This is a genomic window from Nocardioides sp. GXQ0305, assembly GCF_050880345.1.
Lineage (GTDB): Bacteria > Actinomycetota > Actinomycetes > Propionibacteriales > Nocardioidaceae > Nocardioides.
This window is the reverse complement of sequence record NZ_JBNYXG010000005.1, coordinates 1-55,876: the sequence shown is the minus strand read 5'-3', so window position 1 is coordinate 55,876 and position 55,876 is coordinate 1. Positions and strand designations below refer to the sequence as shown.

Sequence of the window (55,876 nt, the reverse complement as noted above, 5' to 3'; positions counted from 1 at the left end):
CGTGGTCGAGCTGGGCGGCCCACTGGAACGGCGTGTGCGGCTTGGGCACGAACCCGCCGATGGAGACTGTGCACCGGATGTCGTTGCGGCCCGAGACCTCACGGCCCTTGGCGACGACCTTCTTGGCCAGCTCGGCGATCTCGAGCACGTCGTCGTCGGTCTCGGTCGGGAGCCCGCACATGAAGTACAGCTTCACCTGTCGCCAGCCGTGGGAGTACGCCGTCGCGACCGTGCGGATCAGGTCCTCCTCGGTGACCGCCTTGTTGATCACCTTGCGCATCCGCTCCGAACCGCCCTCGGGGGCGAAGGTCAGGCCCGAGCGCCGGCCGTTGCGGGAGAACTCGTTGGCGAGGGTGATGTTGAAGGCGTCGACCCGGGTCGAGGGCAGCGACAGCGAGACGTTCGACCCCTCGTAGCGGTCGGCCAGGCCGGTCGCGACGTCGCCGATCTCGGTGTGGTCGGCGCTCGAGAGGGACAGCAGCCCGACCTCCTCGAAGCCGGACTTCCGGATGCCGTTCTCGACCATGTCGCCGATGGTGTTGATCGAGCGCTCGCGGACGGGCCGGGTGATCATCCCGGCCTGGCAGAACCGGCAGCCCCTGGTGCAGCCCCGGAAGATCTCCACGCTGTAGCGCTCGTGGACCGTCTCGGCCAGGGGCACCAGCGGCTTCGCCGGGTAGGGCCACGCGTCGAGGTCCATCAGCGTGTGCTTGCGGACGCGGTAGGGGATGCCCGGACGGTTGGGCACGACGGCGGCGATGCCGCCGTCGGCGTCGTACGAGACGTCGTAGAAGCCCGGCACGTAGACCGAGCCGCTGACGGCGAGCCGGCGCAGCAGCTCGGCGCGACTGCCGGGGCGGCCCTCCTCCTTCCACTCGCGGACCACGTCGGAGATCGCGAGCACGACCTCCTCGCCGTCACCGAGGACGGCGGCGTCGAGGAAGTCGGCGACCGGCTCGGGGTTGAACGCCGCGTGCCCGCCCGCGACGACCAGCGGGTCGTCGTCGCCGCGGTCGGCGGCGTGGATCGGGATGCCGGCCAGGTCGAGCGCTGTGAGGAGGTTGGTGTACCCCAGCTCGGTCGCGAACGAGACCCCGAGCAGGTCGAAGGAACGCACCGGTCGGTGCGAGTCGACGGTGAACTGCGGGATCGGCCCGTCGGCGTCGCCCTCGCGCATCACCTGCTCCATGTCGGGCCACACCGAGTAGGTGCGCTCGGCGAGGATCCAGTCGCGCTCGTTGAGGACCTCGTAGAGGATCTGCACACCCTGGTTGGGGAGCCCGACCTCGTAGGCGTCGGGGTACATCAGCGCCCAGCGCACGGCGACGGAGTCCCAGTCCTTGACCGTCGAGTTCAGCTCGCCCCCGACGTACTGGATGGGCTTCTGCACCGACGGCAGCCTCGGCTCGAGCCGGGGGAAGACCGATGCGACGGACACGCGGGACTCCTCGACAGACGCTGTTGGGGAAGGCCTCATCGTACGTCGCGGAGGGGTCTGGACCGATTCCGCACAACGGCCACGGGTGTCCCCGCGAGCCCCTACCCTTGACCGGGCAAGGGGGAGATTCCGTGGGCACCTCTCAGACTGCGACGCCCCGGCGGGGACGCGAGACCCGGTTGCGCGAGCGCCGGGTGTCCGTGGTCGCCCTCGTGACGGTGGTCGGCACGATCCTCGCGCTGTTCGAGATCCCGCCCGCCGACACCCCGACCGAGCTGTGGCCGAGCCTGGCGGCGTCGTTCGTCTGGACCACGCTGGTCTGGGACGGCCGTGCCACCCCGGGCCGCGAGCTGGTGCTCCACCTGCTCGCCCAGGTGGTGCTGTTCGTCGGGATCGCCGCGGGCTTCGGCTGGGACCCGGCCGACGCGACCTGGATGGCGCTGACCAACGTGGGCGGCGGCGTCCTGATGGCGGTCGTCTACACCCGGTTCCGGCCGGAGGCCGACTGGGCGCCGGCCACCGCGGTGGCCCACGTGGGCCTGCTGGCCTCCGCCGTCCTCGCGGGCGCCGTCGTCGCGCTGCTCGGAGGCTTCCCCCACCTCGAGATCGGCACCGTCGAGCGGCTGCAGCTGTGGTGGGTCATCCGCAACACGGTCTTCGCGTACGTCGGCGGGGTGACCTTCCTCGTCCTGTTCTTCGCACCCCGACGACCCGTCGAGCAGCGGGCCCCGCGCTGGGCGGTGGTGCTGCTCGTCCCCCTCGGGGCCGCCTGCCTGTGGGTGACCTACCTCGACCCCGGGCTCCCGCTGACCTGGTTCCTGCTGCTGCCCGCGATCGTCGCCGGCAGCATGCTCACCCCGCGCGGCGCCGCCGCCTACGCCCTGGGCCTGGCCGCCGGGGCCGCGCTGGCGACCCTCAACCCGATCAACCAGTTCGACTACGAGGGGTTCCTGCCGGGCTCGCTGATCATCGACCTGCTGCTCACGGCCTCGACGTTCATCACCCTTCAGCTGGCGATCCTGCGTGACCAGCGCGCGGTCGCGACCCTCGAGCTCGACCGGCAGACCCGCAACGCCCGGGAGCAGGCGGCCCTGCTCGCGACCGTCTTCGACACGATGTCCGACGGCCTGGTGGTGCTCGACCCGCAGCGGCGGGTGGTCATGCACAACTCCGCAGCGCGGCAGCTGCTCGGTCACCGGATCCCCCTCGGCCAGGAGCTCCGGCTGGCGCCCCACGTCGACCTGCACGGGCTCGACGAGGCCGACGAGGGCCACACCCAGCAGGTCGTCGTCCCGCTCGACGACGGGGAGCGGGTGCTCGATGTCGGTGCCTGGCCCTTGCCGGGGCCCGACCGACGCACCGTGGTCCTGTTCTCCGACGTCACCGCCCAGCGCGAGCGGCTGGGCGAGCTCGCCAGCTTCGCCGGTGTCGTCGCCCACGACCTGCGCAGCCCGCTGTCCAGCCTGTCCGGCTGGCTGGAAATGGCGGACGACGCGCTCGACGAGGCCGACCCGGCCGCCGCGTCCTCGTTCGTACGGCGGGCGCGGACCAGCGGCGACCGGATGCACCAGGTGATCGACGACTGGCTCAGCTACACCGTGCAGCGCGACGGCCTGCTGGCCCCCGCCGAGGTCGCGCTCAAGCCACTCGTGGCGGCGGTCGTCGCGCCGTTCGCGTCCGCGGGCGACGACCTGGCCCCCGTGTTCGACATCGACGTCGACGACAGCGTGCAGGCCGACCCGGCGCTGACCCGGCAGCTGTTCGCCAACCTGGTCAGCAACGCGGTCAAGTACACCCCGCTCGGTGATCGGCCGCAGGTCACCATCCGCTCCGTGCCCGACGACGAGCCGGGCTTCGTGCGGGTCACCGTCGCCGACCGTGGCATCGGGCTCCCCGAGGGCGAGGAGGAGCGGGTCTTCCAGGAGTTCCACCGCGCGCCGGAGCACGCCGCCGACTACACCGGCACCGGGCTCGGCCTGTCCCTCTGCCGGAAGATCGTGGTCCGGCACGGAGGGACCATCCGGGCCTACAACGACCCCGATTCCGGCACCGTCTTCGACTTCACGCTGCCGGCTGCGTGACCCGACCGTCGTTGGCGGGGACCCCTAGGGTTCCCACATGAGCGGCGAGGTGGTGCGCGGGCGGTTCGGCTGGACCGTCGCCGTCCCGGCGGTCGCGATGCTCGCACTGCTGGCGACGTGGGGCCGCAAGCCCGGCGACGTGGTACTGGTGGTGGTGGCGGTGCTGCTGATGGGGGCGGTCCTCGCCGCCGTCCACCACGCCGAGGTGGTCGCCCACCGGGTGGGCGAGCCGTTCGGGTCGCTGGTGCTGGCCGTCGCCGTCACCGTGATCGAGGTCGGCCTGATCCTGACGCTGATGGTCAGCGGCGGTGACGACACCGCGGGCCTGGCCCGTGACACCGTCTTCGCTGCGGTGATGATCACCGTCAACGGCATCGTCGGCCTCTCCCTGGTCGTGGGTGCGTTGCGCCACCACCTGGCGGTGTTCAACCCCGAAGGGACCGGCTCGGCCCTGGCCACGGTGATCACGCTGGCGACCCTCACCCTGGTGCTGCCGCGGTTCACCACCTCGGAGTCGGGCCCGGAGTTCACCCCCGGCCAGCTGGCCTTCGCCGCGGTCGCGTCGCTGGCGCTGTACGCCATGTTCGTGTTCACCCAGACCGTCCGGCACCGCGACTTCTTCCTCCCGGTCGAGGACGGCGGACCGGCTCCCGACGCCGACCAGGACGGTCACGCCGACCCCCCGACCGGTCGCGAAGCGCTCGCCAGCCTGTGCGTGCTGCTGGTGGCGCTGGTGGCGGTCGTCGGGCTGGCCAAGGTCGAGTCACCCGCGATCGAGTCGGCGGTCGCCGCGCTCGGGTTCCCCCACGCGGTGGTCGGCATCGTGATCGCGCTGCTGGTGCTGCTGCCGGAGTCGATCGCCGCGGTCAGGGCGTCGCTGCGGCGGCGCACCCAGATCGCGCTCAACCTGGCCTACGGCTCGGCCATGGCCTCGATCGGACTGACCATCCCGACCCTGGCCGTCGCGTCGATCTGGCTCGACGGACCGCTGGAGCTGGGCCTCGGTACGACCGAGATCGTGCTGCTCGTGCTGTCGTCGGTGGTGGGGGTGCTGACCGTCGTCCCCGGCCGCGCCAAGCCGCTCGCGGGCGGCCTGCACCTGGCGATCCTGGCGGCGTTCGTGTTCCTGACCATCGCGCCCTGACCCGTCACTCATGCAGGCTCGGAACCGGGCGACCCGTCACTCGTGCAGGTTCGGAACCGGCCGACCCGTCACTCGTGCACAGGTGACGCGGTCGGGGCAGCGCTGGCGGCTCCGGACGGGGACACCGCACACTGAGCCATGCACGCGATCCGGGCCACGAGCGCCTTCGACGGACGCCGCTTCCTCGACGGCGGCGTGACCGTCCTGGTCGACGGCAGCCGCATCGCGGGGGTCGAGGGCCCTCATCACGAGCCGCCGGAGGGCTGCGAGGTGACGGCGTACGACGGCACGCTGCTGCCCGGGCTGGTCGACACCCACGTCCACCTGGTGGCCGACGGCACGCTCGGCGGCCTGGAGCGGACGCCGACCCTGGCCGACGACGAGCTCGACGCCGTGATGTCGGCGAGCCTGGCCCGGCAGGCGGCGGCCGGCGTGACCACGGTCCGCGACCTCGGGGACCGGGCCTACCGGACCCTGGCCGTGCGGGACCGCTCCGCGCCCGGTGTCCCGCGCGTGGTGTGCGCCGGGCCGCCGCTGACCGTGCCCGCGGGGCACTGCCACTTCCTCGGCGGCTCCGCCGAGGGTGAGGCCGGTGTCACCGCCGCCGTGCAGGAGCGGGTCGAGCGCGGTGTCGACGTCGTCAAGGTGATGGCCAGCGGCGGCATGGTCACCCCGAACACCGACATCATGGGGACGCAGTTCTCCGCCGACGAGCTCGCGCTCGCCGTACGCCTGGCGCACGCCGCCGGTCTCCCCGTGGTCGCCCACGCGCACTCGCAGGCCGCGGCCCGGCACGCCTTCGACGCGGGGGTCGACGGCATCGAGCACTTCACGTGCCTCACCCCCGACGGCATCCGGACCCCCGAGGACCTGCTGCCGCAGCTCGCCGCACGACGCGTGGTCGTGAGTCCCACGCTCGGGGCCGACCTCGACCAGCTCCCGCCCCCGGAGCTGGTGCCGCCGCAGATCCGTGACCTGATGACGCGGTACGGCCTGGAGCCGGACGAGTTCTTCCGGACCCGGGGCCTCCAGATGGCGCTGCTCCGCTCCCACGGGGTGGTGGTCATCACCGGCACCGACGGCGGGGTGGGGCCGATGAAGGACCACGGCATCCAGTGGCGCGCCGTCCTGCAGCTGACCGACGGCGGCTACGACGTCGCCGAGGCACTGGCGACCGCGACGTCGGGGGCTGCCGCAGCCTGCGGGGTGGAGGACGAGACCGGCCGGCTCGCCGCCGGGCTGGCCGCCGACCTGCTGGTGGTCGACGGCGACCTGCGCACCGACGCCGAGGCGCTCGGCCGACCCGCCGCCGTGTGGGTGCGCGGCCAGCAGGTGGTCTGAACACGCCGCCGTGTGCGCATATGTGACGGCTCAGCCAGTTCTGGACCTGCACAACTGACGGGTCGGCACCTTCTGAGCCTGCACAACTGACGGGTCGGCGGTGTTGACGGGTGCACAAGTGACGGGTCGCGCTCAGCGGCGGACGAGCACCCGGTCGGGCACCAGGAACCGCGCCGGCGACGCCGAGGCGCGCAGGTGGATGTTCTGCAGCAGCCCCACCGCCAGCAGGACCGCGAACATCGAGCTGCCGCCGTAGGACACGAAGGGCAGGGGTACGCCGGTGACCGGCATGATGCCGAGGCACATGCCGACGTTCTGGAAGGCCTGGAAGCCGAGCCAGCAGGCGATCCCGGCGGCGGCGATCCGGCCGAACACGTCGTCGGTGCGCGAGGCGATCACCAGGGCCCGCCACACGACCACCCCGAGCAGTCCGATCAGCACCCCGGCGCCCACCAGTCCGAGCTCCTCCCCGGCGACGGTGAAGATGAAGTCGGTGTGCTGCTCGGGCACGAAGCCCGAGCGGGTCTGGGAGCCGTTGAACAGCCCCTCACCGAACAGGCCGCCGTTGCCGACCGCGATCCGGGCCTGCTCGGTGTTGTAGCCGGCGCCGCGCGGGTCGAGGTCGGGGTTGGTGAAGGCCAGGAAGCGGTCGACCTGGTAGTCGGCGAGCAACCCCGCCCAGACGGCGGCCGACGCGGTCACCAGGCCGGCGCCCGCGAGCAGCGCCAGCCAGCGGCGCGGGGCGCCCGACGCCGCCAGCACCCCGAAGACGGTGGCGGCGAGCACCAGCATGGTGCCGAGATCGGGCTGGAGCAGGATCAGCGAGGCCGGGATCGCGGCGATGAGCAGCATCAGCGTCACGTCGACCCAGTCGACGGTACGGCGGCGCCGCCCCTCGGCGCGTTCGGCCACGACCAGCGCCATGCCGATGACGACGGCGAGCTTGGCGAGCTCCGACGGCTGGATCGACATGCCACCCAGCTGGATCCACGACCGGGACCCGTTGATCGTGGCTCCGTTGGTCAGGACCAGCACCAGGCCCACGATCGAGGCGAGGTAGGCGACCGGCGCCACGATCCGCACCCACCGGTGGTCGGTCGCCGTCACCAGCACCATCAGCACCAGGCCGATGGCGACGTTGACCAGCTGCTTGCGCAGGTAGGCCGCGGAGTCGCCGGTCGTGAGCCCCTCGCGGGCGGAGGTGGCCGACCACACCAGCAACGTGCCGATGACCAGGAGTGCGGCGACGGCGGCCAGCAGCATCCAGTCGAGGCCGGGCACCCGCCGGGTCGTCGAGGACCGGCTGCCGGTCCACAGCGTGCGGCCGCTCACCGCGCACCTTGCGGCTTCGGCGGCAGGATCGACCCGTCGCGCTTGAACGCCGGCAGCTCGTCGGGGGCGACCACGCCCGGGACGGCCGCACGCTCGCGGTCGACGTCCATGCCCTTGATGCCGTAGAGCGCCTCGTAGATCTTGCGGATCGCCGGGCCGGAGGTGCCCGAGCCGGTGCCGCCCTGGCTCACCATCATCACCACCGCGTAGTCGTCGGTGTAGGAGGCGACCCAGGAGGTCGACTGCTTGCCGTAGACCTCCGCCGAGCCGGTCTTGGCCCTGATCTGGACCTGGTCGAGCGGGAACTCCAGCAGCCGCCAGCTCATGGTGCCGCGGAGGGCGACCCCCTTCAGCGCGGCGTCGATGTAGCCGAGGACGCTGTCGGGGAGGCGGACGTCGCCGGACTTCTCGGGCCTGATCCGCTTCAGCACGGTGCCGTCGGGGCTCACGATCGCCTTGGCGACGCGCGGCTTCCAGAGGGTCCCGCCGTTGGCGATGGCGGCGTACGCACGGGTGAGCTGCAGCGGCGTCACGATGGTGTCCCCCTGGCCGATTGCGAAGTTGACCGCGTCACCGGCCCGGTAGGCGAACCCCTCGACGCAGAACTCGCCGGCGAAGCGGTAGACGAAGTCGCTGGTCTCGCCGTCCTGCGGCTTGGCGGCGATGTCGCAGTAGTAGTCCTTCATCTGCTGCCAGTAGGCGCGCTTCCACTTCCTGTCCGCGATCCGGCCGGAGGCCTCCCCCGGGATGTCGATGCCGGTCTCGTCGCCGAAGCCGAAGGTCTTCGCCTCCTGCACGAGCGGGTCGGGGGCGTCGACGTCGTCGACGTCGGAGCCGAGCCGCTGCCAGAAGTCGTAGCCGACCCGGTAGAAGAAGGTGTTGCAGGAGACCTCGAGCGCCTTCGCGAAGGTGATGTAGCCGTAGGCCCCGGACTCGTAGTTCTTGAAGACCCGGTTGCCGACCGGGAACCCGGAGGAGCAGTTGAGCTGGGTGTCCGTGGTGTAGCCGTGGGTGAGCGCGCCGGCGGTCATGAACGGCTTCCACGTCGAGCCCGGCGCGAACTGCCCCTGGGTGGCGCGCCCGAGCAGCGGGGTGCCGGCCTTCTCGGAGTACAGCCTCGCCAGCTGGGACTTGCTGATGCCGCCGACCCACACCTCCGGGTCGTACGTCGGCTGGCTGGCCATGGCGACGATCCGGCCGGTGTCGACCTCCATGACCACGGCGGCGCCGGCGTCGGCGACGTAGTTGCGGCCGGTCACCTCGTCGAAGGTCCCGCGCGCGGTGCGGATCGTCTGGGCGAGCTGCTGCTCGACGACGCCCTGCACCTTCGCGTCGATCGAGGTGACCAGGGTGTCGCCCGGCTGGCCGGGGATCTCGCTCTCCTCGCCCAGCACCCGGCCCATCGAGTCGACCGCGACCCGGCGATAGCCCGGCATCCCGCGCAGCCACGCGTCGTACTGCCTCTCGACGCCGGCGCGGCCCACCGACGAGGCGCCGTTGACCGACCGGTCGCCGCTCTCGCGGGCGCGGTCGTACTCACCCTCGGTGATCGGGCTGAGGTAGCCGAGGAGGTGGGCGGCGTTGATGCCGAGCGGGTGGGGGTAGGCCCGCACGGTCTGCTGCTCGGCCACCACGGCCGGGTGGTCCTCCGGCTGCTCGAGCACCCGCAGCGCCACCGGCTCGCGCACGTCGCGCGCGATCGGCACCGGCTGGTAGGGCGAGCCGTTCCAGCAGACGCCCGGGACGCTGCCGGCGTCGCCGCAGGTGACCAGCTGCTGGCGGATCTTGTGGGGCGCGAGGTGGACCTCGTCGCCGATCCGCTCCAGCAGCGCGTCCTGGCGACGCTCGGGCATCTTGCCGAGCAGGGTCCGGTCGATCGAGATCACCCACGACATCCGGTTGGCCACCAGCGGCCGGCCCTGGGCGTCGACGATCAGCCCGCGCTGCGGCTGCACCACGACCTCGCGCACCGACTGGGAGGCGGCCTGGGTGCGGTAGTCGGCGCCGGTGATCACCTGGAGGTAGTAGAGCCGGGCGAACAGGGTGGCGAACAGCGAGAACACCAGCGCCTGGATGACCAGCAGGCGCAGCCGGCTGCGCGTGTCGGAAGCGGTGGCCATTACGCCGGGACCCGCTCGCGCTCGGGCTCCAGACGGCGGAACATCCCCATCAGCAGCGGGAGCACGAACGGCGTCAGCAGGACGTCCCAGAGCACCGACAGCGCGATCACGCCGAGCAGCGAGGAGACGTCCATGCTGATCTCGCCGAGCACGATGCCGAGCAGGGCGAACACGCTGGTCCCGACGAAGGACGACGCGGCGACCGTGGCGACCACCGCGGTGGCGGCCGGCCGGACCTCCTGCTGCTGCATGCGCCCCGCGACGTACCCGACCAGCACCAGGGCCAGCGCCCACTGCCCGGCCACGTGGTCGGCGGGCGGAGCCAGGTCGAGCAGCACCCCGGCCACGAAGCCGAGCACCGCCGCGAACTGGGCGCCGCGCGTCAGCGCGGCCGCCACCACGACGAGCAGCACCAGGTTGGGGACCACGCCGTACCAGGCGGGCTGCGGGAAGACCGTCACCTGCAGCACCAGCGCGACCAGCACCGCCGCGAGGGCGACCAGGGCCCGGACCACGTTCATCGCAGGCTCCCGTCCGCCTCGATGACCGCGCGGTCGCTGGCGGTGCCGGACGGCACCACCACCCCGACCAGGTCGAGGGCACCGAAGTCGACGAACGGCTCGATCTCGGCCCGCTGCGCGGTCTCGCGGAGGCTGGAGTAGACCGCGGTCACCCGACCGACCGGGACGCCCGAGACGTACGGCGCACCGCCGTCGCTGCCCCAGGTCACCACGACGTCGTGCCTGGCCGGGACCTCGGCCTGGTCGACGAGCTCGAGGTCGAGCAGTCCGCTGTCGCCCACCGCGCCCCGGCCCTCGAGGAAGCCCATCTCCATCGAGGAGCCCACCCGGCCGCCGACGACCGACCCGGAGTCGATGACCAGCAGCACGGTGGCGGTGTCGCGGGTCACCCGCAGCACCCGGCCGACCAGCCCGTCGTCGTTGACGACCGTGAGGTCGGCGTAGAGCCCGGCGTCGGAGCCGGCGTCGATGGTGACGGTCCGGGAGAACGACTGGGAGGGCCCGACCGCGATCACCCGGGCGGGGACCAGGGCGTAGCCGAGGTTCTCGGCGGCGGTGGTGAGGCCGTCGTACTCCTCGAGGCGGTTGCGGTCGAAGTCGGAGGTCGCGACCTTCGAGCGGAGCTGGGCGTTCTCGGCCTCCAGCGCGGTGAGCTCGGCCCGCAGGTCGTCGCGCGAGCGGAACCAGCCGGGCACGGCACCGACTGGCCGGGCGACCGCCGAGACGCCCGCCTCCAGCGGCCCGAACAGCTCGCCGGCGGCCTCCCGGGCGACCCCGAGCGGCGAGTCGTCGCCGCCCTGGTGGTCGAGGGTCATCAGCGAGGCACAGGCGAGCAGCAGCGCCACCAGCAGGGCGCGCGACGGTCGACGGCGGTCACCGTCGAGGTCGCCCAGGCTGCGCCACCGGCGCTCCCGGTTGCGGAAGTCCCCCATCAGTACCGCCGGGGCTCGGAGACCAGCACCTGCTGCAGGGCCTCGAACTCCTCCACGCACTTGCCGGCGCCGAGGGCGACACTCACCAGCGGTTCGTCGGCGACGTGGACCGGCATGCCGGTCTCGTGGCGGAGCCGCTCGTCGAGACCACGCAGCAGGGCGCCACCGCCGGTGAGCACGATGCCGCGGTCCATGATGTCGCCGGCGAGCTCGGGCGGGGTCTGGTCGAGGGTGGCGCGCACCGCGTCGACGATCGCGTGCAGCGGCTCCTCGAGGGCCTGGCGGATCTCCGCGCTCGAGACGACGACGGTGCGGGGCAGTCCGGAGACCATGTCGCGGCCGCGGATCTCGGCCTCCGGCTCGTCGGGCAGCGGGAACGCCGACCCGAGGGTCATCTTGACCTCCTCGGCGGTGCGGTCGCCGAGCATGAGGGAGTACTCCTTCTTCATCCACGCGACGATCGCCTGGTCGAGGTCGTCGCCCGCGGTGCGGATGGAGAGGCTGGTCACGATGCCACCGAGGCTGATCACGGCGACCTCGGTGGTGCCGCCACCCACGTCGACGACCATGTTGCCGGTGGCCTGGTGGACGGGCAGCCCGGCGCCGATCGCGGCGGCCATCGGCTCCTCGACGATGTAGACCCGACGCGCGCCGGCCTGGTAGCCGGCCTCCTTCACCGCCCGCTGCTCGACGGCGGTGATGCCGCTCGGGACGCAGACCACCATCCGCGGCTTGGCGAAGTAGCGGCGCCGGTGGACCTGCTGGATGAAGTAGCGCAGCATCTGCTCGGTCGCCTCGAAGTCGGCGATCACGCCGTCCTTGAGCGGGCGGATGGCGGTGATGTTGTCGGGCGTGCGCCCGATCATCCGCTTCGCCTCGTGGCCCACCGCGAGGATCTCGCCGTTGGCGTCGTTGAGCGCGACGACGCTGGGCTCGTCGAGGAGGACCCCCTTGCCGCGCACGTAGACCAGCGTGTTGGCCGTGCCGAGGTCGACCGCCATGTCGCGGCCGATGAAGCTGTTCGCCATCGCTCGAATGCCTCGCGCTCGCTCGTCGTACGTGGGGAAGAAGGGACGCATGGGACGACGCGTCCTGCACCGAGGGTAGGTTCGCGCGCGCACGGAGCCCGGCAGGACACGCCAGACGGCGAGGCGGGGCGTGCGCCGGGCTCGACGCGCGGCGAGGCCCATCTCGACCCGCAGGGAGGCCCATCTCGACCCGCAGGGAGGCCCAGCTCAACCCCGAGGGAGGCCCAGCTCAACCGGGGGGTGGGCGGCGGCCGAGCTCGGGGTCCAGGGGTGGTGCCCACCACGGGTCGTGCAGCGGCGGGGCGGTCGTCACCCGGTCGTGCTGGCTGGCGACGACGCGGGCGAGGTTGCCGAGCCCCTCCCCGCCGGGCACGAAGTACGACGCGTGGGCTCCGACGGGCCACCCCGGCCCGGGGCCGGGGTGGCCCGTCTCGGCACGCAACCTGGTCGCGCCCCACGTGTCGAGGGCGGGGTCCTCGCCCAGGCCGACCGGGCCGCCCGATCCGAGCGCCGCGACCGGGTCGAGGCTGTAGCGCAGCACCCAGACGTGGCCGGGCCGGACTCCGAGGTCGGCCGCGGACCCTGCGTCGCCGGCCCCCGGGCTGCCGGCGAGCACGACGTCGTCGGCGTCGAGCCCGCCGGGACCGGTCGCGGCCAGCGACACGGTCGTGGCGCCGTAGCTGTGGCCGACCACGGTCAGGTGGGCCGGGTCGCCGTGGCGACCGGCCCGCAGGTCGTCGACGGCGTCGCCGAGCAGCCCGCCGCCCTCCTCGGCCATCTGCTCCGAGAGCACCCCGATCCCGTCGGGTGCGTCGTACCCGATCCACGCGACGGTGGCGTTGCCGTCGGCGGGGTCGGCCTGCCGCGCGGCCAGGTGGAGGTCGAGCGCGCGGCGCGCGTGGGTCGGGGCGTCGGTGGCGTCGGCGCCGAGGCCGGGGACCAGCACCGCGACGTCGCCGGCGGAGGCCGGGTCGCCCGCCGCGACGACCACCCGCCCGTCGCCCCCGAACGCGCGCGGGTCGTAGGCGAGCAGGTGGGCCTCGACCGGCCGGCCCGTGACCGGGTCGGTCGCCGCTGCGATCCGGTCGAGGGCCTGCCGGGTGGCGCGCGCGGCCGCCGCGTCGGCCGAGCCGGGTGTCGCCAGGTCCTGCTCCACCTCGAGCCGCAGCCGGGCGTCGACGAGGTCCTGGGCGAGCTCCGGACCGGGGCCGGGCGCCAGCGCCGCGTGCAGCTCGAGCCGCCCGGCCAGGTCGTCGAGGACGTCGGCCACGGCACCGGCTCGCCTGCGGAGGCGGGTCGACGCGGCGCCGTACGCGTCGGCGGCGGCGCCGCTCCAGGCCGGGACCGCCCCGGGGCCGGCCGCGATCCGCTCGAGGACGTCGGCCACTCCCCTCAGCCGCGCCGCGAGGTCGCCCGGAGCGGGTGCGGAGGTCACGGCGGCCCGTCCCGCCGGGCGAGACCGGAGACGACGGCGTCCTCGGCGGCGGCGACGGCCCTCACGGTCACGAGCAGCCCCTCGACCAACGTGTCGAGGTCTGCCTCGATGCCGGACGCCGTCCGCTCCAGCACCTCCCGCAGCTGCGCCACCTCACCCGCGACGTCGCCCGGGCCACCGACCGGGCCCCCGCGCACGGACGCGACCGCGTCGGCCAGGTCGACGGCCAGCGCGTCCCAGCGGCGCGCAGCGGCGGACAGCTCGTCGGGCGACAGCTCCACGGGGCCTCCTCTCCCGAGGAGGATGTCGTGGATCAGGCGAGCGTGGGGGCGGGGAAGAATTCATCCACAAGCCGACTCCCCGGACTTCGCGCCACGCTGACCGCCTGCGGCGGGTCAGCTGCGCTCGGGGAACCAGATGCCGATCTCGCGGGCGGCCGACTCGGTGCTGTCGGAGCCGTGGACCAGGTTCTGCTGCACCTTCAGGTCCCAGTCGCGGCCGAGGTCGCCGCGGATGGTCCCCGGCAGCGCCACCGTCGGGTCGGTGGCGCCGGCCAGCGCCCGGAAGCCCTCGATGCACCGCTGGCCCTCGACCACCGCGGCCACCACCGGGCCGGACAGCATGAACTCCACCAGCGGGTCGTAGAACGGCTTGCCCTCGTGCTCGGCGTAGTGCTCGGCGAGCAGCTCGGGGGTCGCCGAACGCAGCTCGAGGCGGACCAGGGTGTAGCCCTTCGCCTCGATCCTCCGGACCACCTCGCCGGTCAGGCCACGGCGTACGCCGTCGGGCTTGACGAGGACGAGGGTGCGCTCGACTGCGGGGTCTGCCATGGCGCGGAGCCTAGCCACGACGCGTGGGCCAGCCACATCCGGGTTTCCACAGAACTTGTGCAAAGAAGTTGTGCAGAAGTATTGTGCACGCATGACCGAGATGCTCCGGCTCGACGCGACCGCCCTGCGGGTCCTCGCCCACCCCCTGCGCTCCCGGCTGCTCTCCCAGCTACGCCTGCACGGCCCGGCGACGGCCACCGACCTCGCCGAGGTCCTCGAGACCAACACCGGGGCCACCAGCTACCACCTGCGCAAGCTGGAGTCGGTCGGCCTGGTCACCGACACCGGCACCGGCGAGGGCAAGCGCCGGGTGTGGGAGGCCTCCACCCGTGGCCACCAGTACACGCCGAGCGACTTCATCGGCGACGTGGAGGCCGAGGCGTCGCTCTCGTGGCTGACCCGGCACTACCAGGACACGCTCGCCGAGCGGGTCGAGCGGTGGGCGGAGGTGAGCCCGCAGTGGCCCGCCGCCTGGCGCGACACCCTCGGCTCGGGTGACGACGGGGTCCGGGTGACATCCGACCAGGCCCGGGCCATGTGGGACGAGATCCAGGAGGTCACCCGGCGCTACCGCGAGGCCGGGGCCGACGACCCCGACGCCATCCGGGTCCTGGTCTGGACCCACCTGCTCCCCGTCGACGACACCCCGCCGACGGGCGCCGGCCGATGACCGGCGCCCTCTCCCCCGTCCACGCCCGGCGGGTCTTCCTGCTGCTGACCTTCACCCGCTGGTTCCCCGTCGGGCTGGTGGGCGGCCTGATCACCCTGATCCTGCTGGAGCGCGGCTTCTCCGTGGCCCAGGCGCTGCTGGCGTTTTCCTTCCAGGGTCTGGTCGTCTTCCTGCTCGAGCTGCCCTCCGGCAGCTTCGCCGACGCGCTCGGGCGCCGTCCCGTGCTGATCGCGGCCGCTGTCGTCAACGTCGTCTCCTCCGTGGTCATCGTCGTGGCCGACTCGCTGTGGGTGTTCGCCCTCGGCGCGGCCCTGATGGGGGTCTTCCGCGCGCTCGACTCGGGTCCGCTCGAGGCGTGGTTCGTCGACACCGTCCACGCCACCGAGCCGGGGGCCGACGTCGACGGCCAGCTGGCGGCCCAGGCCACCGTGCTGGGGGTCGGGATCGCGGTCGGGTCCGCGATCTCCGGCGCCCTGGTGGCCTGGGACCCGCTCCCCGCGGGTTCGGCGTTGCTGCTCCCCTTCGTGGCGTGGGCCGTCCTCAACGTCGTGCACCTGGTCTGCGTGGTGGTCCTGATGAAGGAGCCGGTCACCCACGTCGACACCCGCGGCGTACGACGGGCCCTGGCCTCCGCGCGGCGGACGCCCGCCGTCGTCCGCGACGGCTTCCGGGTGCTCGGCAGCAACCGGGTGCTCCGGTGCCTGGTGCTGGTCGAGGTGTTCTGGTCGACCGGCATGGTGGTCTTCGAGATCTTCCAGCCGATCCGCCTCGCCGAGCTCGTGGGCGGGGAGGAGCGGGCCGGCGCGCTGATGGGGCCGGTCGCCGCGGTCGGGTGGGGGGTCTTCGCGCTGGGCTCCGCGCTGGCGGGGCTGACCAGCCGCCGGATCGGGGTGGCGAGGACGGCCATCCTCGCGCGGGTCCTCAACGGGCTCGGCGCCGTCGTCATGGGCCTGGTCGCCGGGCCGGTCGCGCTGATCGCGGCGTACCTGTTCACCTACGGTCTCCACGGCACCGCGGGCCCGGTGCACGACGCGCTGCTGCACCGCGAGGCGACCCGCGACAACCGCGCCACCGTGCTCTCGATGAACTCGATGGTCGGGATGGGCATCTTCGCCGTGGTGGGGCCCGCGCTGGGCCTGCTCGCCGACGGAACCACCGTCCAGGTCGCCATGGTGAGCGCGGGGGCGTTCAGCGTGCTCGGGGCCTTGCTGTACCTCCCGGCCCTGCACGCCGAGCGGCTCAGCACCGCGACTGCTGTGGAAACGGGCGGGAAAGCACTACGGTGACCTCCGGCGCCGGGTACGGTCGGCGCTCTCGGGGGTCCGAGCCAGCGGATCACCTGTTGCCGACTGGGCGGGTGCCGTCCGCGTGGAGGGGTCCGTGACCGACGTGCTCTCGCCCGCCGCGGCACGTCGCGCCTTCCTGCTGCTCACCGTCGCCCGGTGGTTCCCGGTCGGACTGGTGGTCGGGATCTTCACGCTCTGGTTCCTCGAGCGCGGCCTGACGGTCTCCGAGGCCCTGGTCATGTTCGCCGTCACCGGGGTGGTCGTGTTCGCCCTCGAGCTGCCGACCGGCGGACTGGCCGACGCGATGGGGCGACGCCCCGTCCTGCTGGCCGCGGCCGCGGTCAACATCGTCGCGGGCACCGTGCTGATCCTGGGCACCTCGTTCTGGGTCTTCGCGCTCGGCGCGGCGCTGCAGGGGGTCTTCCGGGCGCTCGACTCAGGACCGCTGGAGGCCTGGTACGTCGACACCGTCCACACCACCGAGCCGGACGCCGACGTCGACCAGACGCTCGCGACGGAGGGCAGCGTGATGGGTGCGTCGATGGCGATCGGCGCCGTGGTCTCGGGCGGCCTGATCGTCTGGGACCCGCTCCCCGCCAGCACGGCGCTGCTGCTGCCGATGGCCTGCTGGGTCGCGCTCAACGTCCTCTACCTGGCCGGCCTGCTGGTGCTGATGAAGGAGCCCCGCACCCACGTCGACGCGACCGGCCTGCGACGCGCCGCCCTCTCGGCGCGGGAGGCGCCGGGCGTGGTCCGCGACGGCCTCGGGCTGCTCCGCCACAACGGGGTGCTGCTGTCCCTGGTGCTGGTCGAGGTGTTCTGGATCGGCGCGCTGGTGGTGTTCGAGACCTTCCAGCCCGTGCGGCTCGCCGAGCTCGTCGGCGGCGAGGAGCAGGCCGGCGCCCTGATGGGGCCCATCGCGGCCGCCGGGTGGGGTGTCTTCGCCCTCGGGTCGGCGCTGGCCGGTCGGTCCAGCCGCCGGATCGGCGTCGCGCGCACCGCCATCCTCGCGCGGGTCCTCAACGGGCTCGGTGCGGTCGTGATGGGCCTGGTCACCGGGCCGGCCGGGCTGATCGCCGCCTACCTGTTCACCTACGGGCTGCACGGCTCGGGCAGCCCGATGCACTCCGCGCTGCTCCACCGCGAGGCCCAGGCCCGCAACCGGGCGACCGTCCTCTCGATGAACTCGATGGTCTTCTTCGTCGCCTTCTCGATCGTGGCGCCACCGGTCGGCCTGCTCGCCGAGGCGACCACCACCCAGGTCGCCATGGTCGCGGCCGGGTCGTTCAGCATCCTGGGCGCGCTGCTCTACCTGCCCGCCCTCCGCGCCGAGCGACGGCGGCCGCAGCCGGCGTCGGTCTGATCACTCCTCGGCGTCGCGGGCCTCGTGGGCGGCGTAGGCGGCCGCCCGCTCCTGCTCGATCCTGCGCCCCAGGAAGTACGCCGTGCCCCACAGCAGGGCGAACACCGTGCCGAGGAAGAACATGGTGGGGACCAGCACCCCGAGTGCGATCGCGGCGGCCTGCACGACCCAGCCGCCGACGTACGCCGCCTCGGAGCGGAGCATCCCGGCGAGCAGCAGGCAGGCGACGGCCACGCCGAGTCCCACCGCCAGCGCGGTGCCCATCGGGACGTCGGACACGACGATCATGACCGGCGTCGACAGCGCGACCACGATGCCCTCGAGCGCGAGGACTGCCGCGCACATGCCGCGGCGAGGGGAGCGGGCGGCGCCCGGTGCGGTGGCGCTCATGAGGTACGCCGGAGCATCGTGCGGGCCTCGCCGACCGTGACCACCGAGCCGGTGACGAGCACCGCGCCCGACGACAACGAGCTGCCGGTGTCGGCCGCCTCGGCGAGCCCGGTGGCCACGTCGATCGCGTCCGCCAGTCTCGGCACGACACTCACCCGGTCGTCACCGTAGATCTCGCGGGCCACGGCGCCCAGCTGCTCAGCGGGCAGCGCGCGGTGGGTGGAGTTCTGGGTGCAGACGACGTGGGAGAGGTGGGGCTCGAACGCCGCGAGCAGCCCCTCGTGGTCCTTGTCGGCCATCACACCGAGCACGCCGACCAGCGGGTCGAACGCGAAGGAGTCCTCGAGCGCCGCCGCGGTCGCGGCAGCGCCGTGGGGGTTGTGGGCCGCGTCGAGCACGATGGTGGGGCTCCGGCGCACCACCTCGAGCCGCCCCGGCGAGGTGACCTGGGCGAACGCGCCCGCCACCAGCTCGTCGTCCAGCGGCCGGTCTCCGGCGAAGGCCTCGACGGCGGCCAGCGCCACCACGGCGTTCTGCGCCTGGTGGGCGCCGTGGAGGGGCAGGAAGAGGTCGTCGTACGTGCCCCGCAGCGAGCGCAGCGACACCACCTGGCCGCCGACGGCCGGGGTCCGCGACGACACCTCGAAGTCCACGCCCTCGCGCACCACCGACGCGCCCACCTCCGCGGCCCGGGCGAGCAGGAGCTCCTCGACGTCGGGCTGCTGCCGGGCGATCACCGCGGTCGCGCCGGGCTTGATGATCCCGGCCTTCTCGACGGCGATCTGGATCGGACGGTCCCCCAGGTAGGCGGCGTGGTCCACCGCCACCGGCAGCACCACGGCCACCGCCGCGTCGGCGACGTTGGTCGCGTCCCAGGACCCACCCATCCCGACCTCGACGACCGCGACGTCGACCGGAGCGTCCGCGAACGCGGCGTACGCCATGCCGACGATGGTCTCGAAGAACGACAGCGGGTGCGCCTCGGACTCGTCGACGAGGTGGGTGTACGGCGCCACGTCGTTGAACGCGCGCACCAGCTCCTCGTCGGTGAGCGGCTGCCCGTCGATGCAGATCCGCTCCCCCATCCGCTCCACGTGGGGGCTGGTGAACCGGCCCGTCCGCAGCTCGGCCGCCCGCAGCAGGGTGTCGATCATCCGGGAGGTCGACGTCTTCCCGTTGGTGCCGGTCAGGTGGATGACCGGATAGCTGCGCTGCGGGTCGCCGAGCAGCTCGGTGAAGGCGCGGATCCGGTCGAGGGACGGCTCGAGCCGGGTCTCCGGCCAGCGGGACAGCAGCGCGTCCTCGACCTCCTCGACGGTCTCGGCCGGGCGCGCGACGGGGCTCTCACTCATCGGCGTCGAGTGTAGAGAGCCGGTCAGGCGACCACGAGGTCGACCATGTCGACGACGGGCCGGTAGCCGAGCGCGGTGTAGAGCCGGTTGGACGTGGGATTGGCCTGGTCGGTGTAGAGGCAGGCCACCGCCCCCGCGTCCAGGATCCGCTGGGAGAGGGCAGCGACCGTGTTGCCGGCGTACCCCCGGCCGCGGTGCCCGGGCGGGGTGTAGACGGGCGCGATCCTCGCGGCACCGAACGACGGCGGGTGCATCGCGCTGAGGTGCACCGGGACGCCGTCCTCGTCGACCCAGAGCCACACCTGCTCCTGGGCCACCCGCCGCGCCAGGTCCTCCGGGCTCGAGGTGCCCCGGTGCAGCGACCCGGGGGGCCGACCGGCCTGCTCGTCGGCGGCGGCCGCGAAGGCGTTGAACCACGCGACGACCAGGTCGACCTCACCGGCGGCGGCCGGGCGCAGCGACCCGCGGGCGGGACCCGGGGGGACCACCCGGTCGAGCCGGTGCAGCCGGGTGTGGAGCCCCTCGCGCACGACTCCGTCGGTGAGCGCGGCCAGCTCGGCCGCGCACGCGTCGGCCGCGGGCCGGGCCCCGTTGACCCCGCGGACGGGCTCGCCGCGGGCGTGCAGCGCACGGGCCAGCGCCCGGGCGCCGTCCTCGGGCATCGGGAGCAGGAAGAGCGGGAAGGGCTCGAAGGGTGCGGTCCGCATGGCGGCCCCGACCACCGCGTCGCCGTCCCGCACCACGACCCACCATCGGTACGGCGTCGCCGGGTCGGCCGGCACGCCGGCCGCGTCGTCAGAGGCCGCCCGCTCGGCGATCGTGGCCAGCACCGTGTTGACCACCGGGTCGACCGCGAGGTGCGCGCCCGCCTCGCGCAGGAACGCGGCCGGGTCGTCGTGGAAGGTCAGGGTCGGCGCCGGCACGGCACCACGGTAGGAGGCGCCGGGCGTCCACCGACACCGAGTTTCCGGGGCACCGACCCGTCCAGACCGGTTGGCAAAGAATCGGGTCGCCCGGCGCTGCGGCGGCCCGCGCGGGTCTACTCTCGCCACCACACGCCTGGTCGTGGGGGCCGGTCGTGTCGGGGGAGGAACGCCGTGGCCGGTTCAGCTCAGCGTGCACGCCGTCTGGTCTCAGGCGGCTGGATCCTGCTGCTCACGCCCATCGTCTGGCTCGCCGCCGCCTCGTTGCTGCTGGCGGTCCAGCCCGTGCGGATCCTGTCTCCGCTGACGTGGCTGCTGACCGCACTGTGGGTCGGCAACCTCGCGTGGGGCGTCCTCAGCGCGGGCCGGCGCCGGCCGCGCGCCGTCGACCATCCCGACGAGCACGAGGCCGGGGTGGTGGTCACGCCGGAGGAGCAGCCCGACCTCTGGCGGATGGTCCGCGACGCCGCCCGCCACGCAGGCGTGCAACCGCCCGACGAGCTGCGCCTCACGGCCGTGGGGCACGTGGTCGCCTGGCCGCGTCGGCGTACCCGCCTCGACCTCGGGGTCCCGGTCCTCTTCGTGCTCGACCCGGCCGCGGTCGGCGCGCTGGTCGCCCGGGCCCTCGCCGTCGCCGAGTCCGGGTGGACCGACGCGGCCGAGCCGGTCGACCGGTTCCGCTGGCTGCTCCAGGGCGTCTCCGGGCGACAGCTGCCGAGCGGTGTCGCCCGCCAGCTCCTGCGTCGGCTGGATCGCCAGCGCGCCGAGGGCATCCTCGAGGCCGACGACGTCGCGACCCGGGTCGCGGGCGGGCCCACCGTGGGCCGAGCCCTGGCGTGGGCCCATGTCGTGCACGCAGCCACCCTCTGGTGGTTCGACGAGTACGTCGTGCCGGAGCTCCTGCAGAAGGGGCAGCCGCGTCCGCTGCTGCCCGGTCTGGAGTCGCTGCTCGGCGAGCCGGGCCGGCAGCGGCAGCTCTACCACGCCGTCAGCTCCGGCCTGCCGAACGGCGACGGCTCGGTCCCGGGCGTGGCCGACCGGGTCTACCAGCTCCAGACCGGGGCCCTCGTGCCGGACCTGCTGCCCGGCAAGCCGGCGGCCGAGCTGGTCCGGGCGCCATCCACGGTGCTCGAGCAGGTCGCCGAGGCCTCGCTGGGCCACACCGAGCGTCCCCGGACCTGGGCCGACGCGCTGGACGCGTGGGCGGTCCGCACCAGCCAGAGCTGCGCCACGATCCTGGGCGAGCGCGCCCCCGACCTCGACGCCGTCCTGCGCGGCGTCGCCGAAAAGCGCCTCGCCGGGTGGGTGCGCGACGTCGTCCGCAGCCCGGAGGCCGACACCGACGAGCTGGGCTGCTTCCTGCTCACGGGGCTGTTGGCGAAGGCCCTGGCCGACGCCGGCGCCGGTCGGGTGACGGCGGCGTGGTCCGGGCGGATCGACGTGGTGGACGCGGACGGCGGTTCCCTCGACCCGGCCCGGGTGGCGCGGATGGTGGTCGAGGACCCCGACCTCGTCCCCGAGCTGCGCACGCTCCTCGTGGAGCTCGCGGTGCCCCTCGACCGGCGCCTGACCGGCGGCGAGGTACGCACGGACCCCGCGATGCGCTCGTTCCACCGGGCGTCGGGCCCGCGACGCCTGCCCGGAACTGGTTTCCCGGGTCTGGAGGGCCCCTCCTAGACTCCACGGTCATGAGCCAGACCGAGCAGGCGACGACCACCCCGGCGGCCGAACGGCGCGCCGTCGTCGTACCCGAGAAGCCTGCGCTGGAGGGGCTCGAGGAGAAGTGGGCCGCGCAGTGGCGCGCCGACGACACCTACGCCTTCGACCGGTCCCGTGAGCGTGCCGACGTCTACTCCATCGACACGCCGCCACCGACCGTGAGCGGATCGCTGCACGTCGGCCACGTCTTCTCCTACACCCACACCGACCTGATCGCGCGGTTCCAGCGGATGCGCGGCAAGGCGGTCTTCTACCCCATGGGGTGGGACGACAACGGTCTCCCGACCGAGCGCCGGGTCCAGAACTACTACGGCGTCAGGTGCGATCCCTCGCTCCCCTACGAGGCCGACTACACCCCGCCGGAGAAGCCGGACCCGAAGCGCCAGGTGCCGATCAGCCGGCCCAACTTCATCGAGCTCTGCGAGGAGCTGGTCGAGCAGGACGAGGAGGTCTTCGAGCGGCTCTGGCGCACCGTCGGCCTCTCGGTCGACTGGAAGCAGCACTACACGACCATCGGGCCCAAGGCGCAGCTGGTGAGCCAGAAGGCGTTCCTGCGGAACTTCGCCCGCGGCGAGGCCTACCTCTCCGAGGCTCCCACGCTGTGGGACGTCACCTTCCAGACGGCGGTCGCGCAGGCCGAGCTGGAGGCTCGCGAATATGCGGGCCACTACCACCGGGTCGCGTTCCACCGTCCCGACGGCGAGCCGGTCTGGATCGAGACCACCCGGCCCGAGCTGATCCCGAGCGTGGTCGCGCTGGTCGCCCACCCGGACGACGAGCGGTATGCCGGCCTCTTCGGCACGTCCGTCACCAGTCCTGTCTTCGGCGTCGAGATCCCCGTCGTGGCCCACCACCTGGCCGAGCCGGACAAGGGCGCCGGCATCGCGATGTGCTGCACCTTCGGCGACCTCACCGACGTGACCTGGTGGCGCGAGCTCGACCTGCCCGTCCGTACCCTGATCGGTCGTGACGGCCGGATGTCGCGCGAGACGCCCGAGTGGCTCGCCGGCGACGCCGCCGCCGCGTACGAGGACCTCAAGGGCAAGACCGTCTTCAGCGCCCGCGAAGCCGTGGTCGCCGCGTTGCGCCAGAGCGGCGACCTGGACGGCGAACCGACGCCGACGCAGCGGATGGCGAACTTCTACGAGAAGGGCGACAAGCCCCTCGAGATCGTCGCCACCCGGCAGTGGTACATCCGCAACGGCGGGCGCGACGCCGACCTGCGCGACGACCTGCTCGCGCGTGGCTCCGAGATCGACTGGATCCCACGTCACATGCGCCATCGCTACGACAACTGGGTGGGCGGCCTCAACGGCGACTGGCTGATCTCGCGGCAGCGCTACTTCGGCATCCCGTTCCCGGTCTGGTACCCGCTCGACGACAACGCCGATCCCGACTACGACCACCCGCTGCTGCCCCGCGAGGAGGACCTGCCGCTGGACCCCTCGACGGTCGCGCCCCAGGGCTACGACGAGGCCCAGCGCGGTCGGCCCGGCGGCTTCATCGGTGACCCGGACGTGATGGACACGTGGGCCACGTCGTCGCTCACCCCGCAGATCGCCGGCGGGTGGGAGACCGACGACGACCTGTGGCAGCGCGTGTTCCCGATGGACCTGTGCACGCACGCCCACGACATCATCCGCACCTGGTTGTTCTCCCGGGCGGTCCGGGCCCACTTCGAGAACCACACCGCGCCCTGGCGTCACGCCATGATCTCCGGCTTCATCGTCGACCCCGACCGCAAGAAGATGTCGAAGTCCAAGGGCAACGTCGTGGTGCCCTCCGAGATCCTCGACAGGTACGGCGCCGACGCCGTGCGCTGGCGGGCGGCCATGGCCCGTCCGGGCCTGGACTCGCCGTTCGACGAGAGTCAGATGAAGGTCGGCCGACGGCTGGCGATGAAGGTGCTCAACGCCTCCCGGTTCGTGCTCGGCATGGCCGGGCCCGACCTCAACCACGCCGCGGTCAGCGACCCGGTCGACTGTGCCCTGCTCGGGCGCCTCGAGGTGGTGGTCGGCCGGGCCACCGACGCGTTCGACGCCTACGACTACACGACGGCGCTCGAGACGGTGGAGAAGTTCTTCTGGGAGTTCTGCGACGACTACCTCGAGCTGGTCAAGGACCGCGCGTACGCCGAGGACGGCGGCCCCGGCACCGCGTCCGCGCGCGCCACCCTGGCGATCGCGCTGGACGTGCAGCTGCGGCTGCTCGCGCCGTTCCTGCCCTACGTGACCGAGGAGGTGTGGTCGTGGTGGCACGACGGGTCGATCCACCTGGCCCCGTGGCCGACCAGCGCCGACCTCGGCTCCGCGGCCGCCGCGGACCCCTCGCTCATCGACGCCGTCGCGGCCGCCCTGATCGGCATCCGCGGCGCGAAGTCGCAGGCCAAGGTGTCCATGAAGGCACCCCTCTCGCGCGTCGAGATCACCGGGCCGGCCGACCAGGTGGCGGCCGTCGAGCGGGCCGCCTCCGACCTGCGTGCGTCGGGGCGGATCACCGGTGACCTGGTGCTCTCACCGCGGGCGGGCGCCGAGGAGATCACCGTCACCGCGGAGCTCGCCGAGGCCGACCAGCCCGGGTGAGCGGACCCGCTCAGGCGGGGTCGTCGTGACCGGCGCGGGCAGGCGGGGCGGCCGCGGGCGCAGGTGACGCGGGCTGCTCGACCGCCGGTTCCTGCGGCGGGTCTGCCGGCTCGGGTGCCGGTGCGGGCTCCGGCTCAGGGGCGGGCTCCGGCTCCGGGGCAGGCGCGGGCTCAGGGGCAGGCGCGGGCTCAGGGGCGGGTGCGGGCTCCGGTGCGGGTGCGGGCTCGGGCGCAGGGGCCGGTGCCGGCTCGGGCTCCGGTGCGGGCTCCGGGGCCGGTGCCGGCTCGGGCTCGGGAGCCGCGGGCGCGGCCGGCGTCTCCTGGTCGGCCTGCGCCTTCCGGTCGCTGTGGCGCGGCCGCTGCTGAGTCTCGTCGGTCTGCTCGAGGTCGCGCTGCCCCGGCTGGAGCTGGTCGGTCGCCTCGTCGGTGGCGTCCTGCAGCTGCCGGTCGTCGGCGTCGCTCGCCGGACCGTCGCCCGCCGGCTCGAGCGGATCGGCCGAGTCCTCGGGGTCCTCGGGGAGCTGCGGGTCCTTCGGGTCCTTCGGGTCCTGGGGCTCGTCGGTGCCGGGCTCCTCCGGCTCCGGCGGGTTGCCGGCCTGCTCCACCACCTCGTTGAGCGCCCGCACCTCGACCGAGTCGACCATGCCCGCCAGCTCGACCGCCGACAGCGGCGTCTCTGCGTCGACAGACGCCTGGATCAGCTCGGCGAGGGCGACCAGCGCGGGGGCGGTCGCGGGGTCCTCGACGTAGTCGGCGAGCGCGTCGCTCTTGGCGAGCCTCATCAGCCGCGCGACCTGGCGCACCTCGCGACCGCGAGGTGGTTCGGCGCCCGGGTCGGTGCCGGGATCCGTGCCCGGGTCCGTCCCGGGGCCGCCGTTGCCGCCCCCGGGCCCACCGCCGGGTCCGCCGCCATCGATCTGGCTGTTCCCCCCGTTGCCGTTGCCGTTGCCGCCGTCGCCGTTCCCGCCGGCGCCGTTGCCGGCCGTCGGGCCCCCGTCGTCCGCGGCCGGCGCCCCGCCGGTCGAGGGCGGGGGAACGGCCGCGGCGGCCGCACCAGCGGCGGCGGCGGCCGCGAGGTCGGGCACCGCGAGCAGGGCGGGAGCGCCTTCGGTGAACCTGGTCATCCCGTTCTGGCCGCCGGGCAGCTCCAGGACGTTGGTCCCACCGACGAGGCGAGACACCACCGACGTCGCTGCATTGTCTGCGAGGACGTCCGCGAACGCGCCGCGGGCGGTGCCGACGCCCTGTCCGAGCGGCGAGCGGACCACGTAGAGCATGGTCTGGACCATGACGAGGGCACACAGCAGCGTCACGCAGACGAAGGCGACGAGTGGTCGCCGGTGCTCGATCCTCATGCTGGGCCCCTTCCCCGAGTGCTCCAGGGACAACTGTCCCGGCCCGCGAGGCACAGGACCAGACCCCTGAGCCGAAATGACTCGAAGTGACTAGACCGGGATGGCTAATCGGCGTGTCGGATCAGGCCGACTTCTTCTTCTTGGTCTCCGCCTCGCGCGGGACCAGCGTCGGCGCGACCTCGTCGGTGACGACCTCGCCGGTCACCACGACCTTGGCGACGTCACCACGCGACGGGACGTCGTACATGACGTGGAGGAGGACCTCCTCGATGATCGCGCGGAGGCCGCGGGCGCCGGTCCCCCGCTCCATGGCCTGGTCGGCCACGGCCTTCACGGCGTCGTCGGTGAACTCCAGCTCGACCCCGTCGAGCTCGAAGAGCTTCTGGTACTGCTTCACCAGCGCGTTGCGCGGCTCGGTGAGGATCTGGCACAGGGCTTCCTGGTCGAGCTTGCTGACGCTCGCGATCAGGGGCAGCCGACCGATGAACTCGGGGATCAGGCCGAACTTGGTGAGGTCCTCGGGCCGCACCTGCGCGAGCAGGTCGTCGGCCTCGCGCTCGGCGGCCCCGCGCACCTCCGCGGTGAACCCCAGGGTCTTCTTGCCGACCCGCTGCTCGATGATGTTCTCGAGTCCGGCGAAGGCCCCGCCCACCACGAACAGGATGTTGGTGGTGTCGATCTGGATGAACTCCTGGTGGGGGTGCTTGCGGCCGCCCTGCGGGGGCACCGAGGCGGTGGTGCCCTCGATGATCTTCAGCAGCGCCTGCTGCACGCCCTCGCCGGAGACGTCCCGGGTGATCGAGGGGTTCTCGGCCTTGCGGGCGACCTTGTCGATCTCGTCGATGTAGATGATCCCGGTCTCGGCCTTCTTGACGTCGTAGTCGGCGGCCTGGATCAGCTTGAGCAGGATGTTCTCGACGTCCTCGCCGACGTAGCCGGCCTCGGTGAGCGCGGTGGCGTCGGCGATCGCGAACGGCACGTTGAGCATCCGCGCCAGGGTCTGGGCGAGGTAGGTCTTGCCGCAGCCCGTGGGGCCGATCACCAGGATGTTGGACTTGGCGACCTCGACCGCCTCCTCCTTGGCGTGCTTGCCGACGGAGGGCTGCAGCCCGGCCTGGACCCTCTTGTAGTGGTTGTAGACCGCCACGGCCAGCGACTTCTTGGCCTGCTCCTGGCCGATGACGTAGGAGTTGAGGAACTCGAAGATCTCCTGCGGCTTGGGGAGGTTGGCGAGCTCGACGTCGGAGCCCTCGCTGAGCTCCTCCTCGATGATCTCGTTGCAGAGGTCGATGCACTCGTCACAGATGTAGACGCCGGGGCCGGCGATGAGCTTCTTGACCTGCTTCTGGCTCTTCCCGCAGAAGGAGCACTTCAGCAGGTCACCGCCGTCACCGATGCGTGCCACAGGGAACCATCCTCCACTCCCGTCCGGCGCCCGGAGTACGCCGGATGCTGCTCGACTCGATCGCGCCGCCGATCCCCGGGTGCCCGGGGTCGCGCGGCCAGACGACGGTACCCCGTGTCACCCACCCGAGGGCGGGGGACACGAGGAACGCGCCGTGTCGGACCATGTTCGGGTGCCGGGTCAGGCGAGCGCCGGGGCGCCCTTGCGCGGCTGGATCACCGCGTCGACCAGGCCGTACTCGACGGCCTGCTCGGCGGTCAGGATCTTGTCGCGCTCGATGTCCTGGCTGACCTGCTCGCGGTCACGACCGCTGTGGTCGGCGATCATCTGCTCGAGCAGCTCGCGCATCCGCAGGATCTCGTTGGCCTGGATCTCGATGTCGGAGGTCTGCCCGAAGGTGCCCTCGGTGTAGGGCTGGTGGATCAGGATCCGGCTGTTGGGCAGCGCGGTCCGCTTGCCGGGCGAGCCGGCCGCCAGCAGGATGGCCGCGGCCGAGGCGGCCTGGCCGATGCACACCGTCTGCACGTCGGGCTTGATGAAGTTCATCGTGTCGTAGATCGCGGTGAGCGCGGTGAACGAGCCGCCCGGGGAGTTGATGTAGATCTGCACGTCCTGGTCGGGGTTCATCGACTCCAGGCACATCAGCTGGGCGATGACCGCGTTGGCCACGTCGTCGGAGATCGGGGTGCCGAGGTAGATGATCCGGTCCTCGAACAGCTTGGCGTAGGGGTCGATGCGGCGGAAGCCGTAGGACGTCCGCTCCTCCCACTGCGGGATGTAGTAGTTCATGTCTGTCCTCGTCACTTCTTCTCGTCGGAGTGGGCGGGCCGGCCCTGGTCGGCCGCCTCGCGCGCGCTCTTGATGACCTGGTCGACCAGGCCGTACTCGAGCGCCTGGTCGGCGGTGAACCAGCGGTCGCGGTCGGCGTCGGTGATGACCTGCTCGAGGTCCTGGCCGGTGTGCTGGGCGATCAGCTCGAGCAGCACCTGCTTGATGTGGAGCGACTGCTGGGCCTGGATCTTGATGTCGGACGCCGAGCCGCCCATGCCGGACGACGGCTGGTGCATCATGATCCGCGCGTGGGGCAGCGCGTAGCGCTTGCCCTTGGTGCCGGCGCACAGCAGGAACTGCCCCATCGACGCGGCCAGGCCCATGCCGACCGTGGCGACGTCGTTCGGGATGTAGTTCATGGTGTCGTAGATCGCCATGCCCGCGTCGACCGAGCCGCCCGGGGAGTTGATGTGGAGGAAGATGTCGGCCTCGGGGTCCTCGGCCGACAGCAGCAGCAGCTGGGCGCAGATCGCGTTCGCGTTCTGGTCGCGCACCTCCGAGCCGAGGAAGACGATCCGCTCGCGCAGCAGCCGCTGGTAGATGTGGTCGTCGAGCCCGTACATCGAGTTGGAGGAGCCGTTGGCCTCCGGGAGCGAGTGGCTGGAGTTCTGGTTCACGCCTGCGACCCTAGCCGCAAGGACCGTCACTTCCACGGGGGAGGCGCCCCTGTTCGCGCACAGCGGAAGCCGGTCCGGACCGGGTCCGGGACCGCGCCGGCTCACCCCACGAGCAGTCGGAGCCCCGCGGTGACGACGACCGCGGCGAGGCAGGCCCAGAGCAGCGGCACCCGGAGCAGCAGCAGGCAGCCCGCGACCGCCACACCGACGGTGTCCGCACCTGCCGAGAGCTGCCGTCCGTCCGAGAGCACGGAGGTGACGACCAGGGCCGTCAGCAGGGCCGGCGCCATCAGGGCGATCACGCCGCTGGCCCTCCGGGGCAGGGCGCGGCCACCGACGAACGCCGGACCGATCCCCTTCACGAGCAGGCCCATCACGGTGAGGGCCGCGATCAGCAGCCAGACCTGGGTCTCCGAGAGCGTCACGCCCGGCTCCCCTCGGGCCGAGCGAGGCCGATCAGGGCGGCAGCGCTCGCGGCCAGGACGGGGACGCCGGGGGGTGTGAACGGCACCAGCACCAGCGCGATCGCCCCTCCGAGCAGGGCCGCGGTCCGCGCCCGGGGGCGTCGCAGGTCGCCGATCAGGATGCCGAGGAAGAACGTGGGGAACAGCGCGTCCAGGCCGAACCGCTCCGGGTCGCCGAGCATCCCTCCGGCGGAAGCGCCCACCACGGTTCCGAGCACCCAGCCCACGTACTGCGGCAGCGTCATGCCGAAGACCAGGCTGCGGTCGAAGCTGCCGTCGCTTCGGGCGCCCATCGCCCACGAGGAGTCCACGGTGGCCTGGCCCTCGATCGCCCGGCGCAGCGGCCCGCCCTCCAGGGAGGGGGCCAGGGCGATGCCCATCGCCAGGAAGCGCGAGTGCATCAGGGTGGCGGCACCCAGCGCGGCCGGGACCCCGCCGCCCGCGCCGACGATCGCGAGGGCGCCGAACTGGGCCGAGCCGCCGAAGACCAGGGCGGAGGTCGCGACCGCCTGGAGCGGCGTGAAGCCGACCTGGACCGCGAGCGCGCCGAAGGACACCGAGAGCACGGTCGCGACCGTGGCGAAGGGAACGCCGAGGCGCAGGCCGCGCCGGAAGGAGTCACCCACCGGCCCACCTTAGGAAGTCATCGCAGCCACGCGCGCAGGGCCTCCCCGACACGCGGGTGGTTGAGCAGGTCGAAGTGGCCGGCCCCGGGCACGTGCAGCACCTCGGCACCGGGGAACAGGTCGACGCCCCGCCCCCGGCCGTACGCCGAAGGCGGCCGCACCAGCCCGTCCCCCAGCCACGCGCCGACCGGGTGTCGGGGGGACCCGGTCACGGTGCCGGCGACCAGGCGGTAGCGGGCGTGCGGGAGGGGCGGCACGTCCTCCGCGAGGCCGGCCACGAGGTCGAGCACGCCGGCCGAGCGCTGGTCGAGGATCCGGCCCAGCGCCGCGGACTCCGGCAGCCTGCCGAGGAGCGAGCTCCCGGTCCCGACCTGGCCGGCGAGCGGCGCGCCCAGGTGCGGCGTCCCGAGGGTGACCACGTCGGTGACCAGTGAGGTCCAGGGCCGGTCGTCCGGCGTGGTGACCGCAGCCGCCGCCCGCATCACGAGGCCCCCGAGGGAGTGCCCGACCAGGGCGACCCGCTCGACCGGCAGCGGCCAGGCCTGGACCAGGTCGTGGAGCAGGGCGGCGAGCGCGACGCCGTTCTCGCGCAGCGGCAGCCCGGTGTTGGCACGCAACAGCACGGGCGTCCAGCCGTCGGCCGCCAGCGTGTCGGCGTACGTCGTGCCGTGCCGGTCGCGGTGACGCCTCCAGTGGGTCTCGTTCTCGCACAGCCCGTGCAGGAACACCACGACCCGGCCGGTCGCCCCGGGGAACGCCGCGGCCAGTCCCGCCCGGTCGAGCACGACGTCGCGGTCGTCCGCGCGGACCGCCATCGGGATCGCGAGCTGAGGGCGTTCGCGCAGCAGCCGGTCGCCGATCAGGCCGTTGACGGCCGAGCTGAGGAACCGCCCGCGTGGGTCGGCGTCCAGCGGTGGACCGGCGTGGCTCTCGGCCAGCCGGTCGAGCGCCCACGACGCGCCCCGGAGGCTCCGTCCGAGGCCGCCGTACACACCACCGGCGACGCCGCGGTGGACCCGCTCCCCCACGCCGCGCGCTGCGGCCCTGCCGGGTCGGCGGGCACCGTGGACCCGGTCGAGGACCGCGACGTGGGTGTCGCGGACGGTGCGCACGACCAGCTCGTCGGCGACCTCCGCGAGCAGGGACAGTGCGTGGACGACCCCGGCCCGGGTGGTGACCATGGCGGCCAGCCTAACGGTTCGGTGCACAGATGTGCACCGAAGTCCTCGGGCGGGGGTGGCGGGTCGAGCCTCGTGGGCGAGTCCTGCGCCTGGCGGTGGAGGTTTCCCCCGCCAGGCGCCGGTTTCCCCGCTCAGGCGGGGAAACCGACGGTGCTCACGCCTTCTCGGGCTCCGGCTCCGCGGCGTCCTCGGTGTCGGCGTCCTCGGTGCCGGCGTCCGCAGCCTCGTCGTCGGCGGCCTCGTCCTCGGGCTCGCCGATGGTGCCGTCGCGCCGCAGGTTCTTCAGCTCCACCTCGTGGCCGGAGGCGTCGGTCACGGTGGCGGACTCGACGATCGCCGCGAGGGCCTTGCCGCGCAGGATCTCCTGGACCAGCTCGGGCACGTGGTTGTGCTCGAACATGTGGTTGGCGAACTCCTGCGGGTCCTGGCCGGACTGCTGGGCGCGGCGCACCAGGTGCTCGGAGAGCTCGGACTGGTCGACGCCGTACTCGTTCTGCTTGGCGACCTCGTCGAGCAGGAACTGCGCGGTGACGGCGTCGCGGACCCGGCGCTCGAGCTCGGCCTCGAACTCCTCCTGGGTCTGTCCCTCGTCCTCGAGGTACTTCTCCATGGTGAGGCCGGCCATCACCAGCTGCTGCTCGACGGACTGCCGGCGCGCGTTGAGCTCGTCGGTGACCATCGTCTCCGGCAGCGGCACCGAGACCTTCTCGAGCAGCACCTCGAGGACGGCGTCGCGGGCGGCGGCGGCCTGCTCGAGGCGCTTGCCCCGGCCGAGCCGCTCCCGGACGTCGGCCTGCAGCTCCTCGGCGGTGTCGAACTCGCTGGCCATCTGGGCGAAGTCGTCGTCGAGGTCCGGCAGCTCCTGCTCCTGGACCTGGGAGACCTTCACCGTGACCTCGACGTCCTCGCCCACCAGGTCGCCGCCGACCAGCTGGGAGGTGAAGGCCTTCTCGTCGCCGGCGGACAGGCCGACCAGGGCCTCGTCGAGGCCGTCGAGCATGCCGCCGCGACCGACCTTGTAGGACATGCCGGAGACCTCGGCGCCCTCGACGGGCTCGCCGCCCTGGGTGGCGACCAGGTCGATGGTGACGAAGTCGCCGTCGGCGGCCGGCCGCTCGACCTCGGTCAGCGTGGCGAACCGCTCGCGCAGCGCCTGCACCTGCTCCTCGACGTCGGCGTCGGTGAGCTCGATGTCGTCGACCTGGGCCTCGAGCCCCTCGTACGACGGCACCTCGATCTCGGGCTTCACGTCGACCTCGGCCGTGAACTCGAGGCTGTCGTTGTCCTCGAGCCGGGTGATCTCGATCTCGGGCTGCGCGAGGGGCTCCAGCGAGTTCTCCTGCAGCGCCTCGATGTACTTCTGGGGGACCACGTCGTTGATCGCCTGGTCGAGGACCGCGCCCCGGCCGACCTGGCGGTCGATCACCGTCGGCGGGACCTTGCCACGGCGGAAACCGGGGACGTTGATCTGCTGGGCGATGCTGCGGTACGCCGCGTCGAGGCTCGGCTTGAGCTCCTCGAAGGGCACCTCGACAGTCATCTTGGCCCGGGTCGGGCTCAAGGTCTCGACGGCGCTCTTCACAGGTTGTCTCCTCAGTCGTTCTGCGAGTCGTTCTCTGATGTCCGTGGGCCCGTCTGGCTCCGGGCAGGCCGACTGCGGCAGACCGCACGGACGCGTGGGCACGCGAGGGCGGACGGGTGCTGCAGAGGCCGTCTGCCAGCCTACTGGCCGGGCGCACTCCCCCCGAAATCCCAGTGCATGAGGGGTCACGGGGGACGGGTCGGGGCGACAGGACTCGAACCTGCGATCTCCTGCTCCCAAAGCAGGCGCGCTAGCCACTACGCTACGCCCCGCCAAGCAGCCGACGACCGGTCATCCGCTCGGCCGTCGACCCCTGGGAGCGGATGACGGGAATCGAACCCGCGTAGCCAGTTTGGAAGACTGGGGCTCTACCATTGAGCTACATCCGCGCGCTCACTCCACACCGCTCGGGCGCCGGGAAATGTGCGGCTGACATGGTGCCACACCGGCCTCGGACGACTCCAACCGAGGCGACCGCCCCGACGGACTCAGCGGCGCGAGACCAGCACCAGCGCCCGGTCGTCGCTGCGGGACCCGAGCGTGTCGATCATCCGCTGCGCGCCACCGTCGAAGTTGCCCCGCAGCATGACCTCGGCCTGGCCGAGCATCTTGTCGATGCCGACGGCGATGTCCATCGTCGCGGTCTCCACCAGGCCATCGGTGTAGAGCATGATCGCGTCGCCCGGGCGGAGCTGTCCCGAGACGGCCGGGAACTCCACGTCGTCGAGCAGGCCCAGCGCCGGGCCCTCGCCGGAGTGGACCGCCCAGCGCCCCGTGCTCGCGATGCGATGGGCGGCGGGCGGGTGGCCGGCGCTGCGGATCTCGTAGACCCCCGAGCTCATGTCGAGCGAGAGGTGGACGGCGGTGGCGAAGCCCTCCTCCCAGTGCTGCTGCAGGAGGTAGCGGTTGGCGGCCGGCAGGAAGTCGGCGGGGGGCAGCGCGCCCAGCAGCCCGCCGAACGCCCCCGCCAGGAGCAGGGCCCGGGTGCCGGCGCCCTCCCCCTTGCCCGAGACGTCGACCATGACAACCTCGAGCCGCTCGTTGTCCGGTGGGCCGGCGATCACCACGAAGTCGCCCGCGAACGGCGTACCGCCGGCGGGTCGGAGCGCGGACTCGGCGTGGTAGCCCACGGGCAGCGTGGGGATCGTGCCCTGGCTCTGGATCCGGTCGCGCAGGTCGACCAGCATCGACTCGCCGCGGGCGCCGGCGACGCCGAGCCGGGTGCGGCGGAACGAGGTGAGCAGGATGATGAAGCCGGCGATGAACAGCACCACCACGCCACCGACCACCCGCGGGGTGATGTCGGTGAGCTGGGACATGGTGCCGACGATGCACAGCAGCACGAAGACGATGAACCACGGCAGGTGGCGCGGCCCCAGGATCAGGCTGCCGAGGATGAGCGGCAGCACCAGCGCCGTGACCGGCACGTACTCGGGGTAGATCCAGCCCGGGATCGCGAGGACGAGGGTCAGCACGACCAGCGAGAGCAGGGCACGGTCGTCGCCCTCGGACGAGCTGCGGCGCAGGGCGGCGTTGGCCGCGTCGCGCAAGCGGGGGGACCGGCTCGGCCGCCGGGTCGTCTCAGTCATCAGGTGGGTCACTGTACGGCCCGGGAGCGGTACTTCGGCTGACAACGCGTGCACCAGAAGACGTTGCGTCCGGCGAGCTCCGCGGTGCGCACCGGACGGCCGCAGACCAGGCACGGTTGGCCGGTGCGGCGGTAGACGTAGACCTCCCCGCCGTGGTCGTCCGCGCGCGGCGGACGCCCCATCGCCTCGGGCGTGTGCTCGGGCCGGACGGTGTCGATCCGCCCCACCCGCACGCCCTCGGCGAGCAGCACGCGCAGGTCGTCCCACATCGACCGCCACTGACCGACCCGCAGCGTCCGGCCGGGGCGGAACGGGTGGATCCGGTGCCGGAACAGCACCTCGGCGCGGTAGACGTTGCCGACGCCGGCGAGCACCTGTTGATCCATCACCAGCGCGCCGATCGGCCGCTCGCTGCGCCGGATCCGCTGCCACGCACGGTCGGGGTCGGCCTCGTCGCGGAGCGGGTCGGGGCCGAGCTCGCCGATCACCCGGTCCCGGCGCGCGGGGTCGACCAGGTCGCAGGTGATCGCGCCGCGCAGGTCGGCGTACGCCGTCCCGTCGGGGCGCTGCCCCGCGAGCCGCATCCGGACCTGTCCGACCGGAGGTGGCAGGTCCGTGGCGCCGGTGACGACGTCGAAGGTCCCGATCAGGCCGAGGTGGACGTGCACCAGCCGGTCGCCCTCGAACTCCACGAAGACGTGCTTCCCGGCCGACTCCGCGCCGAGCAGGACCGCCCCGTCGAGCAGCGCCGCGTCGGCCGCGAACCGGCCCTGGGGCGAGCTGACCCGGGTCGGCAGCCCGGCGAACGCCTCGCGCAGGTCGCGGGCGACCCGGAAGAGGGCGTGCCCCTCAGGCATCGCCCCGGCCCACGGCCGACGGGGGCAGCGGCGGCAGCACACCCGTGGCCTCGTAGGAGGTCAGCTGGTCGATCCGCCGGACGTGGCGCGCCTCGCCGCTGAACGGCGTGGCGAGGAACTTCTCGACGAACCGGGTCATCTCCTCGAGCTCGTGCATCCGGCCACCGACGGACACCATGTTCGCGTCGTTGTGCTCGCGCGCCAGGACCGCGGTCTCGTCGGACCACACCAGCGCGCAGCGGATCCCGGCGACCTTGTTGGCCGACATCTGCTCGCCGTTCCCCGAGCCGCCGATGACCACGCCGAGGCTGTCGAGCCCCGCCTCCCGGTCCTCGGCGACGCCGACGGCGGCGCGGAGGCAGAAGCACGGGTAGTCGTCGTCGGGATCGTGGACGAACGGACCGTGGTCGACCGGCTCGTGACCGTGGTCGGTGAGCCAGGCGGTGAGGTGGTCCTTGAGGTCGAGACCGGCGTGGTCGGAGCCCAGGTGCACGCGCATGAGGGGATCCTCCCAGAGCCCGTCCACCCGGAAACCGGTGGCCCGAGGGCCCGCAGGACCGGCACTCTGGTGCCATGTCCGAGTCCGACGTGCAGGTCGCCCTCGCCACCGACCACGAGCGCTTCGTCGCCACCGACGCGCTGGTGTGGTTCGAGGAGCCCGACGAGCTGCCCGTGGCCGAGCAGATGGTCGGCGTACCACCCGAGCAGCGGTTCGCCGCCGACCGGCCGGGCTCGGCGCCGGACACCTTCCCCGGGATCTACGGCGTCCGGCCGATGCAGCTCTCGGTGCCGGCGGGGACGCGCGGCCGGCTGGTGCCGATGGCGGGGCTGACCTGGGTCGGCGTGCACCCCGACCACCGGAGGCGAGGCGTGCTGACCGCGATGATGCGCCACCACGTCGAGCAGACCCACCGGGAGGGCCTCGCCCTGTCCGGCCTGCACGCGAGCGAGCCGGTGATCTACGGGCGCTACGGCTACGGGCTCGCGTCGCAGTCGGCGACGCTCTCGGTGAGCCGCGGGACGACGTTCACCGCCCCGGGTCTCGACGACGAGGCCGGCGCGATGGAGACCCGGCTCGGCTCCGAGTCCGGCCGCGACCTGGTCCAGCGGGTGCTCGCCACCGAGCTGCGGGTGGCCGAGGCGCTCCCGGGTTCGGTCGTCGGCGCCGAGGGCTTCTACACGGCGGTGCTGCGGGAGACGCCCCAGCAGCTCCGCGACAAGGAGCCGCGGCGGACCCTGTTCGCGGTCCGGGACGGGGTCGACGTCGGCCTCGCGGCGTTCCGCCGGACGCACAAGTGGGAGCAGCACCGCCCCAACGGCACCCTCGAGGTGATCGTCCTGATCGGCGAGCCCGCGGCCCGCCTCGCCCTGCTGCGCCGGCTGGTCGACTTCGACCTGATGGGCACCGTCAAGCTGCCCGACGCCGCCCTCGACGACCCGGTCTGGCAGTGGCTCGGCCCGCGCGCGGCCGGCGAGGTGGTCCCGGTCGACAACCTCTGGCTGCGGGTGGTCGACCTCGAGGCGGCCCTGCCGCTGCGGTCGTACGACGGGGAGTGCGACGTGGTGGTCGACCTGGTCGACCCGCTGGCCCCGTGGCAGGCCGGCCGGTGGCGGATCGTGGTCAAGGGCGGCGAGGGGCGGGCGGAGCGCACCGACGCCGCGGCCGACGCGTCGCTCCCGGTCGCCGCCCTGGGTGCGGCGTACCTCGGCGGGACCAACCTGATCGCGATGCACCGCGCCGGACTGTTGCCCGAGGTGCGCGCGGGTGCCGTCGCCGAGCTGTGGCGTGCGTTCCGGACCGACCTGCCACCCACCGCCGCGATCGGCTTCTGAGGCGTGGCGGGCCTCGGCTGGGTCGTCCTCACCCTCGTCTTCGTCGACGAGGTGCTCGCGGTCGTCGCCGCCGGGGTGGCCGGTCACGCGGCCGCCGGCCTCCCGGGCGCCGTGGTGGCGCCGCTGGTGGCCGTGTCGGTGTGGTGGGCGTTCGCGTCGCCGAAGGCGCGGTGGGGCGGGCCGGTCGCCCGGCCCGTCGCCAAGGTGCTGGTCTTCGGATCGGCGTCCGCCGGCCTGTGGCTGGCGGGTCACCCGGGCTGGGCGGCCGCCCTCCTCGTGTTCTCGGTCGTCGTCAACGCGCTGGCTCAGCTGCGCTTCGTGCGCGAGCTGGTGCCGAACCCGTGAACCGCCCGGTCAGGCGGCCTCGTACGCGAAGTGCATCGCCTCGTCCTCGGCCGTCGAGAGCGCGCCCAGGTGCCGTTCGAGGCTGGCCCGGACGCGCTCGGCGACGTGCTCCGGCGCGGGGACCGGCAGGCCGATCCCGGCGACGTCGCTGACGAACACGGCCAGCGGTTGGCCGCAGCTGCATCGGTAGTAGGTCATGGTGTCTCCCCTCGTCGTCGACGACGCTAGGGAGCCCCACCCTCGGGACGCATGGGGAGTCGGCCTCAGATCGCGGGCCGACAGCCTCAGATCCCCCGCGGGAGTCAGCCGCGACGGAGGATGTCGCGCAGCACTTGCGGGTAGTTGGTGATCACGCCGTCGACGTCCCAGCTGATCGCCCGGCGCATCCCCTGCCCGTCGTTGACCGTCCACACGTGGGTCTCCAGGCCGTGGGAGTGGATCTGGTCGACCGTGGCCTCGGTCATGTCGCCGAGCGCGGGGTTGGCCTGCTCGGCCCACGTCGCGGCGTCGGCGAGCTGCGCCTCGGACGGCGGGCCGCCGGCGAACAGCAGGCCCACCGGCACATCGGCGGCCACGCCGTCGAAGGTGCGGAGCCAGGCGTGGTCGAAGGACTGGACGACGAGCCGGTCACGTCGCAGCGCTGTCCGGAACACGGGCGTGCGCAGCTCCTCGACGACGTCCTGCTCGATGCCGGGGTAGAGCTGCGGCTGCTTGACCTCCAGCAGCATCCCGGCCCGGCGACCGACGGCGCGACCCCACTCGGCCAGGGTCGGCACCCGCTGCCCGGCGAAGCCCGGGTCGAACCACGACCCCGCGTCGAGGGTGCGGATCTCGGCGAGGGTGAAGTCGCCGACGTTCCACGGCGAGCGGGCCGGGAACCTCTCCTCGACGTCGGTCGTGCGGGCCAGGCTGACGTCGTGGAGGATCACCAGCTCGCCGTCGCGGGTGCGCTGGATGTCGTTCTCCACCACGTCGGAGCGGTGGTCGAGGGCCAGCTGCACCGCGGCGATCGTGTTCTCCGGGGCCGCGCCCGACGACCCCCGGTGGGCGACGACGTCGACGGCGTCGCGGTCGGGGGCGGCCAGCGCAGCGGGCGCAGGCCCGACGGCGACGCCGAGCCCGACGAGGGCTGCGACCACGGGGACGGCCAGCCGGGGCAGGCGGCCAGGACGGACGGGGGTGGACGTGCGCATGAGGGTTCTCCCGAGACTCGTGCCGGCCGGCGGCCGGTCGGACGGGCCCCACCCTGGTCTCCCCCGACGGACCCGCGGTGACGCCCGGGCGAACCTAGCGTGACGGCGGCACGACGGTCATGTAACCGGTTTCAGGATGTGGGACACGAACGCCGCCACTGCGTCCAGGGCGGGATCCGACTGGTCGTTGTCGGTGTGCCGCCAGAAGCCGTGCTGCACCCCGGGATAGACCTCGACCTCGACCGGCACCCCGTCGGCGGCCAGCCGCTCGGCGTAGCGCCGACCGGTCGGGGTCAGCACGTCGATCTCGGCCAGCTGCACCAGTGCGGGCGGCTGCCCGGCCAGGCTCTCGCGCTCCAGCACGTGCAGCGCTTCGTCACCGTGGGCGCCCTGCAGGTAGAGGTCCCAGTACAGCCGGCACCGCTCGATCGGCAGGTCCGGGTCCACCAGCGCGTCGTCGTACGAGGCGCAGGAGGGGTCGACGAACGGGTAGACCTGCACCTGGCCGACCCAGCGGTCGGGGTGGCGCAGCGCCTCGCCGATGGCGAGAGCCGACCCGGCCGAGTCGCCGACCACGGCGAGCCGCGGGAAGCCCCGCTCGTGCAGCCAGTCGGACGCCGCCGCCGCGTCGTCGGCGGCCGCGGGCCAGGGGTGCTCGGGCGAGCGGCGGTAGTCCGGCATCAGGACGGCCCACCCGGTGCGGTCGGACAGCCGGCGGGCGAAGCCGTCGTGGGTGACCAGGTCTCCCATCGCGAAGCCGCCACCGTGCAGGTAGAGCACCGCGCCGGGGGCGTCGTCGGGCACGTAGAGCCGGGCCGGCACGCCGCCCGCGTCAACGTCGTCCACCCGGGCGACCGGGACCTTCGGCTCGGCCTCAGCCGCGGCACGCGCCTCGGCCCGCTCGCGCGCGAGCTCGGCGAGCAGCTGCTCGCTGACGACGGACGGCTCGCGGGTCATGGTCAGCCCAGCCGGGCCAGCTCCTCGTCGACGACCGACGGGTCGAGCTTGGTGAACACCGGAGTCGGCTTCCCGATCGGCGTCCCGACGACCACCGCCCGCGACTCCCAGCGCGGGGTCGTGGAGTAGTCGCCGGTGATGACGGGGTACGTCGTCAGCCCCGCGCCGTACCCGGGGTCGAGCTCGTCGACCTCCTCGACGAGAGGCATCGGGACCAGCTCGCCCTCGCCGCCCAGCACCGCGTGGACCCGGTTGGCAGCGTGCGGGAGGAACGGCGCCAGTAGCGTGTTGCAGTCGCTGACGCACTGGGCGGCGACGTGGAGCACGGTCGCCAGCCGCTCCCGCTGCGACTCGTCCTTCATCTTGTAGGGCTCGGTGGCGGTGAGGTACCTGTTCACCTCGCCGACGACCCGCATCGCCTCGGAGATGCCGGCCCGGAGCCGGTGCCGGCCGAGCGCCTCGCCGACGGAGTCGAAGCCGCGTCGCACCGCGTCGAGCACCGCCTCGTCGACGGGCTCGAGCGGGCCCGCGGCGGGGATCTCGCCGAAGCTCTTGGCGAGCATGGTGGCGGTGCGGTTGACCAGGTTGCCCCATCCGGCGACCAGCTCGGAGTTGTTGCGCTGCACGAACTCGGACCAGGTGAAGTCGGCGTCGGACGTCTCCGGCCCGGCTGCGCAGATGAAGTAGCGCAGCGGGTCGGGGCCGTAGCGGGCCAGCACGTCGCCGACCAGGATCACGTGGCCGCGCGAGGTCGAGAACTGCTTGCTCTCCATGGTCATGAACTCGCTCGAGACCACCTCGGTCGGCAGGTTGAGCTCGCCGTACTCGCCGGGCTCGCCGCCGCGGTCGCCCTTGCCGCCGTACGCCAGCAGCTCGGCGGGCCAGATCTGGGAGTGGAAGACGATGTTGTCCTTGCCCATGAAGTAGAACGCCTCGGCGGACCCGTCGTTCCACCACTCCCGCCACCGGTCCGGCTCCCCGAGCCGGCGGGCCCACTCGATGGACGCCGACAGGTAGCCGATGACGGCGTCGAACCAGACGTAGAGCCGCTTGGTCGGCTGGTCCTCCCAGCCGGGGACCGGGATGCCCCAGTCGATGTCGCGGGTCATCGCCCGCGGCCGGATCTCCTCGAGGATGTTCTGGCTGAACTTGATGACGTTGGGCCGCCAGGTGCCGGACGCCTCACGCTCGTCGAGCCACTCCCCCAGGGCGCCGGCGAGGGCGGGCAGGTCGAGGAAGTAGTGCTGGGTCTCGACGAACTGCGGCGTCTCGCCGTTGATCTTGCTCCGCGGGTCGATCAGGTCGGTCGGGTCGAGCTGGTTCCCGCAGTTGTCGCACTGGTCCCCGCGGGCCTCGGGGTAGCCGCAGATCGGGCAGGTGCCCTCGATGTAGCGATCGGGCAGCGTCCGACCGGTCGACGGGCTGATCGCCGACTGCGTGGTCCGCTCGACCATGTAGCCGTTGGCGTGGCAGGTGCGGAACATCTCCTGCACCACCCGGTAGTGGTTCCCGGTCGTGGTCCGGGTGAACAGGTCGTAGGAGAGCCCGAGGTCGACCAGGTCCTGCACGATCACCGCGTTGTTCTTGTCGGCGAGGTCGCGCGCGGTCACGCCCTGCTGGTCGGCGGCGACCAGGATCGGCGTGCCGTGCTCGTCGGTGCCCGAGACCATCAGCACCTCGTGACCGGCCATGCGCATGTAGCGGCTGAACACGTCGGAGGGCACGCCGAACCCGGCCACGTGGCCGATGTGGCGCGGACCGTTGGCGTACGGCCAGGCGACGGCGGACAGGACATGCGTCATGCGGGTGATCCTAGGTGGCGCGGGTGCACCGTCGGCATCCGGTTTCAGGGGGGCGGACTGCGGCACCACCGAGGCTCGCGGCGTGGAGACGGCTCCGGCGGCGGCTGCCGCGCCTTAGTCGAAGCGGTCGATCCGTCGCTGGGTCCGCTGGCGGATCGACGGGAGGCGTTGGTAGAGCCGTTGGCCGGGACAGGCGGTGTCGTTGGTGTCGCGGTGGCCGTCGATGACCGGGAGCCGCACCTTCTCGCCGTCCCGGTACTTGTCGCTGCCGGTCGACGTCGAACGGACCCGCCCGACCGCGTCGCGACCACGCCGGTCGAGCTTCCAGGCCGCCACCCGGACCAGCGCGGTCACCGCACGCGGCCACGGCTTCCGGGAGCTGAGGGTCCCGATCATCGCGACGCCGACGGACTGGTGGTTGAAGCCGAGCGTGTGGGCGCCGCGGACCAGCCGGCTGGGGCCGCCGGAGCGGCCCACCCAGGTGCGACCGAAGCGGTCGACGAGGAAGTTGTAGCCGATGTCGAACCAGCCGAGGCTCTGGGTGTGGTAGCGGTACATCCCCCGGATCAGCCCCGGCACGTCCGAGCGGCTGTAGGAGTTGCCGGTCGCGGTGTGGTGCACGTGCACCTGCTTGAGGCGGTCGTTGTAGTGCGGGCGGCCGTTGCGCCAGCGGTTGTTCGCGCCCCAGTCGCGCCGGGTGAACAGGTCGGGGCGAGGTGCCCGGTCCGCCTCCTCGAGGGTGCCGGTGGACCCCGTCGTTCGCTGCCGCAGGGCCGGCGCCGCCGCCTCGGAGTCGGAGGCCAGCTCGTCGGGCTCGATCAGGACCAGCTGCAGGTCGCGGTGACCGGTCCCCGTGACCCGGACGTCGATGTCGGTGGCCTCGCCGGTCCACACCAGGTCGGTGCCGTGGAGGCCGGACACGCCCTCGCCCACACCGAGGGAGGGCCCGTCGTGCAGCTCCGGCAGGCGCTGCCACGCCTCCCCGGGTGCGGTCCGGACCGCGATCCGGGGGGCGGAGCCACGCCAGGTCGCGCCCACCATGGAGTACGCCGTGGTCTCCAGCCGGCCGGTGCCGGTCGGCAGTCCCACCTCGGCGGCGCGGACGGCCGCGCCCGGGTCGGGGGCCAGACGGACCGTCCGGTCCGCGCGCGGCTCGGCCGGCGCGCCGGACGCGGGCGTGGCCACGGCGGACGCGCCGACCGCGGCCGGGAGGACGAGCAGGGTCACCGCGCCGGCGAGCAGGTCGCGGGCGCGGTCGTGGGGGGCGGAGGGACGTCGCATGACACCAGCATCATGCGTCACACCCGTCCCGAACGTCGACCCCGGGCGCTCGGACGGGGGTCCTCAGGTGAAGTCGAGGTCCCGGGTCCGGCTGCGCTTCAGCTCGAAGAAGTGGGGCACCTGGGCGAGGGCCACGCAGCCGTCCCAGACCTTGCCGGCGTCCTCGCCTCGCGGGGCCTTGTTCAGCACCGGGCCGAAGAAGGCGTAGCCGTCGAAGGCGATCGTGGGGGTCCCGACGTCGTCACCGACCTGGTCCATGCCGAGGTGGTGCGACTTCCTGATCGCGTCGTCGTAGGAGTCGTCGTCCATCGCATCCGCGAGTCCCGTCGGGAGCCCCGCCTCGGCCAGCGCCTCCTCGATCATCGCGCTGTCGAAGTCGCGGCCGTCGTGGTGCCGTCGCGTGCCCAGCGCGGTGTAGAGCGGGAGCAGCGACTCCTTGCCGACGCTCTGCTCGGCCGCCATGCAGACGCGCACCGGGCCCCACTTGTCGGCCAGGGACGCGCGGTAGGAGTCGGGGATGTCCTTGTGCTCGTTGAGGTAGCTGAGGCTCATCACGTGCCAGGTCACCGAGATGTCGCGGACCTTCTCGACCTCGAGGATCCAGCGGGAGGTGATCCAGGCGAACGGACAGGCAGGGTCGAACCAGAAGTCGGCATTGGTCATGTGGAGCCAGAACTCCCCGACCGGGGCTGCTATTCCGTCCGGGCGCGTCAGCGCCGCGGGACCCGGACGCTGGTGGTCGCCCTGCCGGGCAGGACGACCGACGTGCCGGCGTAGGAGACCCGGACGTCGTGGCGTCCCCGACCCAGGCCGCGCACGACCGCCCGCAGCCGGCCGTCGACGACGTCTCCGGTCACCGACTTCCGCCCCACCCTCACCGTGGCCTCGCCACCGGGGTGGTCGACACCCGGCGCCGCGACCCGCAGCCGCACCACCGCGCGGTGGGGCCGACCGGCGGTCTGGACGCGCAGGGTGGGCTCGGTGGTGACCCGGCCCTCGGCCGGCACGGTGACCGAGCGGTCGCGGAAGCCGGTCCGGCTCAGGTCGACCCGCACCGAGAGCCGGTGCCCGACGTCGTCGACGGTGGCGTCGTACGTCGTCCCGGTGGCACCCGGGATCGCCTCGCCGTCCCGCAGCCAGCGGTAGCGGACCTCAGCGTCGTCGGGCGTGTACGTGCCGGGCACGACCGTGAGCCGGTGGGCGCGTTGCGGCCGGCCCTCCAAGGTGAAGGGGCTGGTGACCTCGAACCGGCCGGCCGCGACCGGGGTCGTGGGCTCGGTCTCGACGACGAGCGGGTGGTAGCCCTCCCGACGCGAGACCACCGCCGCGGTGATCCGGCTGCGGATGTGTTCCTGGGTGAGGCGCAGCCGGAGCCCGTCGGCCCCGACGATCCGCTCCCCGTCGGCGTACCAGCGGAAGGCGCGGCTGTCGGCGGACGGGGAGATCGACCCGCCCCGCAGCTGGAGCACCTCGTCGACGCGCGGCGTCCCGGACACGGTCGGGGCGACGTCGGTGGTCAGGGTGCCGCGGCCCACGCGCGGGCTGAGCGCGGTCTTGACCACTCCGGCCTCGTAGCCGCGAGCCTTCCCGGTGACCCGGACGGCGAGCCGCTTGCGGCGCTCGGCCAGGGTCGGCGTGAACGACTTCGTGGTCGCCCCGGCGATGGGCTCGCCGCCCGCCAGCCACTGCACGGTGACCGAGGCGTCCTGGGTCCAGCGGCCGACGTCCACGCGGACGGCGTCGCCGACGGCCGGGGTGCCGACGATCTCCGGCGCCGTGGTCGCGCGCACCGCCTTGTCGTTGAAGTGGATGAACCCCGACGGCCACCCGCTGCCGCCGCGGGTGACGACCTTCCAGCCGAAGTCGCCACCCCAGCTGTCCTCGGAGACGATGATCCGTCGGCGGGAGACGACCTTCTCGACGTACGCCACGTGACCGACCGAGCCGGCCCCGGAGACGTTGGCCCGCCACCAGGCGACCGCGCCGACCATCGGCTTGTCGTCGGTGATCCGGCGCATCTCGGTGCCCCAGTACATCGCGTTGCCGCTGCCGCTCCACGGCCGCTCGTTGTCCATGCCCCCCTTGACCATCCGGTAGGCGGCGTAGTTGGTGCAGTTGTGGCCGGAGTACATCCGCCAGTACATCCGGTGGCCGGCCCGCTTGTAGCCGGCGTGGCCGTAGCCCTCGTCCTTGCACCGGTCGTAGCCGGTGCACAGGTAGGTGATCGAGGCCTGCGACGTGGGCAGCGGACCGAGCAGCGACACCACCACCGCCAGCAGCACGCCCAGCGGCACACCTGCGAGCAGGCGCGCGCGTCGAGACGTGGGGGGCGAGGTCACGGGACGGCATTCAACCTGATGTCAAGGCGGCGCGCCACAAAAACCACAAGATTCTCATCCGACTCAGGCGTCCCTCGCGTGTCTCCCAACCTTTTCCCGCCCCCACGGCGTTGGAGGGGCAGGATGACGAGCCCGAGGGGGTGGCATGGCGGTTCCGGAGGACTTCTCCGACTGGCTGATCGGGCAGCGCTCGGCGCTCCTCCGGTCCGCCCTGCTGCTGACCGGTGACCTCGCGGCGGCCGAGGACCTGGTGCAGGAGGCGGCGATCAAGGTCGCCGCACGCTGGGACCGGCTGCGCGACCAGCAACCCACGGCGTACGCGCGGCGGATCCTCTACCGCGACCACGCCAGCTGGTGGCGCAGGCGCCGGGAGACACCGACGGCCGTCGACCAGGACCGGCCGCTCCCCGGGCCCGACCACGAGCAGCGCAGCGTGCTGCTCGGCGTCCTGGCCGGCCTGCCGCCGGGGCAGCGCGCCGTGATCGTGCTGCGCTACTTCGACGACCTCACCGAGCGCCAGACCGCTGATCTGCTCGGAGTGTCCGTCGGCACCGTCAAGAGCCAGGCCCACGCCGCGCTCACCCGCCTGCGCTCGCACGGCGAGCTGCGCGACCTCGTCGGAGAGGAGACCCGACCATGACCGAGCAGCTCGCCCGCGCCCTGCGTGAGGCGACCGAGGACGTCGCGTCGGCGCTCCAGCCGGAGCAGGTCTGGGAGCGCGCGCGGGTCCGGCGTCGCCGCACCGCCCTGGTGGCCGTCGGCACGGCCGCCGCGTCGGTCGCCGCCGTCGTGGCGGTCGCGGCCGGACTCGCCGGCACCCCCGAGACGCCCGACCCGACGCCGGCCCCGCCGACGCGTACGCCGACGTCCACGCCCAGCCTCGACGACACGGCTTCCGTGGGCGTGGTGAACCGGGCCCAGCTGCTGCCGGCCACCGACCCGATCGACTGGGCGGACCTCCCGGCGTACCCGCGCGACCTCGGCTACTGGCTCTCGCCGGAGCGGCCGGTGCCGCTCGCCGACGACCCGGTGGCCCGCGCCACGACCGCCCTGCAGTACGACCTCGGCGGCGCCGCGAACGTCGTGGTGATCGGCGACGACGGCCGCTGGCGCTCGCTCGACGTCTCGGGCCTCGACCTCGACGATCGCGACGGTGGCGTGCTCGGGCTGCACCGGGGGTCGCTCTCCCCCGACGGCACCCGGCTGGCCCTCGGGGTGGCCGACGGCGTCGCGGTCGTCGACCTCACCACCGCCCGGACCACGACCTTCCCGGTCGCGGGCCTCGGCCCGGTGTGGGGAGGCCGGTACGTCTTCTGGGAGCCGGGCGGCGAGGCGGTGCTGATGTCGCGGGGCTACTGGACGTCGGGCAACGACGCCACGTTCGCCTACCCCGACGGGTGGCGGGTGGACCTCGCGGACGGCCAGGTGTCCCGGGTGCCGTTCGACCCCGAGCACGCCGCGCTCCTGGGCGACGGCAGCGTGCTGGCCGACCACTGGTCGGTCCGCGCCGGCCACGAGTGGGAGCACCACTCCCCCGGGAGCGCGACGTCGCTGGACATCTCCACCGACCTGCTCGGTGTGCTCGACGGCCTCAGCGCGAACGGCGACCTGGTGGTCGCCCGGCGCGAGCTCACGGCCAGGTGGCCGGACCGGGCCTGGGACCGCAGCGGGTTCGTGGCGCTGGACCCGCAGGGAGAGGTCATGTCGATGCTGCCCGTCCGCGGGGTCGACCAGAACGGCGGCGGTGGCCGCGTCGTCGGCTGGGTCGACGAGACCGTCGTGGTGCTGGCGATGCCCGGGCCGGGCGGCAATCCCCTGCGCACCGTCGCGTGGGACGTGGCGACCGGCGAGCTGTGGCGCGGGCCGGAGATGCTCGACAGCTCGCGGGTCTCGCTGGCCGCCCCCTGACCTGTCCCGATTCCGGTCGCCGGCGGCGCCGGTGAGAGGATCGCCGCCATGCCCGGCACCAACCTCACCCGCGACGAGGCCACGACCCGCGCCGACCTGCTCGCGGTGCACACCTACGCCGTCGACCTGGACCTCACGACCGGGCCGGACACGTTCCGCTCGACGACGACGCTGCGGTTCACCTGCAGGGAGCCCGGGAGCGAGACCTTCGCGGAGCTGGTCGACGCGACCGTGCAGTCGATCACCCTCAACGGGCACGCGCTCGACCCGGCGACGGCGTACGCCGACAGCCGGATCGCGCTCCCCGACCTGGCCGCAGACAACGAGCTGGTCGTGGTCGCGGACTGCACCTACAGCCACACCGGCGAGGGCCTGCACCGCTTCGTCGACCCCGTGGACGGTCGCGTCTACTGCTACAGCCAGTTCGAGGTGCCCGACGCCCGTCGGGTCTACACCACCTTCGAGCAGCCCGATCTCAAGGCCCGGTTCACCTTCACCGTCTCCGCCCCCGACCACTGGAAGGTCGTCTCCAACGCACCGACCCCGGAGCCCAAGCCGGCGGGCGACGGCTCGGCCGTGTGGCACTTCCCCGAGACCCGGCCGATGTCGACCTACGTCACCGCGGTCGTCGCCGGCGAGTACCACGAGGAGCTCGCCGGCTACGAGGGCAAGCACGGCACCATCCCGCTCGGCCACTACTGCCGGCAGTCGCTGGTCGAGCACCTCGACCTCGACGAGGTGCTGCTGCTGACCCGGCAGGGCTTCGAGTTCTTCGAGGAGGCCTTCGACCACCCGTACCCGTTCGAGAAGTACGACCAGCTCTACGTGCCGGAGTACAACATGGGCGCGATGGAGAACGCCGGGTGCGTCACCCTCCGCGACGAGTACCTCCCGCGCAGCCGCCAGGACCGCTCGTTCTACGAGTTCCGCGCCGCGGTGATCCTCCACGAGATGGCCCACATGTGGTTCGGCGACCTGGTGACCATGAAGTGGTGGGACGACCTGTGGCTCAACGAGTCGTTCGCCGAGTGGGCCTGCTACCACGCGGCTGTGCAGGCCACGGAGTTCACCGAGTCGTGGACCGGGTTCACCAACTCCCGCAAGCAGACCGGCTACCGGCAGGACCAGCTGCCGAGCACGCACCCGATCGCGGCCGACAACGTCGACCTCCACGCCGTGGAGGTCAACTTCGACATGATCACCTACGCCAAGGGCGCCGCGGTCCTCAAGCAGCTGGTCGCCTGGGTGGGGCTCGACCCGTTCCTCACCGGCCTGCACCAGTACTTCCGCGACCACGCCTACGGCAACAGCACCTTCGCCGACCTGCTCTCGGCGCTCGAGGCCTCCTCGGGCCGCGAGCTCGACGGCTGGGCGGCCGAGTGGCTGCAGACCGCCGGGGTGAACACGCTCGCGCCGGAGTTCGAGCTCGACGACGAGGGCCGCTACGCGACGTTCGCCGTCCGGCAGACCGCCCACCCCGACTGGCCGACGCTGCGACGCCACCGGATCGCGATCGGTCTCTACGACGACGTCGACGGGTCGCTGGTACGCCGCGACCGGATCGAGGTCGACGTCCAGGGCGAGCTGACCACCCTCGACGAGCTCGTCGGCCACCGGCAGCCCGACCTGCTGCTGCTCAACGACGAGGACCTCGCCTACGCCAAGATCCGGCTCGACGAGCGCTCCCTCACCACGGCGGTGGAGGAGCTCGGACGGCTCGACGACTCGCTCGCCCGCGCCGTCGTCTGGGGCGCCGCGTGGGACATGACCCGCGACGCGCAGATGCGCGCCACCGACTTCGTCCACCTGGTGCTGCGCAACATCGCCGCCGAGACCGATCCGTCCGGCCTCTCGACGCTGCCCAGGTTCGCCGTCCTCGCGGCGCACGCCTACTCGGCGCCGGCGCACCGCGAGCAGCTGCTCGACGAGTGGGAGCAGGGCCTGCGGACGCTCGTCGAGCAGGCCGCGGCGGGCACCGACCACCAGCTGACGTTCGTCCGCCACTACGCGCTGGCGGCGCGGAGTGACGGCGCGGTCGGCGACCTGCGTGCGCTGCTCGACGGCTCGTGGACGCCGGAGGGGCTCCAGGTCGACCAGGACCTGCGCTGGACGCTGCTCACCGGCCTGGCGCGCAACGACCGCGTCGACGACGCCGAGATCCTCGCCGAGCAGGAGCGGGACGGGACGATCGTCGGACAGGAGCGCGCCGCGGCCGTGCGCGCCTCACGCCCCACGGCCGAGGCCAAGGCCGAGGCGTGGGACACGGTCATGCAGCAGCAGACCCCGAACGAGACCTCTCGCTCGATCGTGCTCGCGTTCATGCGCCACGGCCAGGCCGACGTGCTGGCGCCGTACCTCGAGGCCTACCTCGAGGCGGCGGAGACGATCTGGGACACCCTCGGCACCCACAAGGCGTCGGTGGTCCTGGAGCACATCTTCCCGAGGCCGCTGGCCTCTCCCGAGCTGCTCGAGCGGGTGGACGCGTGGCTCGCGACCACCCCGGCCAAGGCCGGGGCCCGGCGCTACGTCGCCGAGGGGCGCGCGGACGCCGCGCGAGCTCTCGCGGCGCAGGAGCGCGACGCCCGCGCCTGAGGCGACGACCCAGCGCTCACACGTGACGAGTCTGGGGCGCCCGGGCGTGCTCGGCGAGCTGGGCGACGCCACGGACCAGCCCGCCGACCAGGTCGCCCTCGGCGAACGCCGAGCGCATCTGGAGGACGGCGAGCTCGACCGACTGGTCGTCGAGCACCCGGCGTACGTCGGCTCCGGTGACCACCTCGATCGCCCGCGCCCGCGGGTCGACCATCACCAGCACGCTGCGGTCGGGCGCCACGGAGGCGCTGTGGAGCCGCTCGGCGAAGCCGCGGGGCGTGCCCTCGGCGCGCCCGACGAACACCGAGAACTCGTAGCGGCTGGCCTGCTCGGCCGCCCGGATCGCCTTGTCGATCTCGTGACGGTCGGAGTCGCGGAGCTCACCAGCTGCCACTGGCACCACCCGTGGGTCCGAGCTCGCGCGGTGGTGTGCTCTCGAGCTCACCGGCGGGGCGGTCGGGGCCGCCGAACCACTGGTCGGGTGTCGAGGTGGTGGGCAGCAGCTTCTCGCCCTTGGCCAGCGCCGGCGTGAGCACCAGGCCGACGATGACGACGAAGAGCACCGCCGGCAGGGCGAAGATCACCGTCAGCATCTGCAGCAGGCTCACGTCGTCGGGGGTGCTCCAACCCTCGGGCACCTCGGCGTGGGCGGGGGCCGCCGCCAGCAGCGACAGCACGGCGGCCGTCAGGACCACACCGGTCCGGCGGGCGAGGCGGGTCGTCGTCGGGGTCACGCGCCGAGGATATCGGAAGCCGGCACCGCGGACGGAGGACCCGTCGTGGGGCACCCCGACGAGTCTCCGGCGGAGTCCCGACGTCGACTCCGTCACATTGTCCGCCGTCCCGCGTGCACCGATTTTGGATGCCGCGCGAGATCGCAATACTGGGTCTCCATGTGGCAGCTCACGACGACCAACCCCTGCGCGACCGACGAGGCGGTGTGCAACTACGTGAGGGACACCACGGGCAGTGACCAGGCGGCGTGGGTCGCCAAGTTCCTGATCGGGAGCCCGCTCGCGGTCGCGGGGCTGATCCTCCTCTTCTTCGTGCTCCGCTGGGCCCTCAACCGCCTCGTCGACCGGCTGGTGAAGCGCGCCGAGTCCGGCGCGCTCACCGCGAAGGTCGGCCGGCTCTCGCTGGGCGCCGGACGCGCCAAGGCGCCCAGCCCGACCGAGCTGGCCACCGCGACCCGGCGGGTCCAGCGGGCCAAGGCGATGGGCTCGCTGCTCAAGAGCGTCATCACCGGCGTGCTGCTCGCGGTGATCGGCACCATGGTGCTGGCCGAGGTCGGCGTCAACGTCGGGCCGATCATCGCCAGCGCCGGCATCGTCGGCATCGCGCTGGGCTTCGGCGCGCAGAGCCTGGTGAGCGACTACCTCGCCGGCGTGTTCATGGTCTTCGAGGACCAGTACGGCGTCGGCGACGAGGTCGACCTCGGCGAGGCGATCGGCACCGTGGAGGCGGTCAGCCTGCGGGTCACCCGGGTGCGCGACGTCAACGGCACCGTCTGGTACGTCCGCAACGGCGAGATCGTCCGCGTCGGCAACATGTCCCAGAACTGGGCCCGCACGGTGCTCGACGTCAGCGTCGGCTACCAGGAGGACCTCGCCCGGGTGCGGCGGGTCCTCGAGGACGTCGCGCACGACATGTGGGAGGACGAGGACTTCAAGGGCCGGATCATCGAGGAGCCCTCGGTGTGGGGGGTCCAGGAGCTCGGCATCGACGGCGTCGTCGTCCGGGTCGCGCTCAAGACCGCGCCGCTCGAGCAGTGGGCGGTGGCCCGCGAGATGCGGATGCGGATCAAGACCCGCTTCGACCACGAGGGCATCGAGATCCCGTTCCCGCAGCGCATGGTCTGGCACCGCTCGACCGCGGACCAGGACGGCGAGCCCGCGCCCGCGACCACCGCGGAGCCGTCCGCGTGACCGCCCGGCACAATGAGCCGGTGACCACGTTCTACGAGGAGGTCGGCGGGTTCGAGACGTTCCGCCGGATCGTCCACCGCTTCTACGAGGGCGTGGCCGAGGACGAGGTGCTGCGGGCTCTCTACCCGGAGGAGGACCTCGGCCCGGCCGAGGAGCGGTTCCTGCTCTTCCTCGTGCAGTACTGGGGTGGCCCGACGACGTACTCCGACACCCGCGGTCATCCGCGGCTGCGGATGCGGCACGCGCCGTTCGCGGTGACGCCGGAGGCGGCGCAGCGGTGGCTGGTGCACTTCCGCGAGGGCCTGGACTCGGTGGACCTCACCCCGGAGCAGGACGCGCGGTTCTGGGACTACGTCACGCACGCCGCCCAGTTCATGGTCAACACGTTCGAACAGCCGCAGTGAGCCGCTCGCGGTAGTCGTCGGCCGGCTTCGCCGGCTTCCCGGTGGCGGGGTCGACGAACACCACCACGACGCGGGCCCGCGACAGCACGGTGTCGCCGTCGCAGATCTCGCCCTGCACGGTCATCGAGGTCGACCCGACGTCGGAGACCCAGGACCAGGAGTCATAGGGCTCGGGCCGGAACAGGATCGGCACCGCGTAGTCGACGTCGATCCGGGCGACCACGACCGGCGGCGGACGGCCTTCGTCGCCGAGCCCCTCCCACAGTCGTCCGAACAGCCGGATCCGGGACTCCTGGAAGTACTCGAAGTACTTCACGTTGTTGGTGTGGCCGTAGACGTCCACGTCGGAGAACCGGACGTGGACCGGGTAGTGTCCGAGCTCGTCCCGGACCGGGTCGACCCGCCGGGACCGCACCGGCTCGCCGGTCTCGAGGTAGCGCTCGAGCGCCTGCCGCTCCTCGGCCGAGATGCGCCGCGGCCGCTCGGTGGCGAACACGTACGGGGTCAGCACCGTGCTGGCGCGGGCATAGACACGTCGGCCGTCGTCGGTGTCGTGGAAGATCTCGTAGGCCAGCGTGAACGACGCGGCCCGGATCTCGGTCACCCACACCTCGATGCTCACGGTCTCCCGGCCGAACATGAGGGGCGCGGCGTACGACACCTCGTGTCGGACGACCACCACGCCCTCGACCAGCCCGCCCTCGGCGGTCGCCTGCGGTCCGTGGTGGCGCAGCAGGTCGACCCGGGCCTCCTGGAGGTAGTCGACGTACGTCACGTTGTTGACGTGGCCGAGCAGGTCGAGGTCGGCCCAGCGCATCGGGCACTCGTAGCGGTGGCGCACGGGTGCGACTCTGCCAGAGAGCAGCTCTTCCCGCGGATCGCGGGCAGGAGCACACTGGAGGCGTGGACACCGTCCGCGAAGCGCTCCTGATCGCCGTGTGCGCCCTGGTCTCGATCGCTGCCGTCGTGCCGCTCGTCATCGTGTGGCGCGACGACCACAAGTGGCTGGACCGGCAGGGTCGTTGAGCGCGCCCAAGGGCTCAGCGCATCCGGGCGAGGTCCCGTCGGACGTAGCGCAGGTGCGCCCACTCCTCCTCCAGGATCACGCGGAGGCAGTCGCCGACGCTCGGACGCCAGCCGAAGCCCCACGGGTCCTCGCGTTCCTCCGCGAGCAGCTCTGCCGTGACCGTGGCCAGGAAGTCGGTCACCAGCTGCTGTCGCTCGGCCCGCACGGCGAGGATCTCGTCGTACGTCGGCTGGTCCGCACGGAAGACCGACAGGTCGAAGCCCATCTCCTCGGCACCGGTGAAGATCTGGCCGATCTCATGGAAGGGCTGCTCGATCCGCAGGATCCCGCCGCGGAGCCAGGCGTCGGTCGCCAGGACGAGGTGGCGCAGGGTCTGGGCCAGCGACCACTCGTCGTCCACCTGGGCGTCCACCAGTTCCCGGGGTGTGTCCGCCACGGTTGTCCGCCACGCGGCCCGGACGGCGACCCACCCCTCGCGCAGGCCGTCGGGCGTCTGCGCCCTCTGCAGCTCGCGACCCGGGAACTGCCGGTTGAGCTCGGCGTCGACGAGCGGCACCACGTCGACCCCGTTGACGACGAGGCTGCCCTGGAACAGGTCGTGGCTGTCGATGTCGAGTCCGTCCACGTCGACGCCGCGCATCGTCACCCCGCTGACGTCGGAGAACCGCACGGTCGCGCCCTTGAGGCTCGACCTGACGAACGTCGCGCCCTCGAACTCCCGGGTCGCGGAAAAGGTCGTCATCGCCCCATCATCCCCGCCCCGAGGCTCGGCTACGTTGGCCGCGAGACCGACCCACCATGGTGGACTTCGGTCCCGAGCACGGCACACGGGCCACGAGGGAGCCGCCGATGGACGACTGGCGGAGGGTCACGCGGGCGGTGTTCGCCCGGCACAGCAATCCCTGGAGCGCATGGACGAGGTGGGCGAGCACGCCGCTGCTGCTCCTCCCGGTGTGGCGACACAGCTGGCGCGACGCGGCGCTGGTCGGCGTGTGGATGGCGGCCAACCCGGTGGTGTTCAGCCCGCCCGCGGACGAGCGGGCGTGGGCGACCCGGGCGATCCTCGGTGAGGAGCAGTGGATCGCCGAGCGACCGATCGACGTCGCCCTGGCAGTCGACGCCGCCGCGACCGCGGCGGGGCTGGTCGCGCTGGTCGCCGCCCACCGGCACCGCGCGAGGGCGGCCACCGCGGCCACGGTGCTGGAGATGGGGCTGCTGATGGCGTACTGGGAGCTGATGGCTCGCTACCACGACCGCCACCGTGGTCTCACCGCGGGCGCGGCGGAGTCCCGGTGACCACGTCGGTCCAGGTGCTGTCCGGGCCCCTCGACGACGAGCGGCGCGGCGCTCTGGTCTTCGACGGTCACCTGCTGGTGTTCACGAGCGTGCCCGCCCTCGTCGAGCTGGCGGAGCTGAGCCAGGAGGTGATCCCGGACCCCGTACGGGAGACCGACATCGAGCAGGTGAAGGACCAGTTCCGACGGAACCCGCGCGTCGTCGGGCTCGTCCGGGTCGCCCTGGAACAGGTGGGTCTGGAACCCGCGCGCACCTACTGGGACCGGCCCCGGCTGCGCATCGTCCCGCCGGCCACCGATCGCGAGGTCGGGACCATCGGTTTCCACCGGGACACCTGGGGCTCCAACCTGCTCGCCCAGACCAACTGGTGGCTCCCGCTGCGCCCCCTCACCCACGAGCGCACCATCGCGTTCTATCCCGAGTACTGGTCGAAGCCGATCGCGAACACCAGCGCCGACTGGGACCTCGCCGCGATCCGCGAACGCCGACGCGCCGGGCTGCCGCTCGGAGACCTGCCGATCGTCCCGTCACCGACCACGCCGCCACGCACCGACTCCGAGCTCAGGGTGGTGCTGGAGCCCGGTGACCTCCTCTGCTTCTCCGGAGCCCACCTGCACGCGAGCGTCCCGAACACCTCGGCAGGAACCCGGGTGAGCGCGGAGCTGCGCACGATCAACAGTGACGACCTCGCGCACGGACGTGGCGCCCCCGACCTCGACGGGGACGCTCCCGGGACGCAGTTCCAGTGGTTCAGGTCGATCACCGACGGCTCGCCGCTCCGCGGCAGCGACGGTGGCACCTCCCCTCCTCCCCCCGACGGCGATCCCGGCTGAGCCGCCGAGGGCCCCCTTCCCCCCGGGTGGCCACGGCGCCAGACTGCACCCATGGCCGTCGTCCTCAGACTCACCGTGTCGCCCGCGACTCGGGAGCAGTTCAACGCGCTGGACGACCTGGTGGGCGACGCCATGTCATCCGCCGGAGGACCACCTGCCGGACTGATGTCCCACGTGGTCCATCCGGAAGGCGATGGCTTCGTCATCGCCGACGTGTGGCGCTCGGAGACCGAGGGCCGCGACGTCCGCCAGCAGCCCGGCCGACGACGGCTGCCCGGTCCCGAGGCGTCGCGGGCGGTGCTGGACTGGGCGAGATCGTCCGGGCACGAGCGGCTCAGGCCACGGTCTGGGACTGGAACGTCGCTTCTCGCGCCGTCCTCGCCAAGCTCGGATTCGTCGAGACCGGGCGTGAGGACACCAGCCACGGGTCCAACCTGGTCCTGTCGAAGCAGCTCTGACCGGCGGACCCTGCCCCTCCGCACGGTTCTCAGCGCTGGATCTCGATCAGGAGGACCCAGGCATTCAAGGTGCAGGCGATGAACGCTGCGACGACGCCGGCCAGGACCCAGTACAGCCCGCCGCCGGTCCCGAGGACGAGACTGACCCCACCCAGCAGCAGCAGGAGGGCGGGGGCCAGGAGGATCGCGATCGGGAACAGGAACCAGTGCAGCGGATCGCCGGGAGCCCTCTTCATCGGAAGGTGGCTGACCAGGATCAACGTTGCCAGGGCTCCAGAAGCGACCACGGTCTCTACTCCCAAGGCGCTGCGGCCCTGTCCCGGGACGAGGGTGAACAAAGCGATCGCGAGGACCACCACCAGGGTGCCCAGCGTGGCGGCCGCCCGGGCTGGCAGACGCGGATACTGCAGGATCCGTTCGAGGTTGATGGACACGGCGACGAACAACAACCCGGTCAGTGCAGCCGCCGCGCCGGCAACGGCGACTCCGAAGTCACTCCATGCTTCCGCGTGGTACACGCGCAGAGTCTAGGAGCGGCGCTGGGTGCGATGCCGGGTCGCCAGATGCCCGCGGCCGCTCGCATGCCACTGGCCCCGCCCGGGTGGCGGGGTGCGGGGCGGGGTCAATCTCGGGGTGGTGGCCGGCGGTCGACGGAGACGTCGCGGGTGCCGGTGTGGTCGCGGAGGTACT

General features: G+C 72.9%; 53 protein-coding genes and 2 tRNA genes (1 of these 55 cut by a window edge). 18 read left to right on the top strand and 37 right to left on the bottom strand.

The genetic code is table 11. The features are described from left to right. On the bottom strand, positions 1-1,477 hold the 5' portion of the coding sequence (locus tag ACQ1X7_RS13975) for a TIGR03960 family B12-binding radical SAM protein (protein WP_432478824.1). 518 nt of this gene lie to the left of the window's left edge; only the first 1,477 of its 1,995 coding nucleotides appear in the window; the start codon lies at positions 1,475-1,477; the stop codon falls past the left edge of the window. A gap of 92 nt (positions 1,478-1,569) precedes the next feature. Between ACQ1X7_RS13975 and ACQ1X7_RS13970 the strand changes: the two genes are divergently transcribed. The 3 genes from ACQ1X7_RS13970 to ACQ1X7_RS13960 all read left to right on the top strand — a co-directional run bounded on the left by ACQ1X7_RS13970 (position 1,570) and on the right by ACQ1X7_RS13960 (position 6,004). Further along, positions 1,570-3,519: an ATP-binding protein gene (locus tag ACQ1X7_RS13970; protein ID WP_432478823.1), complete on the top strand. Its 1,950-nt coding sequence runs from the start codon at positions 1,570-1,572 to the stop codon at positions 3,517-3,519. Between the two features lie 37 nt (positions 3,520-3,556). Then, a complete protein-coding gene (locus ACQ1X7_RS13965; protein ID WP_432478822.1) occupies positions 3,557-4,663 on the top strand; it encodes a calcium:proton antiporter in 1,107 nt (368 codons plus the stop codon). A 138-nt stretch (positions 4,664-4,801) separates the two neighbouring features. Further along, a complete protein-coding gene (locus tag ACQ1X7_RS13960) occupies positions 4,802-6,004 on the top strand; it encodes an amidohydrolase family protein (RefSeq protein ID WP_432478821.1) in 1,203 nt (400 codons plus the stop codon). Between the two features lie 132 nt (positions 6,005-6,136). Here ACQ1X7_RS13960 and rodA read toward each other — a convergent pair whose 3' ends face one another. The 8 genes from rodA to ndk all read right to left on the bottom strand — a co-directional run bounded on the left by rodA (position 6,137) and on the right by ndk (position 14,202). After that, entirely contained in the window at positions 6,137-7,336 is a 1,200-nt protein-coding gene (rodA, locus tag ACQ1X7_RS13955) for a rod shape-determining protein RodA (RefSeq protein ID WP_432478820.1), read from the bottom strand. Then, positions 7,333-9,456 carry a penicillin-binding protein 2 gene (gene mrdA / locus ACQ1X7_RS13950; RefSeq protein WP_432478819.1) on the bottom strand — a complete coding sequence of 708 codons (2,124 nt, stop codon included), beginning with the start codon at positions 9,454-9,456 and terminating at the stop codon, positions 7,333-7,335. The genes rodA and mrdA overlap by 4 nt, the downstream gene beginning before the upstream one ends. After that, positions 9,456-9,977, bottom strand: coding sequence for a rod shape-determining protein MreD (gene mreD / locus ACQ1X7_RS13945; RefSeq protein ID WP_432478818.1), 522 nt, complete (start codon positions 9,975-9,977; stop codon positions 9,456-9,458). The genes mrdA and mreD overlap by 1 nt, the downstream gene beginning before the upstream one ends. Further along, entirely contained in the window at positions 9,974-10,909 is a 936-nt protein-coding gene (mreC, locus tag ACQ1X7_RS13940; RefSeq protein ID WP_432478817.1) for a rod shape-determining protein MreC, read from the bottom strand. Before mreC ends, mreD begins: the two co-directional genes overlap by 4 nt. Beyond that, the gene (locus tag ACQ1X7_RS13935) at positions 10,909-11,937 is read right to left on the bottom strand and encodes a rod shape-determining protein (protein WP_432478816.1); all 1,029 of its coding nucleotides are present in this window, start codon (positions 11,935-11,937) and stop codon (positions 10,909-10,911) included. Before ACQ1X7_RS13935 ends, mreC begins: the two co-directional genes overlap by 1 nt. 229 nt (positions 11,938-12,166) lie before the next feature. Then, positions 12,167-13,372, bottom strand: coding sequence for an alpha/beta hydrolase (locus tag ACQ1X7_RS13930; protein ID WP_432478815.1), 1,206 nt, complete (start codon positions 13,370-13,372; stop codon positions 12,167-12,169). Continuing rightward, positions 13,369-13,653 (bottom strand): hypothetical protein, encoded by a 285-nt coding sequence (locus ACQ1X7_RS13925; protein WP_432478814.1) that lies wholly within the window; start codon positions 13,651-13,653, stop codon positions 13,369-13,371. Before ACQ1X7_RS13925 ends, ACQ1X7_RS13930 begins: the two co-directional genes overlap by 4 nt. Before the next feature lie 114 nt (positions 13,654-13,767). Beyond that, on the bottom strand, positions 13,768-14,202 hold the full coding sequence (gene ndk, locus ACQ1X7_RS13920; protein WP_432478813.1) for a nucleoside-diphosphate kinase: 435 nt from the start codon (positions 14,200-14,202) through the stop codon (positions 13,768-13,770). A 91-nt stretch (positions 14,203-14,293) separates the two neighbouring features. Between ndk and ACQ1X7_RS13915 the strand changes: the two genes are divergently transcribed. The 3 genes from ACQ1X7_RS13915 (at position 14,294) to ACQ1X7_RS13905 (ending at position 17,521) form a co-directional block, all read left to right on the top strand. Then, entirely contained in the window at positions 14,294-14,872 is a 579-nt protein-coding gene (locus ACQ1X7_RS13915; protein WP_432478812.1) for an ArsR/SmtB family transcription factor, read from the top strand. Continuing rightward, a complete protein-coding gene (locus ACQ1X7_RS13910) occupies positions 14,869-16,158 on the top strand; it encodes an MFS transporter (protein WP_432478811.1) in 1,290 nt (429 codons plus the stop codon). Before ACQ1X7_RS13915 ends, ACQ1X7_RS13910 begins: the two co-directional genes overlap by 4 nt. A 94-nt stretch (positions 16,159-16,252) precedes the next feature. Next, the gene (locus ACQ1X7_RS13905; protein WP_432478810.1) at positions 16,253-17,521 is read left to right on the top strand and encodes an MFS transporter; all 1,269 of its coding nucleotides are present in this window, start codon (positions 16,253-16,255) and stop codon (positions 17,519-17,521) included. Here ACQ1X7_RS13905 and ACQ1X7_RS13900 read toward each other — a convergent pair whose 3' ends face one another. From ACQ1X7_RS13900 to ACQ1X7_RS13890, 3 genes are read right to left on the bottom strand one after another with little or no spacing between them, the layout of a single operon-like run. Further along, on the bottom strand, positions 17,522-17,911 hold the full coding sequence (locus tag ACQ1X7_RS13900; RefSeq protein ID WP_432478809.1) for a DUF4233 domain-containing protein: 390 nt from the start codon (positions 17,909-17,911) through the stop codon (positions 17,522-17,524). It lies immediately after the preceding gene. Continuing rightward, positions 17,908-19,263 (bottom strand): bifunctional folylpolyglutamate synthase/dihydrofolate synthase, encoded by a 1,356-nt coding sequence (locus ACQ1X7_RS13895; protein WP_432478808.1) that lies wholly within the window; start codon positions 19,261-19,263, stop codon positions 17,908-17,910. Before ACQ1X7_RS13895 ends, ACQ1X7_RS13900 begins: the two co-directional genes overlap by 4 nt. 23 nt (positions 19,264-19,286) lie before the next feature. Further along, positions 19,287-20,186, bottom strand: coding sequence for a GNAT family N-acetyltransferase (locus ACQ1X7_RS13890; protein ID WP_432478807.1), 900 nt, complete (start codon positions 20,184-20,186; stop codon positions 19,287-19,289). Positions 20,187-20,360: 174 nt separating this feature from the next. Between ACQ1X7_RS13890 and ACQ1X7_RS13885 the strand changes: the two genes are divergently transcribed. Both ACQ1X7_RS13885 and valS read left to right on the top strand, forming a co-directional pair. Continuing rightward, positions 20,361-21,863, top strand: a complete 1,503-nt coding sequence (locus tag ACQ1X7_RS13885; protein ID WP_432478806.1) for a hypothetical protein — start codon at positions 20,361-20,363, stop codon at positions 21,861-21,863. 11 nt (positions 21,864-21,874) lie between these two features. Further along, positions 21,875-24,487: a valine--tRNA ligase gene (gene valS / locus ACQ1X7_RS13880; RefSeq protein ID WP_432478805.1), complete on the top strand. Its 2,613-nt coding sequence runs from the start codon at positions 21,875-21,877 to the stop codon at positions 24,485-24,487. Between the two features lie 10 nt (positions 24,488-24,497). Here the strand turns inward: valS and ACQ1X7_RS13875 are convergent, their stop codons facing one another. From ACQ1X7_RS13875 to ACQ1X7_RS13815, 13 genes are all read right to left on the bottom strand, one after another. Then, positions 24,498-25,841, bottom strand: coding sequence for a hypothetical protein (locus ACQ1X7_RS13875; RefSeq protein ID WP_432478804.1), 1,344 nt, complete (start codon positions 25,839-25,841; stop codon positions 24,498-24,500). A gap of 121 nt (positions 25,842-25,962) precedes the next feature. Then, positions 25,963-27,246, bottom strand: coding sequence for an ATP-dependent Clp protease ATP-binding subunit ClpX (gene clpX, locus ACQ1X7_RS13870; protein WP_432478803.1), 1,284 nt, complete (start codon positions 27,244-27,246; stop codon positions 25,963-25,965). 180 nt (positions 27,247-27,426) lie between these two features. Beyond that, complete coding sequence (locus ACQ1X7_RS13865; protein ID WP_432478802.1) at positions 27,427-28,035, bottom strand: ATP-dependent Clp protease proteolytic subunit; 609 nt, start codon at positions 28,033-28,035, stop codon at positions 27,427-27,429. 11 nt (positions 28,036-28,046) lie between these two features. Further along, positions 28,047-28,640, bottom strand: coding sequence for an ATP-dependent Clp protease proteolytic subunit (locus ACQ1X7_RS13860; RefSeq protein ID WP_432479070.1), 594 nt, complete (start codon positions 28,638-28,640; stop codon positions 28,047-28,049). Positions 28,641-28,795: 155 nt separating this feature from the next. After that, a complete protein-coding gene (locus tag ACQ1X7_RS13855) occupies positions 28,796-29,119 on the bottom strand; it encodes an AzlD domain-containing protein (RefSeq protein WP_432478801.1) in 324 nt (107 codons plus the stop codon). Next, positions 29,116-29,784 (bottom strand): AzlC family ABC transporter permease, encoded by a 669-nt coding sequence (locus ACQ1X7_RS13850; protein ID WP_432478800.1) that lies wholly within the window; start codon positions 29,782-29,784, stop codon positions 29,116-29,118. The genes ACQ1X7_RS13855 and ACQ1X7_RS13850 overlap by 4 nt, the downstream gene beginning before the upstream one ends. Before the next feature lie 17 nt (positions 29,785-29,801). After that, positions 29,802-30,965, bottom strand: a complete 1,164-nt coding sequence (locus ACQ1X7_RS13845) for a lipase family alpha/beta hydrolase (protein WP_432478799.1) — start codon at positions 30,963-30,965, stop codon at positions 29,802-29,804. Positions 30,966-31,119: 154 nt separating this feature from the next. After that, on the bottom strand, positions 31,120-32,547 hold the full coding sequence (tig, locus tag ACQ1X7_RS13840; protein WP_432478798.1) for a trigger factor: 1,428 nt from the start codon (positions 32,545-32,547) through the stop codon (positions 31,120-31,122). A gap of 199 nt (positions 32,548-32,746) precedes the next feature. Continuing rightward, positions 32,747-32,819, bottom strand: a tRNA-Pro gene (locus tag ACQ1X7_RS13835). A 46-nt stretch (positions 32,820-32,865) separates the two neighbouring features. Then, positions 32,866-32,936 (bottom strand) — tRNA-Gly (locus ACQ1X7_RS13830). Positions 32,937-33,035: 99 nt separating this feature from the next. Then, a complete protein-coding gene (locus tag ACQ1X7_RS13825; RefSeq protein ID WP_432478797.1) occupies positions 33,036-34,136 on the bottom strand; it encodes a PP2C family protein-serine/threonine phosphatase in 1,101 nt (366 codons plus the stop codon). Between the two features lie 8 nt (positions 34,137-34,144). Then, entirely contained in the window at positions 34,145-34,993 is an 849-nt protein-coding gene (locus ACQ1X7_RS13820; protein WP_432478796.1) for an Fpg/Nei family DNA glycosylase, read from the bottom strand. Further along, positions 34,986-35,492, bottom strand: a complete 507-nt coding sequence (locus ACQ1X7_RS13815; protein WP_432478795.1) for a ribose-5-phosphate isomerase — start codon at positions 35,490-35,492, stop codon at positions 34,986-34,988. The genes ACQ1X7_RS13820 and ACQ1X7_RS13815 overlap by 8 nt, the downstream gene beginning before the upstream one ends. A 74-nt stretch (positions 35,493-35,566) precedes the next feature. On the opposite strand from ACQ1X7_RS13815, the gene ACQ1X7_RS13810 reads away from it, so the two are divergent. Both ACQ1X7_RS13810 and ACQ1X7_RS13805 read left to right on the top strand, forming a co-directional pair. After that, entirely contained in the window at positions 35,567-36,826 is a 1,260-nt protein-coding gene (locus tag ACQ1X7_RS13810) for a GNAT family N-acetyltransferase (RefSeq protein ID WP_432478794.1), read from the top strand. 3 nt (positions 36,827-36,829) lie between these two features. Further along, entirely contained in the window at positions 36,830-37,171 is a 342-nt protein-coding gene (locus tag ACQ1X7_RS13805; RefSeq protein ID WP_432478793.1) for a DUF2568 domain-containing protein, read from the top strand. A gap of 9 nt (positions 37,172-37,180) precedes the next feature. On the opposite strand, the gene ACQ1X7_RS13800 is transcribed toward ACQ1X7_RS13805, so the two are convergent. The 7 genes from ACQ1X7_RS13800 to ACQ1X7_RS13770 form a co-directional block, all read right to left on the bottom strand. Next, on the bottom strand, positions 37,181-37,369 hold the full coding sequence (locus ACQ1X7_RS13800; protein ID WP_432478792.1) for a hypothetical protein: 189 nt from the start codon (positions 37,367-37,369) through the stop codon (positions 37,181-37,183). A 104-nt stretch (positions 37,370-37,473) separates the two neighbouring features. Beyond that, positions 37,474-38,364 carry a glycerophosphodiester phosphodiesterase gene (locus tag ACQ1X7_RS13795; RefSeq protein WP_432478791.1) on the bottom strand — a complete coding sequence of 297 codons (891 nt, stop codon included), beginning with the start codon at positions 38,362-38,364 and terminating at the stop codon, positions 37,474-37,476. Positions 38,365-38,481: 117 nt separating this feature from the next. Beyond that, positions 38,482-39,321: an alpha/beta hydrolase gene (locus tag ACQ1X7_RS13790; protein WP_432478790.1), complete on the bottom strand. Its 840-nt coding sequence runs from the start codon at positions 39,319-39,321 to the stop codon at positions 38,482-38,484. Between the two features lie 2 nt (positions 39,322-39,323). Then, positions 39,324-41,123, bottom strand: a complete 1,800-nt coding sequence (gene metG / locus ACQ1X7_RS13785; protein WP_432478789.1) for a methionine--tRNA ligase — start codon at positions 41,121-41,123, stop codon at positions 39,324-39,326. 114 nt (positions 41,124-41,237) lie between these two features. Beyond that, entirely contained in the window at positions 41,238-42,404 is a 1,167-nt protein-coding gene (locus tag ACQ1X7_RS13780; protein ID WP_432478788.1) for an N-acetylmuramoyl-L-alanine amidase, read from the bottom strand. A gap of 63 nt (positions 42,405-42,467) precedes the next feature. After that, positions 42,468-43,067, bottom strand: coding sequence for a DsbA family protein (locus tag ACQ1X7_RS13775; RefSeq protein ID WP_432478787.1), 600 nt, complete (start codon positions 43,065-43,067; stop codon positions 42,468-42,470). A gap of 47 nt (positions 43,068-43,114) precedes the next feature. Next, positions 43,115-44,743, bottom strand: a complete 1,629-nt coding sequence (locus ACQ1X7_RS13770) for a CHAP domain-containing protein (protein ID WP_432478786.1) — start codon at positions 44,741-44,743, stop codon at positions 43,115-43,117. Between the two features lie 145 nt (positions 44,744-44,888). On the opposite strand from ACQ1X7_RS13770, the gene ACQ1X7_RS13765 reads away from it, so the two are divergent. From ACQ1X7_RS13765 to pepN, 3 genes are read left to right on the top strand one after another with little or no spacing between them, the layout of a single operon-like run. Next, complete coding sequence (locus ACQ1X7_RS13765) at positions 44,889-45,383, top strand: SigE family RNA polymerase sigma factor (protein WP_432478785.1); 495 nt, start codon at positions 44,889-44,891, stop codon at positions 45,381-45,383. Further along, entirely contained in the window at positions 45,380-46,651 is a 1,272-nt protein-coding gene (locus ACQ1X7_RS13760; RefSeq protein WP_432478784.1) for a hypothetical protein, read from the top strand. The genes ACQ1X7_RS13765 and ACQ1X7_RS13760 overlap by 4 nt, the downstream gene beginning before the upstream one ends. A 48-nt stretch (positions 46,652-46,699) precedes the next feature. Further along, the gene (pepN, locus tag ACQ1X7_RS13755) at positions 46,700-49,243 is read left to right on the top strand and encodes an aminopeptidase N (RefSeq protein WP_432478783.1); all 2,544 of its coding nucleotides are present in this window, start codon (positions 46,700-46,702) and stop codon (positions 49,241-49,243) included. Positions 49,244-49,259: 16 nt separating this feature from the next. On the opposite strand, the gene ACQ1X7_RS13750 is transcribed toward pepN, so the two are convergent. Further along, positions 49,260-49,637 carry a DUF5130 family protein gene (locus ACQ1X7_RS13750; RefSeq protein ID WP_432478782.1) on the bottom strand — a complete coding sequence of 126 codons (378 nt, stop codon included), beginning with the start codon at positions 49,635-49,637 and terminating at the stop codon, positions 49,260-49,262. After that, on the bottom strand, positions 49,624-49,977 hold the full coding sequence (locus ACQ1X7_RS13745) for a hypothetical protein (protein WP_432478781.1): 354 nt from the start codon (positions 49,975-49,977) through the stop codon (positions 49,624-49,626). The genes ACQ1X7_RS13750 and ACQ1X7_RS13745 overlap by 14 nt, the downstream gene beginning before the upstream one ends. 159 nt (positions 49,978-50,136) lie before the next feature. Here ACQ1X7_RS13745 and ACQ1X7_RS13740 point away from each other — a divergent pair, with 159 nt between their 5' ends. Next, entirely contained in the window at positions 50,137-51,168 is a 1,032-nt protein-coding gene (locus tag ACQ1X7_RS13740) for a mechanosensitive ion channel family protein (RefSeq protein WP_432478780.1), read from the top strand. A 20-nt stretch (positions 51,169-51,188) separates the two neighbouring features. Beyond that, positions 51,189-51,572 carry a globin gene (locus tag ACQ1X7_RS13735; protein ID WP_432478779.1) on the top strand — a complete coding sequence of 128 codons (384 nt, stop codon included), beginning with the start codon at positions 51,189-51,191 and terminating at the stop codon, positions 51,570-51,572. Here ACQ1X7_RS13735 and ACQ1X7_RS13730 read toward each other — a convergent pair. Next, positions 51,547-52,413 (bottom strand): acyl-CoA thioesterase, encoded by an 867-nt coding sequence (locus ACQ1X7_RS13730; protein ID WP_432478778.1) that lies wholly within the window; start codon positions 52,411-52,413, stop codon positions 51,547-51,549. The two genes, ACQ1X7_RS13735 and ACQ1X7_RS13730, sit on opposite strands and share 26 nt — an antisense overlap. A gap of 62 nt (positions 52,414-52,475) precedes the next feature. Here ACQ1X7_RS13730 and ACQ1X7_RS13725 point away from each other — a divergent pair, with 62 nt between their 5' ends. Further along, on the top strand, positions 52,476-52,598 hold the full coding sequence (locus ACQ1X7_RS13725; RefSeq protein WP_432478777.1) for a hypothetical protein: 123 nt from the start codon (positions 52,476-52,478) through the stop codon (positions 52,596-52,598). Between the two features lie 14 nt (positions 52,599-52,612). Here the strand turns inward: ACQ1X7_RS13725 and ACQ1X7_RS13720 are convergent, their stop codons facing one another. Further along, positions 52,613-53,341 (bottom strand): DinB family protein, encoded by a 729-nt coding sequence (locus tag ACQ1X7_RS13720; protein ID WP_432478776.1) that lies wholly within the window; start codon positions 53,339-53,341, stop codon positions 52,613-52,615. 107 nt (positions 53,342-53,448) lie between these two features. Between ACQ1X7_RS13720 and ACQ1X7_RS13715 the strand changes: the two genes are divergently transcribed. Together ACQ1X7_RS13715 and ACQ1X7_RS13710 are read left to right on the top strand one after the other, a co-directional pair. Then, complete coding sequence (locus ACQ1X7_RS13715; RefSeq protein WP_432478775.1) at positions 53,449-53,895, top strand: DUF6653 family protein; 447 nt, start codon at positions 53,449-53,451, stop codon at positions 53,893-53,895. After that, the gene (locus tag ACQ1X7_RS13710; RefSeq protein ID WP_432478774.1) at positions 53,892-54,728 is read left to right on the top strand and encodes a hypothetical protein; all 837 of its coding nucleotides are present in this window, start codon (positions 53,892-53,894) and stop codon (positions 54,726-54,728) included. The genes ACQ1X7_RS13715 and ACQ1X7_RS13710 overlap by 4 nt, the downstream gene beginning before the upstream one ends. A 487-nt stretch (positions 54,729-55,215) precedes the next feature. Here ACQ1X7_RS13710 and ACQ1X7_RS13705 read toward each other — a convergent pair whose 3' ends face one another. Next, entirely contained in the window at positions 55,216-55,704 is a 489-nt protein-coding gene (locus ACQ1X7_RS13705; RefSeq protein ID WP_432478773.1) for a hypothetical protein, read from the bottom strand. Positions 55,705-55,876: the final 172 nt, after the last annotated feature.

Excerpts from the sequence above, each read along its gene's own strand:
- ACQ1X7_RS13965 (WP_432478822.1), top strand. The coding sequence starts at position 3,557 with ATGAGCGGCGAGGTGGTGCGCGGGCGGTTCGGCTGGACCGTCGCCGTC.
- ACQ1X7_RS13960 (WP_432478821.1), top strand. The coding sequence starts at position 4,802 with ATGCACGCGATCCGGGCCACGAGCGCCTTCGACGGACGCCGCTTCCTC.
- mrdA (WP_432478819.1), bottom strand. The coding sequence starts at position 9,456 with ATGGCCACCGCTTCCGACACGCGCAGCCGGCTGCGCCTGCTGGTCATC.
- mreD (WP_432478818.1), bottom strand. The coding sequence starts at position 9,977 with ATGAACGTGGTCCGGGCCCTGGTCGCCCTCGCGGCGGTGCTGGTCGCG.
- mreC (WP_432478817.1), bottom strand. The coding sequence starts at position 10,909 with ATGGGGGACTTCCGCAACCGGGAGCGCCGGTGGCGCAGCCTGGGCGAC.
- ACQ1X7_RS13935 (WP_432478816.1), bottom strand. The coding sequence starts at position 11,937 with ATGGCGAACAGCTTCATCGGCCGCGACATGGCGGTCGACCTCGGCACG.
- ndk (WP_432478813.1), bottom strand. The coding sequence starts at position 14,202 with ATGGCAGACCCCGCAGTCGAGCGCACCCTCGTCCTCGTCAAGCCCGAC.
- ACQ1X7_RS13915 (WP_432478812.1), top strand. The coding sequence starts at position 14,294 with ATGACCGAGATGCTCCGGCTCGACGCGACCGCCCTGCGGGTCCTCGCC.
- ACQ1X7_RS13910 (WP_432478811.1), top strand. The coding sequence starts at position 14,869 with ATGACCGGCGCCCTCTCCCCCGTCCACGCCCGGCGGGTCTTCCTGCTG.
- ACQ1X7_RS13900 (WP_432478809.1), bottom strand. The coding sequence starts at position 17,911 with ATGAGCGCCACCGCACCGGGCGCCGCCCGCTCCCCTCGCCGCGGCATG.
- ACQ1X7_RS13895 (WP_432478808.1), bottom strand. The coding sequence starts at position 19,263 with ATGAGTGAGAGCCCCGTCGCGCGCCCGGCCGAGACCGTCGAGGAGGTC.
- valS (WP_432478805.1), top strand. The coding sequence starts at position 21,875 with ATGAGCCAGACCGAGCAGGCGACGACCACCCCGGCGGCCGAACGGCGC.
- ACQ1X7_RS13875 (WP_432478804.1), bottom strand. The coding sequence starts at position 25,841 with ATGAGGATCGAGCACCGGCGACCACTCGTCGCCTTCGTCTGCGTGACG.
- ACQ1X7_RS13865 (WP_432478802.1), bottom strand. The coding sequence starts at position 28,035 with ATGAACTACTACATCCCGCAGTGGGAGGAGCGGACGTCCTACGGCTTC.
- ACQ1X7_RS13860 (WP_432479070.1), bottom strand. The coding sequence starts at position 28,640 with ATGTACGGGCTCGACGACCACATCTACCAGCGGCTGCTGCGCGAGCGG.
- ACQ1X7_RS13845 (WP_432478799.1), bottom strand. The coding sequence starts at position 30,965 with ATGGTCACCACCCGGGCCGGGGTCGTCCACGCACTGTCCCTGCTCGCG.
- ACQ1X7_RS13825 (WP_432478797.1), bottom strand. The coding sequence starts at position 34,136 with ATGACTGAGACGACCCGGCGGCCGAGCCGGTCCCCCCGCTTGCGCGAC.
- ACQ1X7_RS13820 (WP_432478796.1), bottom strand. The coding sequence starts at position 34,993 with ATGCCTGAGGGGCACGCCCTCTTCCGGGTCGCCCGCGACCTGCGCGAG.
- ACQ1X7_RS13815 (WP_432478795.1), bottom strand. The coding sequence starts at position 35,492 with ATGCGCGTGCACCTGGGCTCCGACCACGCCGGTCTCGACCTCAAGGAC.
- ACQ1X7_RS13810 (WP_432478794.1), top strand. The coding sequence starts at position 35,567 with ATGTCCGAGTCCGACGTGCAGGTCGCCCTCGCCACCGACCACGAGCGC.
- ACQ1X7_RS13800 (WP_432478792.1), bottom strand. The coding sequence starts at position 37,369 with ATGACCTACTACCGATGCAGCTGCGGCCAACCGCTGGCCGTGTTCGTC.
- ACQ1X7_RS13795 (WP_432478791.1), bottom strand. The coding sequence starts at position 38,364 with ATGCGCACGTCCACCCCCGTCCGTCCTGGCCGCCTGCCCCGGCTGGCC.
- ACQ1X7_RS13790 (WP_432478790.1), bottom strand. The coding sequence starts at position 39,321 with ATGACCCGCGAGCCGTCCGTCGTCAGCGAGCAGCTGCTCGCCGAGCTC.
- metG (WP_432478789.1), bottom strand. The coding sequence starts at position 41,123 with ATGACGCATGTCCTGTCCGCCGTCGCCTGGCCGTACGCCAACGGTCCG.
- ACQ1X7_RS13780 (WP_432478788.1), bottom strand. The coding sequence starts at position 42,404 with ATGCGACGTCCCTCCGCCCCCCACGACCGCGCCCGCGACCTGCTCGCC.
- ACQ1X7_RS13775 (WP_432478787.1), bottom strand. The coding sequence starts at position 43,067 with ATGACCAATGCCGACTTCTGGTTCGACCCTGCCTGTCCGTTCGCCTGG.
- ACQ1X7_RS13765 (WP_432478785.1), top strand. The coding sequence starts at position 44,889 with ATGGCGGTTCCGGAGGACTTCTCCGACTGGCTGATCGGGCAGCGCTCG.
- ACQ1X7_RS13760 (WP_432478784.1), top strand. The coding sequence starts at position 45,380 with ATGACCGAGCAGCTCGCCCGCGCCCTGCGTGAGGCGACCGAGGACGTC.
- pepN (WP_432478783.1), top strand. The coding sequence starts at position 46,700 with ATGCCCGGCACCAACCTCACCCGCGACGAGGCCACGACCCGCGCCGAC.
- ACQ1X7_RS13740 (WP_432478780.1), top strand. The coding sequence starts at position 50,137 with ATGTGGCAGCTCACGACGACCAACCCCTGCGCGACCGACGAGGCGGTG.
- ACQ1X7_RS13720 (WP_432478776.1), bottom strand. The coding sequence starts at position 53,341 with ATGACGACCTTTTCCGCGACCCGGGAGTTCGAGGGCGCGACGTTCGTC.
- ACQ1X7_RS13715 (WP_432478775.1), top strand. The coding sequence starts at position 53,449 with ATGGACGACTGGCGGAGGGTCACGCGGGCGGTGTTCGCCCGGCACAGC.